This window comes from Cohnella nanjingensis (genome assembly GCF_014212125.1).
GTDB classification, from domain to species: Bacteria; Bacillota; Bacilli; order Paenibacillales; family Paenibacillaceae; genus Cohnella; species Cohnella nanjingensis.
Window position 1 is genome coordinate 1 of the sequence record NZ_JACJVP010000039.1, and the last position, 57,671, is coordinate 57,671.

49 protein-coding genes and 1 pseudogene (1 of these 50 running past the window's edge) are annotated in these 57,671 nt (G+C 53.3%); 36 read left to right on the top strand and 14 right to left on the bottom strand.

Features of this window, described 5'->3' with window-relative positions:
* Positions 1–474 precede the first annotated feature (474 nt).
* Entirely contained in the window at positions 475–681 is a 207-nt protein-coding gene (locus H7C19_RS22275) for a hypothetical protein (protein WP_221469401.1), read from the bottom strand.
* 185 nt (positions 682–866) lie between these two features.
* Positions 867–1,439 (bottom strand): xanthine phosphoribosyltransferase, encoded by a 573-nt coding sequence (locus H7C19_RS22280; protein ID WP_185671373.1) that lies wholly within the window; start codon positions 1,437–1,439, stop codon positions 867–869.
* Positions 1,440–1,594: 155 nt separating this feature from the next.
* Here H7C19_RS22280 and H7C19_RS22285 point away from each other — a divergent pair, with 155 nt between their 5' ends.
* Complete coding sequence (locus tag H7C19_RS22285) at positions 1,595–2,404, top strand: divergent polysaccharide deacetylase family protein (RefSeq protein ID WP_376775396.1); 810 nt, start codon at positions 1,595–1,597, stop codon at positions 2,402–2,404.
* A 94-nt stretch (positions 2,405–2,498) separates the two neighbouring features.
* On the opposite strand, the gene H7C19_RS22290 is transcribed toward H7C19_RS22285, so the two are convergent.
* On the bottom strand, positions 2,499–3,230 hold the full coding sequence (locus H7C19_RS22290; protein ID WP_246469671.1) for an N-acetylmuramoyl-L-alanine amidase family protein: 732 nt from the start codon (positions 3,228–3,230) through the stop codon (positions 2,499–2,501).
* 164 nt (positions 3,231–3,394) lie between these two features.
* On the opposite strand from H7C19_RS22290, the gene H7C19_RS22295 reads away from it, so the two are divergent.
* Complete coding sequence (locus tag H7C19_RS22295) at positions 3,395–3,619, top strand: YqzE family protein (protein WP_185671284.1); 225 nt, start codon at positions 3,395–3,397, stop codon at positions 3,617–3,619.
* A 50-nt stretch (positions 3,620–3,669) separates the two neighbouring features.
* Here H7C19_RS22295 and H7C19_RS22300 read toward each other — a convergent pair whose 3' ends face one another.
* From H7C19_RS22300 to H7C19_RS22310, 3 genes are all read right to left on the bottom strand, one after another.
* Positions 3,670–4,545: a hypothetical protein gene (locus H7C19_RS22300; RefSeq protein ID WP_221469403.1), complete on the bottom strand. Its 876-nt coding sequence runs from the start codon at positions 4,543–4,545 to the stop codon at positions 3,670–3,672.
* A gap of 179 nt (positions 4,546–4,724) precedes the next feature.
* On the bottom strand, positions 4,725–5,669 hold the full coding sequence (locus H7C19_RS22305; protein ID WP_185671286.1) for a YqhG family protein: 945 nt from the start codon (positions 5,667–5,669) through the stop codon (positions 4,725–4,727).
* Positions 5,666–7,321 carry a DEAD/DEAH box helicase gene (locus tag H7C19_RS22310; RefSeq protein WP_376775398.1) on the bottom strand — a complete coding sequence of 552 codons (1,656 nt, stop codon included), beginning with the start codon at positions 7,319–7,321 and terminating at the stop codon, positions 5,666–5,668. Before H7C19_RS22310 ends, H7C19_RS22305 begins: the two co-directional genes overlap by 4 nt.
* A gap of 479 nt (positions 7,322–7,800) precedes the next feature.
* On the opposite strand from H7C19_RS22310, the gene H7C19_RS22315 reads away from it, so the two are divergent.
* From H7C19_RS22315 to H7C19_RS22330, 4 genes are all read left to right on the top strand, one after another.
* Entirely contained in the window at positions 7,801–10,416 is a 2,616-nt protein-coding gene (locus H7C19_RS22315) for an adenosylcobalamin-dependent ribonucleoside-diphosphate reductase (RefSeq protein WP_185671375.1), read from the top strand.
* A 181-nt stretch (positions 10,417–10,597) separates the two neighbouring features.
* The gene (locus H7C19_RS22320; protein ID WP_185671287.1) at positions 10,598–10,921 is read left to right on the top strand and encodes a hypothetical protein; all 324 of its coding nucleotides are present in this window, start codon (positions 10,598–10,600) and stop codon (positions 10,919–10,921) included.
* 308 nt (positions 10,922–11,229) lie between these two features.
* Positions 11,230–11,697 (top strand): RNA polymerase sigma factor, encoded by a 468-nt coding sequence (locus H7C19_RS22325; RefSeq protein ID WP_185671288.1) that lies wholly within the window; start codon positions 11,230–11,232, stop codon positions 11,695–11,697.
* Positions 11,687–12,394, top strand: a complete 708-nt coding sequence (locus tag H7C19_RS22330; RefSeq protein ID WP_221469405.1) for a hypothetical protein — start codon at positions 11,687–11,689, stop codon at positions 12,392–12,394. The genes H7C19_RS22325 and H7C19_RS22330 overlap by 11 nt, the downstream gene beginning before the upstream one ends.
* 500 nt (positions 12,395–12,894) lie before the next feature.
* Here the strand turns inward: H7C19_RS22330 and H7C19_RS22335 are convergent, their stop codons facing one another.
* Entirely contained in the window at positions 12,895–13,344 is a 450-nt protein-coding gene (locus H7C19_RS22335; protein WP_185671289.1) for a MerR family transcriptional regulator, read from the bottom strand.
* Positions 13,345–13,516: 172 nt separating this feature from the next.
* Here H7C19_RS22335 and H7C19_RS22340 point away from each other — a divergent pair, with 172 nt between their 5' ends.
* The gene (locus H7C19_RS22340; RefSeq protein WP_185671290.1) at positions 13,517–14,368 is read left to right on the top strand and encodes an aldo/keto reductase; all 852 of its coding nucleotides are present in this window, start codon (positions 13,517–13,519) and stop codon (positions 14,366–14,368) included.
* A gap of 1,049 nt (positions 14,369–15,417) precedes the next feature.
* Here the strand turns inward: H7C19_RS22340 and H7C19_RS22345 are convergent.
* Positions 15,418–16,161: a polymorphic toxin type 44 domain-containing protein gene (locus H7C19_RS22345; RefSeq protein ID WP_185671291.1), complete on the bottom strand. Its 744-nt coding sequence runs from the start codon at positions 16,159–16,161 to the stop codon at positions 15,418–15,420.
* A 112-nt stretch (positions 16,162–16,273) separates the two neighbouring features.
* On the opposite strand from H7C19_RS22345, the gene H7C19_RS22350 reads away from it, so the two are divergent.
* On the top strand, positions 16,274–16,891 hold the full coding sequence (locus H7C19_RS22350) for a sugar transferase (RefSeq protein WP_185671377.1): 618 nt from the start codon (positions 16,274–16,276) through the stop codon (positions 16,889–16,891).
* A 72-nt stretch (positions 16,892–16,963) separates the two neighbouring features.
* Positions 16,964–17,437, top strand: a complete 474-nt coding sequence (locus tag H7C19_RS22355; RefSeq protein WP_185671292.1) for a hypothetical protein — start codon at positions 16,964–16,966, stop codon at positions 17,435–17,437.
* 408 nt (positions 17,438–17,845) lie between these two features.
* Here the strand turns inward: H7C19_RS22355 and H7C19_RS22365 are convergent, their stop codons facing one another.
* From H7C19_RS22365 to tatA, 3 genes are all read right to left on the bottom strand, one after another.
* Positions 17,846–18,385, bottom strand: coding sequence for a GNAT family N-acetyltransferase (locus tag H7C19_RS22365; protein WP_185671293.1), 540 nt, complete (start codon positions 18,383–18,385; stop codon positions 17,846–17,848).
* A 323-nt stretch (positions 18,386–18,708) separates the two neighbouring features.
* On the bottom strand, positions 18,709–19,452 hold the full coding sequence (gene tatC, locus H7C19_RS22370) for a twin-arginine translocase subunit TatC (RefSeq protein WP_246469672.1): 744 nt from the start codon (positions 19,450–19,452) through the stop codon (positions 18,709–18,711).
* Between the two features lie 27 nt (positions 19,453–19,479).
* Positions 19,480–19,749: a twin-arginine translocase TatA/TatE family subunit gene (gene tatA, locus H7C19_RS22375; RefSeq protein ID WP_185671295.1), complete on the bottom strand. Its 270-nt coding sequence runs from the start codon at positions 19,747–19,749 to the stop codon at positions 19,480–19,482.
* Between the two features lie 35 nt (positions 19,750–19,784).
* Between tatA and H7C19_RS34405 the strand changes: the two genes are divergently transcribed.
* From H7C19_RS34405 to H7C19_RS22420, 10 genes and pseudogenes are all read left to right on the top strand, one after another.
* Positions 19,785–19,931: a hypothetical protein gene (locus tag H7C19_RS34405; RefSeq protein ID WP_221469406.1), complete on the top strand. Its 147-nt coding sequence runs from the start codon at positions 19,785–19,787 to the stop codon at positions 19,929–19,931.
* 2 nt (positions 19,932–19,933) lie between these two features.
* On the top strand, positions 19,934–20,848 hold the full coding sequence (locus tag H7C19_RS22380) for a phytanoyl-CoA dioxygenase family protein (RefSeq protein ID WP_246469673.1): 915 nt from the start codon (positions 19,934–19,936) through the stop codon (positions 20,846–20,848).
* Positions 20,849–20,957: 109 nt separating this feature from the next.
* A pseudogene (locus H7C19_RS22385) lies at positions 20,958–21,439 on the top strand (N-acetylmannosamine-6-phosphate 2-epimerase); the annotation flags it as partial.
* 94 nt (positions 21,440–21,533) lie between these two features.
* A complete protein-coding gene (locus H7C19_RS22390) occupies positions 21,534–22,019 on the top strand; it encodes an ROK family protein (protein WP_246469674.1) in 486 nt (161 codons plus the stop codon).
* Positions 22,020–22,664: 645 nt separating this feature from the next.
* A complete protein-coding gene (locus H7C19_RS22395) occupies positions 22,665–24,140 on the top strand; it encodes a spore germination protein (protein WP_246469675.1) in 1,476 nt (491 codons plus the stop codon).
* Complete coding sequence (locus H7C19_RS22400) at positions 24,133–25,218, top strand: GerAB/ArcD/ProY family transporter (protein WP_246469676.1); 1,086 nt, start codon at positions 24,133–24,135, stop codon at positions 25,216–25,218. The genes H7C19_RS22395 and H7C19_RS22400 overlap by 8 nt, the downstream gene beginning before the upstream one ends.
* Positions 25,219–25,250: 32 nt before the next feature.
* The gene (locus H7C19_RS22405; RefSeq protein WP_185671297.1) at positions 25,251–26,297 is read left to right on the top strand and encodes a Ger(x)C family spore germination protein; all 1,047 of its coding nucleotides are present in this window, start codon (positions 25,251–25,253) and stop codon (positions 26,295–26,297) included.
* Positions 26,298–26,496: 199 nt separating this feature from the next.
* The gene (locus H7C19_RS22410) at positions 26,497–28,776 is read left to right on the top strand and encodes an ATP-binding cassette domain-containing protein (protein WP_185671298.1); all 2,280 of its coding nucleotides are present in this window, start codon (positions 26,497–26,499) and stop codon (positions 28,774–28,776) included.
* Between the two features lie 90 nt (positions 28,777–28,866).
* Entirely contained in the window at positions 28,867–29,436 is a 570-nt protein-coding gene (locus H7C19_RS22415) for a dihydrofolate reductase family protein (RefSeq protein ID WP_185671299.1), read from the top strand.
* Positions 29,437–29,556: 120 nt separating this feature from the next.
* A complete protein-coding gene (locus H7C19_RS22420; protein WP_185671300.1) occupies positions 29,557–30,024 on the top strand; it encodes a DUF4362 domain-containing protein in 468 nt (155 codons plus the stop codon).
* 182 nt (positions 30,025–30,206) lie between these two features.
* Here the strand turns inward: H7C19_RS22420 and H7C19_RS22425 are convergent, their stop codons facing one another.
* Together H7C19_RS22425 and H7C19_RS22430 are read right to left on the bottom strand one after the other, a co-directional pair.
* On the bottom strand, positions 30,207–31,715 hold the full coding sequence (locus tag H7C19_RS22425) for an MDR family MFS transporter (protein ID WP_185671301.1): 1,509 nt from the start codon (positions 31,713–31,715) through the stop codon (positions 30,207–30,209).
* Between the two features lie 69 nt (positions 31,716–31,784).
* A complete protein-coding gene (locus H7C19_RS22430) occupies positions 31,785–32,423 on the bottom strand; it encodes a carboxylesterase family protein (protein WP_185671302.1) in 639 nt (212 codons plus the stop codon).
* Between the two features lie 291 nt (positions 32,424–32,714).
* Here H7C19_RS22430 and H7C19_RS22435 point away from each other — a divergent pair, with 291 nt between their 5' ends.
* Positions 32,715–33,059: a winged helix-turn-helix transcriptional regulator gene (locus H7C19_RS22435; protein ID WP_185671303.1), complete on the top strand. Its 345-nt coding sequence runs from the start codon at positions 32,715–32,717 to the stop codon at positions 33,057–33,059.
* A gap of 458 nt (positions 33,060–33,517) precedes the next feature.
* Here H7C19_RS22435 and H7C19_RS22440 read toward each other — a convergent pair whose 3' ends face one another.
* On the bottom strand, positions 33,518–34,351 hold the full coding sequence (locus H7C19_RS22440) for a phytanoyl-CoA dioxygenase family protein (RefSeq protein WP_185671304.1): 834 nt from the start codon (positions 34,349–34,351) through the stop codon (positions 33,518–33,520).
* Between the two features lie 165 nt (positions 34,352–34,516).
* On the opposite strand from H7C19_RS22440, the gene H7C19_RS22445 reads away from it, so the two are divergent.
* From H7C19_RS22445 to H7C19_RS22520, 16 genes are all read left to right on the top strand, one after another.
* The gene (locus tag H7C19_RS22445; protein ID WP_185671305.1) at positions 34,517–35,410 is read left to right on the top strand and encodes a helix-turn-helix domain-containing protein; all 894 of its coding nucleotides are present in this window, start codon (positions 34,517–34,519) and stop codon (positions 35,408–35,410) included.
* Positions 35,411–35,526: 116 nt separating this feature from the next.
* Positions 35,527–37,200, top strand: coding sequence for a response regulator transcription factor (locus H7C19_RS22450; RefSeq protein ID WP_246469677.1), 1,674 nt, complete (start codon positions 35,527–35,529; stop codon positions 37,198–37,200).
* An 83-nt stretch (positions 37,201–37,283) separates the two neighbouring features.
* The gene (locus H7C19_RS22455) at positions 37,284–39,062 is read left to right on the top strand and encodes a cache domain-containing sensor histidine kinase (RefSeq protein WP_313731934.1); all 1,779 of its coding nucleotides are present in this window, start codon (positions 37,284–37,286) and stop codon (positions 39,060–39,062) included.
* 684 nt (positions 39,063–39,746) lie between these two features.
* Positions 39,747–41,078 (top strand): extracellular solute-binding protein, encoded by a 1,332-nt coding sequence (locus H7C19_RS22460; protein ID WP_246469678.1) that lies wholly within the window; start codon positions 39,747–39,749, stop codon positions 41,076–41,078.
* 444 nt (positions 41,079–41,522) lie between these two features.
* Complete coding sequence (locus H7C19_RS22465; RefSeq protein ID WP_185671307.1) at positions 41,523–45,548, top strand: OmpL47-type beta-barrel domain-containing protein; 4,026 nt, start codon at positions 41,523–41,525, stop codon at positions 45,546–45,548.
* A gap of 205 nt (positions 45,549–45,753) precedes the next feature.
* Positions 45,754–46,719 carry an ABC transporter permease gene (locus H7C19_RS22470; protein WP_185671308.1) on the top strand — a complete coding sequence of 322 codons (966 nt, stop codon included), beginning with the start codon at positions 45,754–45,756 and terminating at the stop codon, positions 46,717–46,719.
* A 12-nt stretch (positions 46,720–46,731) separates the two neighbouring features.
* A complete protein-coding gene (locus tag H7C19_RS22475) occupies positions 46,732–47,610 on the top strand; it encodes a carbohydrate ABC transporter permease (protein ID WP_185671309.1) in 879 nt (292 codons plus the stop codon).
* Positions 47,611–47,686: 76 nt separating this feature from the next.
* Positions 47,687–49,222: an extracellular solute-binding protein gene (locus H7C19_RS22480; RefSeq protein ID WP_185671310.1), complete on the top strand. Its 1,536-nt coding sequence runs from the start codon at positions 47,687–47,689 to the stop codon at positions 49,220–49,222.
* Between the two features lie 89 nt (positions 49,223–49,311).
* Positions 49,312–50,727 (top strand): FAD-dependent oxidoreductase, encoded by a 1,416-nt coding sequence (locus H7C19_RS22485; protein WP_185671311.1) that lies wholly within the window; start codon positions 49,312–49,314, stop codon positions 50,725–50,727.
* Between the two features lie 28 nt (positions 50,728–50,755).
* Positions 50,756–51,370, top strand: a complete 615-nt coding sequence (locus H7C19_RS22490) for an SGNH/GDSL hydrolase family protein (protein ID WP_185671312.1) — start codon at positions 50,756–50,758, stop codon at positions 51,368–51,370.
* Positions 51,371–51,557: 187 nt separating this feature from the next.
* Positions 51,558–52,856, top strand: a complete 1,299-nt coding sequence (locus H7C19_RS22495) for a phytoene desaturase family protein (RefSeq protein ID WP_185671313.1) — start codon at positions 51,558–51,560, stop codon at positions 52,854–52,856.
* Positions 52,857–52,895: 39 nt separating this feature from the next.
* Complete coding sequence (locus H7C19_RS22500; protein ID WP_185671383.1) at positions 52,896–53,771, top strand: RNA polymerase sigma-70 factor; 876 nt, start codon at positions 52,896–52,898, stop codon at positions 53,769–53,771.
* Positions 53,772–53,849: 78 nt separating this feature from the next.
* On the top strand, positions 53,850–54,356 hold the full coding sequence (locus H7C19_RS22505) for an SRPBCC family protein (RefSeq protein WP_185671314.1): 507 nt from the start codon (positions 53,850–53,852) through the stop codon (positions 54,354–54,356).
* Between the two features lie 53 nt (positions 54,357–54,409).
* Positions 54,410–54,664: a thioredoxin domain-containing protein gene (locus H7C19_RS22510; protein WP_185671315.1), complete on the top strand. Its 255-nt coding sequence runs from the start codon at positions 54,410–54,412 to the stop codon at positions 54,662–54,664.
* 182 nt (positions 54,665–54,846) lie between these two features.
* The gene (locus H7C19_RS22515; RefSeq protein ID WP_185671316.1) at positions 54,847–56,490 is read left to right on the top strand and encodes a response regulator; all 1,644 of its coding nucleotides are present in this window, start codon (positions 54,847–54,849) and stop codon (positions 56,488–56,490) included.
* A gap of 12 nt (positions 56,491–56,502) precedes the next feature.
* A protein-coding gene (locus tag H7C19_RS22520) for a cache domain-containing sensor histidine kinase (protein WP_185671317.1) crosses the window boundary here: on the top strand, positions 56,503–57,671 show its 5' portion. The gene runs 703 nt beyond the window's last position; only the first 1,169 of its 1,872 coding nucleotides appear in the window; it begins with the start codon at positions 56,503–56,505; its stop codon lies beyond the right edge, outside the window.

Sequence of the window (57,671 nt, forward strand, 5' to 3'; positions counted from 1 at the left end):
AAGTTGTAAACGTACAACTAAATCGGCCATTTTTTGAATATTTATCGATTTTCTGCTGAATAAGTTGTACGTTTGCAAGTAAATGCCTCTTCTCCGCCGATGGGAGCCAAATAAGTTGTATGAATACAATTTATTGGGGAGCAGCCACCACGAGAAAGCACCACGAGAAAGCACCACGAGAAAGCACCACGAGAAGGCACCACGAGAAGGCACCACAAGAAGGCACCACAAGAAAGCACCACAAGAAAGCACCACAAGAAAGCACCACCATCAAGCACCACCAGCGAGCACCGCTGGCGAGCATCACCGGACTGGCCCCAGCCGATGAATTCCGGGCGACCTTTGCCAACCGAAGACGAATATTCCCTACGATTATTAGGTGTGTAAGCCCTGAAAGGGATAATGGCCAAGACCCATTTTCATAAAAAAAGAACCAGCCGCCGAGGCTGGTTCTTTGGACGTCCGGGGCGCGGGCTATCTCCGCTTCTTCGAGGCGCCGTCGCTGCGCCCGCTGCTGCGCATCATGGCAGCGGCATTGGGGGCGGCAAATTCGTCGGAGTACACGTCTTTGGCCGTGCAGACCGTCACGTGGTGGTAGACCGGTACGCAATGGTGCCGGCGGATGACCTCTACCGTCTGTACGACTTCGACGTGTTGCGGATGGTAATAATCTTCGTACACCGTTTGAGGCGGATCATAGATCGATTTGGCCTTGCATTCTGGACAATCGGACATCGTAACCAGCTCCTTCCTGGGTTGTCGTACAGTATACGAGAAAGGCACCCAGTAGGTCTGTTCATCCGCCTATTTCGTCCGCCCACAATTCATGGCAAGTGTCTATCTCCGCCGGCCAAGCGCAGATCCGGCTACTCCGCGAACGTCACGCGGCCCTCCGACAACGAGGCGACGCGGGCGAGCGATTCGACCCGGAAGCCCGCTTCGAGCAGGGTGGCGCGTCCGGACTGGAAGGACTTCTCGATGACGATGCCGATACCGGCTACGGTCGCGCCCGCCTGGGCGACGATGCGGGCGAGCGCGAGCGCGGCCTGTCCGTTCGCCAGGAAGTCGTCGACGATCAGGACGCGGTCCGCGGGATGCAGGAACTGCCGGGACACCGAGACTTCGCTCTCTTCCTGCTTGGTGAAGGAGTAAGCCTTCTCCGTCCACATATCGTCCTTCAGCGTGAGCGACTTCCGCTTGCGCGCGAAGATCAGCGGCACCCGCAGCCGCAGGGCGGTCATCATCGCAGGGGCGATGCCGGACGATTCGAGCGTCAGCACTTGGGTGACGCCTTCTTCGGCGAACAAGGCGGCGAACGTATCGCCGATCGCGGACATGAGGGCAGGGTCGATCCGATGATTGAGGAAAGAATCCACTTTGAGCACTTGGTCGCCGAGCACGCGGCCTTCGCTCAAAATCTTGTTTTTCAGCTGTTCGATGACACAGCTCTCCTTTGCACATATGCTTTCACTCTTCAGGCTTCCATTATAACCGACTTGTCCGGGATTTTCCGCAACGCGCCGCATAATGCCGGGAATTTCCTCACACAATGAAGACGATACGGATCGCATGCTTCATCAAGGGGGCCAACTGCTTGACAACAAGGCATACGGGAATCCGGCGTGGCGCGGCGATCGCCGCGCTGCTGGCCGGCTTGGCGCTGCCCGCCGTCTGGACCGCCGCGCCGCGGGCAGCGGCCGAAGGCCAGCAGCCGGAAGCGAGGAGAGTCGCGGTCGTCATCGACGACTTCGGCAACAACATGAAGGGAACGGAGCAGATGCTGAAGCTCCCGATCCCGCTCACGGTGGCGGTCATGCCCTTCCTGCCGTCGACGAAGGCGGATGCCGAAGCCGCTCACGCCCAAGGCCGGGACGTCATCGTGCATCTGCCGATGGAGCCGGTACGGGGCAAGAAGAGCTGGCTCGGCCCGAAGGCGATCCTGACCGGCCTCTCCGACGAGGAGATCCGGACGCGGGTGGAGGCGGCGATCGCGGACGTGCCGCACGCGGTGGGCATGAACAATCATATGGGCTCCAAAGCGACGGCGGACGAGCGCGTGATGCGGATCGTGCTGCAGGTCTGCCGGGAGAGGGGGCTGTTCTTCCTGGACAGCCGCACCTCCTACAAGACGGTCGTGCCGAAGGTGGCCAAGGAGCTGGGCGTGCCGCTGCTGCAGAACGACGTCTTCCTGGACGACGTCTACACCCACCAGCACGTCTCGCGTCAGATCGCCGTGCTGAAGGAGATCGTCGGCAAGCACGAGAAGACGGTCGTCATCGGGCATGTGGGGCCGCCTGGCCTTATCACGTCGAGCGCGCTGAAGGCCGCTGCGCCGTCGCTCCAGACGCAGGCCCGGTTCGTGAAGCTGTCGGAGCTCCTGCCGTCTGCAGGAGCCTTGCCCTGAACGGAAGAGGGAACGATAAGAAGCGGCCGATCCGGACGGTTAATCGTCACGGATCGGCCGCTTCTTTATAGATGCGGTTGGTTGCAAGGCGCCGTTAGGGCGAGACGCACCGGTAGGCGAGGATGCCGCCCGCGATCGCGGCGGCGATCCGCGTCTGCCCGCGCGGGGAAGTCAGCATCTCGCGGTCTTTGGCATTGCTCATGAACGCGGTCTCCACGATGACGCTCGGGATCTTGATTTTTTTCAACACGTAGAACTTGCCGCCGGATTGCGGGAGGAACTTCGACTGCTGCTGCCGGTTCAAACCTTGCTGGATGAACGTCCCGAGCAGCGCGCTGTGGGCCTCCTCCTGATGGATGACGATCGGTCCGCGCGTACCGCTGCGCTTCGACCAGTTCACGTGAATGCTGACGAAGATGCCGGCATCGAGCTCGTCCGGCAGGCCGCCGCGCTGCGACAGGTCGCGCTGATGTCGGGACGAACGGTGCCATCGGTTGTCGTCGCTAAGCGCGTAGTCGCCGGTCCGATTCAGGACGGCCCTTACGCCGTGGCTGCGCAGGATCAGGTAGAGCTTGCGCGAGATCGCCAGGTTGATGTCCTTCTCCAGGATGTCGCCTACGTGCGTACCGCCGTCGATCCCCCCGTGACCCGCGTCGATGATCACTTCCGCGGACGGCAAGGCGTGTTCGGCATGGGAGGGGAACAGCGGGTTCGCGCCGACCGGCGGGTCGACTTCGCCGGCCGGCGGCGCGCTCCAACCGGACAAGGCGCACGCGGCAACCGCGAGAGACGCGGCGCGGATCGCCGCGCGCTTGAATCGCTTCAATAAGGGCATGCGCATCGTTCCTTCCGTAGCTTCCTGCTCCCTATATCGTGGCACGGGAAGCGCCATCTCATTCAAGGAACGGCTTGTCAGCGGCGAGGCCCGGTTGGAATCGCTTCAGAAAGGGCATGCTAGAGGTAACGCAGACTTCGGAAGGGGATGACGGGATGAGCGACGCGACCGATTGGCTCAAATACGTAACCGACCGGACGGTGACTTATCTGATCACGCCGGCCGAACGGGAAGCCCGCAAGATGCGGCGATCCCGCCGCGAACCCTGGCTAGCCCGCTGGTTCGGACTTATGGGCATGCAGATCTGGTGGCAGGCCAAGAAGAACCAGGAATGGCTCGAAACCCGCAAAAAAGACAAGCCGCACGCGCCTGGATCGTGATCCGGGGCTGGCGGCTTGTTTTATGTCGGAAAAGAAACGGCTGCCCTCGTTTATCGATAGAAAAGTCCAAGCGCTTGAAGCGACGCGAGCGGAATGAACCGCGTGCCGTCCATATCGAGCGCGAGATCGACGCGGCCGTCGGCCCAGCGTTGATACCCGGTAACGGGCAGCGCGTACAGCATGGCCTCGCCGAACGGCTCGGAGACGAACCGCAGGTGGCCTTTGTTCGCGAGCCGCTGCAGCAGCTTCGCCGGATCGGCCCCGAACGGCTTCTCGTCCATGAGCCAAGGCAGGCGCTCGTACGGATCGAACGACTCGTTCAGCTTCAGGGCGCCGATCTTCATCGCCGCCGAAGATCGGGCCGGCGCGGCGAGCGCGTCCGTCTTCGACGCCTGCGCCCAGGAGGCGTCGTCCAGCGGCAGCTGCTCGCCGGTCTTGGCATCCAGCCAGACGATCTGCCCCGGCAGGCGGACTTCCCAGGCGGCGGCGAAGGCGTGGGCATAATGCTTGATCGCCGTGAAGGCGTCGGAATGGACGGAGTCGATCCAGCCGTTCGCGAAGAGCGCGCGGCGCAGGGCGCGGGTATCGAACAGCGGCTGGTCGCCGAGTCCGTACTCGCCGAGCCGGTAGGTGCCGTCTTCGGCGGCGTAGACGATCAGATATCCGGCGGGGCGTCCGCCGGAGACGAGCGTGACGAGCCATCCGTGCGTGCCCGGCCCGAGCGCTTCGATGCGCGGAGAAGCTTGCTTCCACGCGGCGAACGGCTTCTGGGCGGAGAGGACGTCGACCCAATCCGCGACTTGCTTCTCCAGCAAGGCGCGGTCCGCGGTCTGCGGACTCGGCGTCTCCGCGTGCGCGACGGCCGGCAGCAGCGCGGAAGAGGCAAGAGGAACGACAGCTATAGCGAAAGCTAAGATCAGCGGCATGAACGGCAAGCGGCGGCGGTCTGTGCGACGGGTCCGTGTCATTACGGGATCACCTGCTTTGTCTGTAGTGGGGGGAGCGGATTCGCCTAACCTGCATTGTACCGGACAAGCCCTGCCGATACTGTTGGAATGTGTCTTCGAAGCGGCGCGCCGCCGCTTCTTTTTTTGTCTGATCGTCGTCAATCGATGCCGGGGAGGTGGAAGATTCCGCAGTTCATGACGGATAACGTCACCCTGGGCCGGTATTGCCAGTCGATCTCCGCCTCGCGCTGGCGGAATCGCGTACGCAGCGCCTCCGCCTGTTCGTCGGTGGCGGCCCGCGAGATCATCGGCTCGTAGTACGCTTCGATCCGCTTCATCTCGTCCATCCGGCGCTCGTCCGCTTCGACGGCCCAGCCGAAGTCCGCCGTCTTGATTCTGCGCTCGAGCGCATGCTCGAGCTGCGTCATCCCTTTGCGAAGGGAGAGGCCGTTGCGCAGCAGATGGACGTTCGACGGGAGCTTCGCCGTGAGGCGGCGCTCGCGCAGCTTCTCGAAGAAGCGCTCGTCGATGTTGCCGGTCGCGAGCGAGATGCCCCAGCCGTACAACTCTTCGCGCTTCATATCGCATTCATACCCCACTTTGAAGTTCACGCCTAACCAGGCGGTGTACGGATTCGAACTGAACGGATCCAGACGGCCCCGCGGCGGCTCCTCGAACAGCGTGATGCAGCGTCCGCCTTCCCGCACCGAATCGAAGATCTGCGCGAGCCGCCCCGATCCGAAGTAGACGTCCTCCCGCAGGATGCGGGGCCCCGCCTGGGGGAATAGCGGAGGGGGCTGCTGCGCGGCGCCGCCGGCGACGATTCCGTACGCGCTGGCGCTCGTCCCGCCCATCTGAGGCTGGGCTGTCTGAGCGGAATCTTCCTCTCCTTCGGCGGTCGCGAACTGCCAGGAGAACGTCATCGTCTCCGGCTCCGCGCCCGTCCGGTCCACGAAGCTCCAGTAATACGGCCGGTTCGTCAGGTGGCGGTCCGCCTCGGGCGAGAGCTTCACGATGACGTGATTCGGGCTTTTCTCTAGAATCTGGCATTGGGTCGCCTCCAAGTAGGAGAGGACGAACTTGTGCACTTGCTTGGCGTTCATGGCTTCTTCTCCTCATGCATCTGTCTGATGAGGGAATCTCCGAGCCCGTCGATGCGCTGCCGGAGCTCGGCTTCGTCCGTCGCTTCGAGCATGATCTGGGCGAGACGGCGCTCGAGCGGCTCCTCCCGCTCCATCCGTTCCACGATCTCGTCGAGCTCCCCGATTACCATTTCAAACATATTGATTTTCTCATGGAGCAGGTGTACGATATGTTCCTCTATGGTGCCGTACGTACATAGATTGTAGATTTGAACGTCCTCGGTCTGGCCCAGCCGATGCACGCGGCCGATCCGCTGCTCGACCCGCATCGGGTTCCAGGGGAGGTCGAAGTTGATGATATTGTGGGCGAACTGCAGGTTGATGCCTTCGCCGCCCGCTTCCGTCGCGACCATCACCTGCGCGCGGCGCTTGAACAAGTCCATCATCCAGTCCTTCTTGCCCCGGTTCATGCCTCCGCGGTAGGGAACGGCGGCCAGATCGTGCTCTTTGAAGAACCGGATCAGGTACTCTTGCGTCGCGCGGTATTCGGTGAACACGATGGTCTTGTCCTGGATCCGGTTGATCAGCTCCATCGTCTTCTCGGCCTTGGTGTTGGCCTTGATCTGCTTGATGAACTCCACGAGCTCCCAGATGCGCGCGCGCAGCGGCGAGTCTTCGGCCGTCTTCTTGAACAGGTTGATCAGCGTCAGGAAGACGGCGTCGCGGCTCGAGCAGACCTCGCGCTGCAGCGTGACGAGCGACAGCATGCTGGCCAGATCGCCGCGCTCGGCCTTGGCGTGCTCGCGGACGTACTTGGTGACGGCTTCGTACAGCGCCATCTCCTCGGGGGAGAGCCGCAGCGGCACGTTCGTGACGAACCGCTTCGTGAACTCCACGCCGCCGTCCGTCCGCCGGTTGCGGATCATGACTTGACCGAGCGCTTCCTGCAGCTTGTCCTCGTTCTTGGCGATCCGCCGGTCGGCGACGTAGTTCGAGGCGAAGTCGCCTTCTCCGCCGAGTTGGCCGGGCTTCAGCAGGGTAATCAGGTTATAGAGTTCGTTCAGGTCGTTCTGGACGGGCGTGGCTGTCAGCAGCAGGCAGTATTTCTTGCGCAGATCGTTCACGAATTGATAGTTGCCGGTCCGCTTGTTCTTCAGCTTGTGCGCCTCGTCGATGATCAGCATGTCGTACTCGGCGTCGAGCAGAGAAGAACGATGCGGCTCGCGCTTCGCCGTGTCCATGGAAGCGACGACGATATCGTTGTTCCAGTGGTATTCTTTTTTTTGCGCGGTGGCGGGGATGCCGAACTTGCTGTTCAGCTCCCGCACCCATTGCAGCACCAGGGAGGCGGGCACGAGGATCAGGACGCGCTTCACCAAGCCTCTCACGAGATACTCCTTCAGCACGAGGCCGGCTTCGATCGTCTTGCCCAGACCGACTTCGTCGGCGAGAATGGCGCGGCCGCGCATGACGTGCAGCACGCGCAGCGCCGTCTCGGTCTGATGCGGCAGCGGCGTGAGATTCGGCAGGAGCCTCATGCATTGCAGCTCGTGGAAGTCGGTGACGCGGGTCGCCTCTTCGGCCTCCCAATGCATCTGATACAAGCCCCAGTCGTCCCAAGGTCCGTTGCGCTCGAGCCGCCGCTCCAGCTCTTCGAGCGGCGCGCGATCCACATGGAGATCGACGAGCGGATGGATCTTGCGGGCGGGCGCTTGCGGCTGCGGCTGCGGCTGCGGCGGGACGGAGGCGGCGGACGTCTCGGCGGCTTGCGGTTCGGAGGCCGGCGGGAAGGCGTGCGGGATCGGTTCGGGCCCTGGGGACGAGCCGGGATGCAAGTAAGGGGGACGCAGACGATTACCTCCTCGCGATGCGATGGTCGGGATACCCAGATAGTATGGGCATCTAGCGATGCGAATAAAACATTTCGCAAAAACAGGAGAGAATGGAAGCAATCGCGAGGTACGTCCAAGCTGTTCCCGCATGATTCGCGCAGGGGTCGAAAACGGTCGGTAGTCGTTCAATATGTGGTATAGTATAATGGTATTCGCACACAATATATTGTACAATTTACATACATTATGTTTGTTGGTGCGCGCCTAGAAATCCTTGAATCGACGCCATTACGGGAGGGTGTACCGGAGTGAAAACGACGATGGAAACGAAGAAGTTGGAAGGATTAAGCGAGAAGATATTTCTAGACCGGTATGCTTGGAAGAATGCCGATACGAACGAGACGAAGGTCGGCGACGTCGTGCTCGTCCTGACCAAGGACGATCCGAAGTTCCCCGCGAAGGACGTCGGGGAAGTCGTGAAGCGGGAAGGCAAGAACGTGACCGTGAAGCTTCGCAACGGAGACCTCGTCGAGTCGAATGTGGATAAATTGACGCTCACGATCGAGAAGACGCCGCAGGAGATGTGGGACCGGCTCGCCGGCGCCATGGCTTCGGTCGAGGCGCCCGACAAGCAGAAGGAGTGGCAGGAGAAGTTCCGCTGGGTGCTCGACGACTGGAAGCTCGTCCCGGGCGGACGGATCGCGGCGGGCGCGGGCGCCAGCGAAGAGCTGACGCTGTTCAACTGCTACGTCATCCCGTCTCCGCACGATAGCCGGGGCGGCATCATCGAGACGCTGTCCGAGATGACGGAGATCATGGCGCGCGGCGGCGGCGTCGGCATCAACCTGAGCTCGCTGCGTCCGCGTCGCGCGATCGTACGCGGCGTGAACGGCTCCTCGAGCGGCGCCGTCTCCTGGGGCGGCCTTTTCAGCTACACGACCGGCCTGATCGAGCAGGGCGGCAGCCGCCGCGGCGCGCTCATGCTGATGATGAACGACTGGCACCCGGACGTCGTGGACTTCATCACCGTCAAGCAGACGATGGGCCAAGTGACCAACGCGAACCTGTCCGTCTGCGTGAGCAACGCGTTCATGAAGGCCGTGAAGGAAGACCTCGACTGGGAGCTGGTGTTCCCGGACACGAGCGACGCGGAATACAACGAGCTGTGGGACGGCGATCTCGACAAGTGGAAGAAGCTGGGCAAGAACGTCATCCCGTACAAGACGGTGCGCGCGCGCGACGTGTGGCAGACGATCATCGAGTCCGCCTGGAAGTCGGCCGAGCCGGGCGTCGTCTTCATGGAATACTACAACCAGATGTCCAACAGCTGGTACTTCAACCCGATCATCTGCACGAATCCGTGCGGCGAACAAGGCCTGCCCGCTTGGGGCGTGTGCAACCTGTCGGCGATCAACCTGTCCAAGTTCTACGATGCCGACAAGCATGACGTCGCTTGGGACGAACTGTCCAAGGTCGTCCGCTACTCCACGCGGTTCCTGGACAACGTCATCGACAAGACGCCTTACCACTTCCCGGAGAACGAGGCGAACCAGAAGAAGGAGCGCCGCGTCGGCCTCGGCACGATGGGGCTCGCGGAGCTGATGATTCATCTCGAGATTCGCTACGGCAGCCCGGAGAGCCTGACCTTCCTCGACAAGCTGTACGGCTTCATGGCGCGCGAAGCGTATCTGGCGTCGACGGAGATCGCGGCGGAGAAGGGATCCTTCGATGCGTTCGAGGCGGAGCCGTTCCTGCAAAGCGGCTTCATGAAGAACATGCACGAGGCGTATCCGGAAGTGACCGAAGCGGTGCGCAAGCGCGGCATGCGGAACGTCACCGTCATCACCCAGGCGCCGACGGGCTCCACGGGTACGATGGTCGGCACGTCAACGGGCATCGAGCCGTACTTCGCTTTCGAATTCTTCCGTCAGAGCCGGCTCGGCTTCGACAAGCAGCTCGTGCCGATCGCGCAGGAGTGGAAGGACGCGCATCCGGGCGAAGAGCTCCCCGAATGGTTCGTCACCGCGATGGACCTGTCGGCCAAGGATCATATCCGCGCGCAAGCGGCGATCCAACGCTGGGTCGACAGCTCGATCTCCAAGACGGCGAACTGCCCGGCCGACTTCACCGTCGAAGAGACGGCCGAGCTGTATGAGCTCGCGTTCGAGCTTGGCTGCAAGGGCGTCACGATCTATCGCGACGGCAGCCGCGACGTGCAAGTGCTGAGCACGGCGAAGGACGAGAAGAAGGAAGAAGCGGCAGCCGTGCCTGCGGCCGAAGCGGCTGAAGCTTCCGCAACGGCAGGCGAGACGTCCGCGCTCGACACGCTCGGCAAGGCGCTGCCCGTGACGGTCACTCCGGCGCAGGCGCAAGTGTTCGACAAGCAGTACAAGAGCCGTCCGAAAGTATTGCGCGGCGCGACGTACAAGTTCAACACGCCGTTCGGCATGGCGTACATCACCGTGAACGACATCGACGGCACGCCGGGCGAGATCTTCCTGAACGTAGGCAAGGCCGGCTCCGACGTGTTCGCGATGGCCGAAGCGCTCGGCCGCGTCTGCTCGCTGTTCCTGCGATACGGCGACCACGGCAACAAGGTGCAGCTGCTCGTCAAGCACTTGAAGGGCATCGGCGGCTCCGGCGCCGTCGGCTTCGGTCCGAACCGCGTCGAGTCGATCGCGGACGCCGTAGCCAAGGCGCTCGAGATGCACGCGAACCTGCTCGCCGAAGAGGAGCAGTCTGCCGCGTCCGAGCTGCCGATCGCGGCGACGAGCCAAGCGGCTGCTGCCGCCGATCAAGGGCATAGTCACGGCGGCTCGCTGGGCAGCCAGCCGTACACGTCTCTGGATCTGTGTCCGTCCTGCGGCTCGGCTTCACTGCTGAACGTAGAGGGCTGCAAGACCTGCGCGAACTGCGGGTATAGCAAGTGCTCCTAAATGAATTGAAGCCCCCGGAATCGGGGGCTTTTGTGTGTTGTCAGAATTAGTGAGAATACTTCCATAATAAGTGAGACACTTTTTCGTAATTAACGAGAAAATGCATAATTATGCATAATTATGGATATAAAAAGTGTGCTGGTCATTTAGACCAGCACACTTTTTTTTAGGAGTAATGATCATGAAGTGGCCCAATCAACCGGTTCAGAAGCCAGATGAATCATTTTTTAGCTACATGCTCCGACTAGCAGAAATGAATGACATAATGAGTTACCGAATCAATCTAGGTCTTACAGGAGTTCGTTTTCGAAAATATAACCCCAACATTCTTTCGGCCGTTGAGATTGCTAAAGGGAAACTGAATGAAGTTCTTTTTGATTTCGACATCCATAAGTGGCTTGTTCAAAAGAAGGATAGTAAAAACGTCAACATCCGAAAAATAAGATTTAGACTGCGCGGAAATTTCATAATCGTGCTAACTCGAAAAAGAAAAATAAAGTATTAGACTGACTATATGGACATAACAGCCGCTCGAGCGCGGATCGCATCCGGAAGAACTTGGAGCATGAGCTGCAGCGCAGCCACCCGACCGCCGTCACCGGGGCGCCGCGCGTATGCGGCTTGCCCGCCAGTCTACAACTCTATTTATTACGGTCTAATACTTTATTTTCTTCTTACATCAAAACCTCGCTTAATCCTGAACTGATCGCCAACGTCTCATTTTGTATAAGCGAGTATGGGAAAGTAAAAACAAGTGAGATATAAGGATATTTCTTGGTCCACGATCGTGTTATACATATACGAGGTGAAAGCATGGATGACATTTATAAACGGAACGTAGAAATGATTTATCGCATTTGCTTCATGTATCTCAAAAATTCAACCGATTCGGAGGATGCTGTTCAATCGATTTTTCTGAAACTATTGAAGTCCAACACGTCTTTTGCTGACCCCGAGCATGAGAAGGCATGGCTTATCGTAACGACCAGGAACTATTGCAAGGATTTACTGAAAAGCTGGTGGAGAACGCGGAAAGTCGAGCTGACACGCTTGCCGGAAGCGGTTTGGAGGGATGACGGCGATCGCTCGAGAGAGGTGCTTGATCAGCTGCTGGCGTTGCCTGATAAATACAAAATCGTACTCTATCTTTATTATTTCGAAGAGTATTCAGTCAGAGAAATCGCGAACATGCTCATCCGCAAAGAAAGCACGATTCAATCACAGCTGGCGAAGGGGCGTACGCTCATGAAGTTAAGCTTAGGAGGCCACTATGATAAATAATCATATCAATCAACTTTTCGAGGCAATTACTCCAAACGAGAATCAGAAAGAGAACATGTGGACAGCCATCGAACGGCAGCGCCGGGTCGCACATGAACCAAGCCGAGAGATGCGCGGACGAGCCTCCTATCGCAAAATACTGATCTCGTTATCTGCCAGCTTGCTCGTACTCCTCATCTCGGCAACAGCGTATGCTGCAGTATCCGGCGATATCGAAAAGTTATACGATCGCTATTTTAACGGAAAAGGACAGACGGTTACCTTAGCAAACGGCGATACCTTGCACTATGAAATTGAAGGTAAAAATAAGAAGGTAATAGCCAGCCCCGGCAATGGGCCTTGGCTCGTCAAGAAATCCTGGGGGCGCCTCATCGTAAGCGTAAACGGAGAAAAAATCAATATTACGGAGGCGCTTAAGAAGAAGGGATACTTTTACTATAGCTATCGAGACGACACTAACATCCTGCATCGCTTGTATATCGTGAAGAACGCCGGCGGAACCAAAGATTATGCGGAGCGGTGGTACTCCCAGATGGAATGGCTGCCCGAGCTGGGCATGTCAGGAGGAGTGCGAGGACTTAGCCAGGAATTGGCGATGGCCATCGGAGGCGCCAATCTGGATGCAGAGGAAGGGAAAGATCTGGACGCTGCACTTAAGGACCGCTTAGCGAAGTATTGGAAAGAGTATGGAAATTAGACGTCATACGGGGTCTTCTTTCAAGGTGGATAACGGATACGCTTCATTTACTTGATCGACACAGCAACTATTTTCAAGGCCGTCCCCAACCAGGGGCGGCCCTCTTCAGTTTTGCCTTACTTATGCGGGCGGTTCCGAAGCCAGGGCAGCTCGGTCTGCCACACCTTTCGCGGTCATGTTTAAGTTTTTCCAATACGAGACTCGATTTCCATTCCACAAATTCGAAGCTCCTAAAGCCATCATTTCATACAGGGGGCAACATGCATCTCCTTTATTCCTGCACGCCCTTTCGCTGATCCACAACCCGATCTCCCCCATAGCTCATCTTCTTTCACACTCTTCCTAGGGTGAAATCCTGCGAATTCATGAGTCTGAGTGAGGAAACTGGATCATTTCGAGGGAGTTTAATCTAGGTTGATGTGAATCTTGACCATTGTTAAGCCAATCAGAAGCTTAAAACCGAGCATTTTCTTCAGAGCGTTGTGTCTCACGTAAACCTCTCACGCCTTCTGAACAGAGGGCGAGTAAAATACATCACTATGCATATGCTTGATTCTTTCCCAGTTGCCGGGATTGGTCGTGTCTAAAGAGCGGTACTCCAGAATGGCCTGATATAGAGCGGTTTTTTGTTCCAAATGGGCAACGTGCTGTTTGGCTTCTTCGAGCTTTACGAGCGCATCTTCTTTATGCTCCGTCATGAGTGCGTAACGTTGCGGAATGGTCGAATCTCCTTCGAGACAGAGATCTACGTACCTCTTAATAACTTCAATAGGCATCCCGGATTGCTTGAGGCATTTGATGCCATGCAACCAGTTGATCGATTCTTCGTCAAACATCCGAATATTGTTTTGATTACGCTGTACGCTTGGCACTAGACCTTTATCCGTGTAAAAGCGTACTGCGTGCTCGGTGAGTCCCGTTATTAGGGCGGCTTCTTTGACCGTATGCATGTGAAATCCTCCTTGGAAAATAATTTTTGAAAGCAGCTTGACTTCGTGTAACACGAAGGTTCTAAGCTTAGTGTAACGCAAATGAGTCGTAAGTGGAATTCCCGCTGTAGTGCCCGATTCAGGGGATAAGCGCCGTTTGCCGTTATACATTTAAACACTGGGAGGAATTACAATGCAAACCGTCACATTAAACAATGGTGTGAAAATGCCGATCATCGGCTTTGGTGTTTACCAAGTTCCTGATGCTGATGAATGCGAGAAAGCCGTATATGATGCGCTGATGGCTGGTTACCGCCTAGTCGATACCGCCGCCGGTTATCTGAATGAGGAAGCGGTCGGTCGCGCGATCAAGCGCAGCGGTATACCACGTAAGGAGTTGTTCATCACAACCAAGCTATGGGTTCAGGATGCCAGCTACGAGAGTGCCAAGCTGGCGTTTGCTAAATCCTTGAAGAAGCTCCAGCTCGACTATCTGGATTTATACCTTATTCACCAGCCGTTCGGCGATTACTACGGCGCTTGGCGTGCGATGGAAGACCTGTACCGCGAAGGCAAGATCAAGGCGATCGGGGTCAGCAATTTCCTGCCTGACCGTTTGATGGACCTTATCGTGCATAACGAAATCGTGCCTGCCGTCAATCAGGTCGAAACGCATCCGTTCTACCACCAGATCGAGAGTGCTGCTTTTATGAAAGAGCAGGGAGTGCAGCACCAGTCGTGGGCGCCTTTCGCTGAAGGACGTAACAACTTGTTCGGGAACGAAGTTCTGGCCTCGATCGCAGAAAAACACAACAAGTCCGTCTCCCAAGTCGTGCTTCGCTGGCTTGTTCAGCGTGGAGTCGTTGTAATTCCGAAGTCGGTGAAGAAAGAACGGATCGTTGAAAACTTCAACATATTCGATTTTGAGTTGAGCGCGGACGACATCGAACTAATTTCCACTCTCGATACGCAGGAAAGTCTTTTCTTATCGTACCGCGATCCGGAAGTCGCCAAGATGATGGGCAACTGGAAAGTCGATCTGTAACCTTGATTAAACCGTAAACTCATCATGCGTTTATCCTCATCTATTAAGAAAGGACAGGGCGATCGCCCCTGTTCTTTCTTTACTTGAATTGCAAATTCTAAAAATAGCAAAACTGCTGCTATCGGTGGACCGAATCTATACTCCACCAATACAGGTCACACACAGAACCCCGAGACCCCCATAACTATCCTGCCAGTTAGCTTAATCCTCTCTGGTCTGCTTGTCACAATGAACTATACCTCAAACTGACGTCAGGAGGTCCCTAGAAACCGTCAGAATAGGGTTGTTACGAATATTAATTGACACTTCCGAAAAAGGAGATTATAGACTTATTCCTGACACTATTGGGATGAGGAGCTTTTTTATGAAAGTCAACGCATTGGTTCTGTCCGGGTAAGCAGCTTCGAGCAGAATCCAGAACGACAATTGGAACAAGTTTAGGTTGACCGGCTGTTTACAAACAAAGCTTCCGGTAAAGATGCGGTCTTCATGGCATTTAGATCATGCCGATATTATTCTTCGTTCTCGGGGTAATCGACCTTCAGCTGATCGACCGTATCGTACTTTTGGGTCTCAAACATGAATTTCGCTGGTGTTTTCTCTGTTCGGTCTTTGATGACATGGCCATATACTTTACCATACTTCTCAAATACGAACATCGACTTACATACGCCATACTCCATAAAGTGCAATTCGATGCAGCAAAAGAGTTTCTGCTGAACAAAGAGAATTCTCTCCGGATCACTAAAGAACAAGCCAATTTATATTATAAAATCGGATTTCTGACCCCGCGTGAGCTGGTAGACTACGTTTAAACATCGCCTCCATGTATAATTGAGTCATTTTCGTCCCCAATTGAGAAGATGAGACCAATACGACGAAGCTGTAGATTGCCTCATGACAAAAAAACACAGCTGCGATAGGTGTCAACGACGAAGTCCACTCCTGCCGCCTGCATCCAAAGCGAGGCAACGCCATTGCTTAAATACCCCTTTGGGTTTCTCAATCTTCGATTATCAAATGACCAGAATTCTAGTTAGGACAAGATGCTAAAAGAAATGGGAGTCAAATTCGCTGCAGCCGTCGGCAATCGCTTGGGAATCCACAGGATGATCGAAAAAGGAGAAAACATACCTCCAATCCGATGTCCCGGAGTATACTTGATACATCCCGGCAGCGAGCCTCAACACGAAACAACTGAGCCCAATTGCTCTCCCCATATAACCAAAATGATGGTTGCCGATGTATTCCCCGGTTTTTTCAGCGCCCCGAAAAGAGTAGATTGATTTGTCCCCAATAACTTGCTTCAAGTCCCAAATTCCTTTTGTTCGGGTCAGTACGTAAAAAAAACCCAAATGATAAGTATGGGCATAAGCTGAACCTTTCTGAATGGCATAGCGGTCAAAACTTATTTTGATCGCTTTCGCCGCATTGAGGTTCGTTTCGTACAGTAGATCAAAATCTATTGGAGCTTTTATTAGCTGTTTGGATGCGCGTTCTATCGCGTTCGCTTGTTCCGTGATGATTTGTTCTAATTCCTGTTTGTCTTTGCGGGTCAGTCGGATTTTAAAGCAGCAGACAGCGATGAAAGCCGTCAAGCTGGAGAAGATAAGAAGCAGGTTCCCCCATATTAAAATGGCAAGCCAAATACCGAAAAACGCGCCAGAATATATTCTGAATTTTGCCGAAGGGAAGAAGCGGAACAGAAATACAAGCCGGTTCAGTTTCAAAGCGTACACCTCTGAACGGATTTCTGCCAGTTTATTCAAGGCGGCATCGGCGGTCAACGGCATGAGCCCAATTTATCGAAGGAACGTTATACAGGCCGTTGCGGTTGCCGAGCGGTCCCGTACAATATAGCCATCGTCTCGTTCGAAAGGTGGGGACACGTTGGCATACGTCCGAATGATTGTCGTTCAAGAACGGAAAGGCTACTTGATAGCCAAGAGATTAATGGACATCATAGGCACTCTCATGGGCATAATTCTGTTCTCGTTGGTAATGATCTTGGTTGCGATTCTTATTAAGCTGGAGGATCCGAGAGGAAAAGTGCTTTTCAAACAGGCCCGCATCGGAAAAAGTGGGAAGCTGTTCCAAATATACAAATTCCGTTCGATGTCAGCGGATGCGGAGGAAAAGCTGGAGGAACTGCTCCCGGTCAACGAGGCTTCCGGGGCAATATTCAAAATTAGGAACGACCCTCGCGTGACGAAGGTCGGAAAGTGGATTCGCAGAATGAGCATTGACGAACTGCCGCAAATATGGAACGTGCTTAAAGGCGACATGAGTCTTGTCGGCCCCAGGCCGCCTTTGCCCAGGGAAGTTAAGGAGTACAGTGAATTCGACAAGCAACGATTACTTGTGACCCCAGGCTGCACGGGTCTGTGGCAGATATCCGGACGCGGCCGGCTGGAGTTCGAGGAAATGCTGGCGCTGGATTTGAAATATATTCAGAAGCGATCAATTACAACGGATATTGGGATTATTGTGAAGACGTTCGGGCTATTGTTTAAAGGATATTGAAATCGCTTAACTGCCTAAGTTATCGAGCATCGGCGAGTACCTAGGGAAGTCATCCAGGAAAGCCATGAGAAGGTGCTGCGGACGTTCCACCAGATCAAGGACAAGGTAGATTCGTTTTACCTGTACGACACGGCGGAAAGACATCCGTCTCAATTTTTCGTGAAAGAGAATGACCAGATCCGAGTCGTGAATGAAAGGCGGATCGGAGAGGTTTACGCTAAGGCCGGGGTGGATGCGCCAGCACTCGATAAATGGGTCCAGCTAGAAGAGCCGCTGCAACTGAAGGAAGTATTGAAGAAGGGGCAGGGCATCCCTACCGGGAGCCAGGTCACGCCAGCGCTCCTGAAAAATCATTTGTCCAGCTATTCTTTCGAAGTAATTATTGGCCAGGAGATCCTTTACTTTGAGTTGAAGGGCCAAGACAAGGTTTCTCGTCTGCGTCTCGAGAAGGTGCCATACGTGTCCCAAGAGACGAAGAACATGTGGCTTGATCAGGCAGCTGCACCTAGTAAAGCAGCAATGCGTAATATGAACCTCGAAATGTAGAAATGGCGATATACGTGGACATGTCCAAGTTGATGAAGTCGTTCGAAAAACAGAAGGAGAAGCACTACGAAGAGCTCCAGTATCCAGGGATTAAACCAAAGACAGCTGGATTCATTATTAGACTCAAATAGCAATACGATCGGAGCTCTTTTATTACATATCGCTGCCAATGAATACGCTTACTTCGTTAATACTTTTGAAGAAAGAGAACTAAGCGATGACGAACAGATTCAATGGGGAGCAGCTATCCGATTGGGTGAAGAAGCAAGAGAAAAGATACGTGGGAATGATTTGAGTTATTATATTAAAAAGTTAAATGACGTCAGAAGTAATACTCTAAAAAGGTTTAAGGATGTAGATGATGAGTGGTTACACACGATCGGTTTGGGAGCCATCGGAAAGAAATGCTTATTTTCTGTAGCTTCTGTAATAAAAGTAACTATCATTTTCCATATGAAATTTGTTATCCCCTATAGGCGTTCGTCTTTCAAGCAACTTAAATCCACATTTTTCAGCCAATTTGTTCGAGGGAACATTGGCACAATTAATTGTCAGGATTAAATACTTAACATCAGATACCTCAAAGCACCATTCTGCCAAGGCACTTATCGCTTCTCTGGTATATCCGTTCCTTTGATGTTTTTCCGACATGAAATATCCCAGTTCGATTTCATTTAGCTTCTCTTTAAGCCCCACCCCTATGCTACCAATCATCTCATCGGTGTTTGGCAAGGCAATCGCGTAGGAACGGCCAATGGAAATATCCGTATTATCCGATTGCTTTTGATACTGATCAATCAATCCATAATAATCCTGCGGATGTGCGCGTCCGTCAGCCCAATCTGGCATATAACGGTATACAGCCGATTCCCTGGCAATTGAATAAAACCTTTTAGCATCTTTTTTTTCCAAGGTTCTTATAACAACATTTTGAGTTTCTATGCGCATGGCGGATACTCCTCCTAATACAAATTTTGTTCGCTGCTCATTTGTTTACCTATTATAACATGCACACACTTGACAGGAGGCACTTTGCATTCAAAAGTTTGGGTGTATGACCGTGCAGGCTTTCCGGTTTACAAGATACTGGATGGTTACGAACGACACGGCGTCAAGTTGCCGAGCCCGCTGCAATGGAGCGATCTAACAGAAGGCACGTTTATTGAAGGACAGCGGAATCTGGAATGAACTGAAGTGTGAATATACCGGAAAAGCATAGAGGCGCAGAGCCTCGTCTTATGAGAATGGAGCCTCTAATTGTGCCGTTGTCCTCAAGCCGAATGTGCTGCGTCAGCGTCCCAAGCCGTATTCCTCGAGCTCGAGCGATTGTGAATGGCAGCAGATAGCAGTATGCTGATCTCGAACAGCAGCAGGAACGGTACGAGAATAAACAAATTCGACAGGAGATCGGGCGGCGCGATCAGCGTGGACAGCACGACCAGCAGCATATAGCCGTAACGCCGCCACTTGCGCAGCAGGGTTGGCGTCAAGAGCCGCAGCGCGGTTAAAAATGCAATGACGATCGGCAGCTCGAACATGAGCGCGCAAGGAATGACGATGTTGAACATAAACGAGAAGTATTGAGCAATTCCGTAGGTTTCCTCAAGCTCCATGGAAGAATTCAATCGCCTTAGAAACAATAAAGACATACGGAACACCACAAAATACGCGAAGCTTGTCCCCGCAACCATAAGGGCGGCAGAAAGTGGAATGAACTTGAGCGTCACGCGCCGCTCCGTCTCCGTCAGGCCGGGTTTTGCAAACTGCCAAAGCTGATACAGACTGAAAGGCAGCGTTACAACGAGTGCGAAGAGAAGCGAGAACTGCATATACACCCGTATGCCGTCCCATGGCGACAACGCATGCCAGGAGAGACTATTCGCCGGGGGAGCATTCTTTAAGTAGGAGATGGCGGAGGAGGCGAGCGACAAGCCGGCCGCAAGCATAACGAGCAGTACGACGACAATGCGTATGACCCTCTTGCGCATCTCCAGCAAATGTTCGGTCAACTTCATATCGGACGTCTGCATCGTTGTCATCCCCTAACTCATGCTTTTCTTGCCCTCGGCTTCCTGAGCGTTCAATTGCGTTGTGCCGTTTGCTTCCAGCGAGCTTATGGTATTCGCTTCGGACGAATTTCCTCCGGACAGCCTGCCGCCGGATTCCTCCGTTATCAATTCCTTGGTACCGCTCTTGAATTCCCTCAGCGTTCTGCCGAACGCTCTGCCGAGCTCCGGCAGCTTGTTTGGACCGAACAACAGGAGTTCCACGAGCACGATGAGAAGAATCCCTACCGTTCCAGGCGCATGCATGGTCGTCTCTCCTCCGTCAAATCAGATTGTTGGCGATGACGTTGGCGGATCCGACGGTCGAAATGCCCCCTTCGATCAACGGCGGGAAAGCCAGCGGCGTGTGCGTACGAAACGGCTTCTGGATGATTCCGGCGCCTGGGGGCCGGACGACGCTCATCCGCGCGACCGCGGCGAACGGGTAAGGATGAGCGGCAAACAGGCAATGCAGGCTCGAAAAAAGTCTGATTATCAAAACGGGAGGCACATGACGATGACATTTTCGATTTCAGCGGAGGACAAGCGCCGCTATCGCGAGGACGGCTATTGGATCAGTCCCAAATTGCTGGACGACGAGGGGATCAACCGGCTGCGCAGAGCGCATGATCGGATATGGGAAGGCGACTTCGACGGAGACGGGTACCCGCTCGACAATGCGTATGCGAAGGGCGGCGATCGGAAGAAGCTGCGCCAATTCAACAACGGCTGGTGGATCAATGACAATGTGCGGGCTGTCGTGACCGACCCGGCGATTGGCAAATTGGCGGCCGATTTGCTGGAAACCGACGAGGTCAGGCTCTGGCACGATCAAGTGATCTGGAAACCTGGAACAGAGGGGGAGACGAGCGCGGTCGGCAATGTAGGGTGGCACCAGGATTTCGCCTACTGGCAATGCCTGAGCACCGACAACGTCGTAACCGTGTGGATTGCTTTGCAGGATACCGATCTCAGCAACGGCGGCATGATGACGATTCTCGGCTCGCACAAGTGGGGGCTGATCAAAGACAGCGATACTTTCTATGAGACGAACATGGATGCGCTGCGCGCCAAATACGAATCAGAAGGAAGGAGCTGGGTGGAAGAGCCGTGCATTTTGAAGGCCGGACAAGCAAGCTTTCATCACGGACTGACCTTTCACGGCTCGGGGCCTAACTTGTCGTCCGAGCCTAGGCTTTCGGTCGTCGCACATCTCATCCCCGGCGGCACAGCATATCGCAGCGGTGTGCAGTATCATGGCAACGCCAAATTTCTCGGTCCGCGTCCGCAAGACGGTCAGCTTTTCGCCAACGACTATTTTCCCGTCGTTTACAGAAGAAATCGGGAGGCAACGAATGATGAGTAACAAGCCTGCGATTTTCCCCCAAAGGGGATTGATCGTCTCGGCGCAGGCACTGGAGGATGAGCCTCTTCATGGGGGCGACACGATGGCCAAGATGGCCGTCGCTGCTCGAATGGCCGGCGCAATAGGCATCCGGGCGAACGGTGTTTCGGATATTCGGGCGATCAAACAAGCGGTAGTTTTGCCCGTCATCGGGTTGTTCAAAAAAGTGAGGCAAGGCTCGGATATTTTCATTACACCGACGTTATCCGAGGTTAAGGCCGTGCTCGCTGCGGGAGCGGACATCGTCGCGATGGACGTAACGTACCGGGAAGGCCGTTGCAGCAGGCGAAAGAGCTGATTGAATACGTGCACGGACGCGGAGCCTTGGCTATGGCCGACGTATCGACGTACAAGGAAGGCATTGCGGCAGCGTCGATCGGCGCGGATTTCATTGGCACGACGATGTCGGGCTATACGCCTTATAGCCCGAAGATAAACGGCCCCGATTTGGATTTGATTACTCGGCTGGCTGCCGATCTAAGCGTTCCGCTTGTGGCCGAAGGGCGCATTTGGTCTCCCGAGGAGGCGGTAGCCGCCATGGCCGCCGGCGCCGACTACGTGGTCGTTGGAAGCGCAGTTACACGTCCCCAACTGATCGCCGCGCGCTGGGTACCGGTGAGGCGGAGCCATTGTCGACAACGGCAAAATGGTGCGCGGACAATGGGGCGGCGCGGGAGAAATCGGGCATATGAGCGTCGATTATCATGGCCGAACCTGTATTTGCGGAGGCATCGGCTGTCTGGAGGAATATGCATCCGGCACCTCCATCTCCAAGCGTATGAACGAGCTTCTGTTGGCCGAGGCGGCTTATGATGCTGCCCGTGACGGTCCGGTCGATACCCGAGAGACGGTCAAGCGCTGGCTGCTCGGCGACCCGGTCGCCGGGCGTGTAATGAATGAGGCTTTCGAGGCACTCGGCACGGCCATATCCAGTCTTAGTCATCTATTCAATCCTGAACTTGTCGTCATTGGGGGAGGGCTTGCCGAAGTCGGAGAACCCGTACTGCGAAGGATTGAGGGGGAGACGCGAAAGAAAACAATGCCCTCGTTTTTTCCTGAACGGGGAATCCAACTTGCGGCGAATGGCAATCGCAGCGCCATGATTGGCGCGGCAATGCAGCTATGGGTGTGATGATTACCTGTTATTTCTCCGAAATTTCGGATGTCAGGTAATTGTGGCAGGTTTTGTATCCTGCCAACCGCGCGAGAAGTCTCGTAAGCTATCAACACATAAACGAGACTACGAGGTGACGACCGCATGACTGCCGTAATTGACAATGTGAGCAAAATGGGCGCTTGATCTGAAGGCAATTGGTAGAGCGAACTGGAGACGTTTCCTTTGGCAGATAGACCATTCAATTTAAGTTGAATTGACAGTTTATTGAAGCATTTAAACAAATCACGGAGGCTACCGGAACAAAACTCATCCTTGTGAGCACCATGGATCTGATCCCGAAGATGCCAATTATCATCATTCGAAGAAGCCGTTCGATTGAACTTAAAAGCGCGTAATATAATAATGCTAAAATACCCATTGCTTGAGCAATGGGTATTTTAAACGGCATCCGACTGGAAAATGACATTTGATATTACGAAGAGGTCGCTAAATGACATAACATAGTACAGCAGGTGTCATTTTGATCGTACAAGAAGCACTGTAGAAGGCTTTAATTAATGACAAATCTAATTACAGCGAACATTTGTCTCTTGTTACAGTTCTGACATCATACCGACAAAAAACGCCGGCGAGAAAAATAGGGCAGCCCCCGATCGGACTATGTCGCCCGAAGCCGAGGGCTTTTTGCATTTGTCCAGCTTTGCAAGTACCGCGCCGGGGGGGGGGGCATTTTCGCTTACGAGTTTAACGCACAATCCTGCAGGAGATACTGGGACCATTAACATCTCTGGAAGTGACATTGAAATGAAACTATTGGATCGTTTGCAGGAAAGACAAAAGCTGGATGCCGATTTGTTTATCCATCGAATGTTTCTTACCCAACAACCGGTCATGCTCGCAGGGTACAAATCGCTAATCGATTTGCCTCACACCTTGATGCTGCTTCAACAGCAAGCTCAGAATGCGATCGCCGCAGAACGGCCTTTATTTGCTCTAGGAAGCGGAATCGGCGATTGTATAAGCCCAACCGAAGAACTAAAAGTAATCGAAGCGATGTCCGAAGGGAATTTGATTATACTGTCTGAATCTTCCGACTTGTGTATCAAGATCGTTCCGATATCCCGTACGTTGTCCCGAGCTATCGAAGCGCCAACGACCGAAAACGTAATACGCGGTTCGGTAAGTGCCTTCAATGAAGATCTCGATACCAATATCGGATTAATCAAGAAGCACGTGCATTCGGAGAAACTGCGAACACAGTCGTACCGGTTTGAGAAAGGACAACGCAGACAAGCGATACTTCTATACATGGAGGGACAAACAAACCCGTCATTTCTAAATGCGTTGAAACGTAGAATTGAATCCAACCTGGGCAATAACATCCCCAATTTGCAAGCGTTGAACAAATTGCTGGGATTCCCCGTATGGACGTTGATTTCCCGCTTTAACACCACGGAGCTGCCCGAGAATGCCGCCTATGCGCTCGAAAAAGGCAAAGTGGTTTTATTTCTCGACCGCTTTCCGTTTGCCATCATTCTGCCGAGTATGATTACGGACATGTTTGCGGTGGCGAACGATCGTAATTTCCCCTTGTTTTTCATGATAACCATGCGTTTATTGCGTACCATTGGGGTGCTGGCCAACATGCTGATGCCCGGATTGTATGTAGCGCTCGTTTCGGTGAATCCCGACGTGCTTCGAATTGAGCTAGCCTTGTCAATTGCCAGCAGCCGAGTAGGGGTCCCTTATCCAGCCATTGTCGAAACATTATTGTTGCTCTTGGTTCTCGAACTGATCCTCGAGGCCAGCATCCGGCTGCCGAAAACCATAGGACCTACGATAACGATGGTTGGCGGTATTATTCTAGGGCAAGCTGTCGTGAACGCCAAGCTCGTCAGCAACATTCTGATTATTATTTTGGCTGCAACCACTATCGCGAGTTTTACGGTGGTCGGGTTCCACAATTCGATTTTCATCCGCATATCCAAATATCTCATTCTTATTCTGTCAGCGCTATATGGCGTATTGGGACTATTCGCGGGCGTGGTGGTTGTCTGCGTATACTTGGCAAGCGTCAATACGTTTGGCATTCCTTATCTGTACCAGCCGAAAGCAAGGGAGAACTCTGATGGATAAAAGTTTGCAAGTCATGGTCATGTATCTCCTAACGCATATCGGGCTTATATTTTTTATGTATCCGACAGACATCATCGAAGTCGTTGATGTCGGCCATTGGAGCGCGATTTTGCTCGGATTCGCGTTACATGTCGCATTGATGGGCATTTTTCTGAAAGGATTAGGTTATTTTGCGCCTAGAAACTTGATCGATATTTTCTTGGGAGTGGGCAAAGTTTTTTCCATTATCTTGTTGCTTCCCGTTACGCTTTACTTTCTGATGACGATCATCATCGACATCCGCGCTTATTCGGAAATCGTTACGCTTGTTTTTCTGGCCAAAACACCGCTATGGGTGACTATGGTCTTACTGCTTTCTGTACCTGCGTTTATTTCCGCTCTAGGCGTTGAAACGCTATTCAGATCGGGAGTTCTTGTCGCCATTTTGTTTTTCCCCTTCCTCTTATTGATCTTCTGTCTTTCCTTTCAAAATGCGGATTGGCGTTATATATTCCCGTTGATGGATAAACAAGCGGCTTCTCTTTCGTACGTTGTCAGCCGTCCATACTTGCTCAGCTTGTTTGCTTTCACGGGCGGATTTATGTTTTTAGGTTTTATTCCGCCTTATATCACTTACAAACGCCGCAAAGTGATGTGGGCGAGCGCTTTGCTTCTCCCCTTTTTTCTAATCTCGGTTTATGTCCCGATTTTAACGTTCGGACAAAGTACAGCTTCCCGGTTTCAATTCCCGTTCATCACGGCGGTCGATACGGTGAATATCAGCTGGTTGATGTTTGACCGGGTCACTCTCTTCTTACTGCTTAGTCTGGTTTGCTTTGCTATGCTCTTTATTTCATTGATCATGTGGAAGACAACCTTGCTGATTCGGCGCGGATTTCCGTCTATCCGACCGGTCACAACGACAATGTTGCTGTCTCTGGCTATATTTATCGTTTGTTTGTACATTCCTGATTGGAAAACTGTAGAACGTTTGCTTTGGTGGAATACCTATCTGCGACTATACGTGATGATAGTCATTCCTTTTATCACGCTTTTTCTGGGAATTCGTCATCATCGTAAAGGGGCGGCTTGTCCATGATAACGAAACATCATATACATGATGTTCTTAAGATGCTGCTGATGACAGGATTCCTTACTGTTTTGTGCGGTTGCTGGGACATCAAAGACATCAATCACCGCACGCTGCCGATAGTCATGGGTGTGGAGAAGAAAAATGATGCTTATAACGTTTTTCTTCTGATCCCGGAAAATAACCAAGGAGGGACAGGCGCGAAAGTCGTAACGGGTACGGGAGAAACGATCAACGAAGTCGTAGATCGTTTCAGCAAAGACATGGAGGTGCAAGTCGACCTGCTGCATTTGAAAGTCATCGTGTTCGAGCGGGCGATTGCGGAACAAGGTTTAAGCGACAGCATTTCGAGCTTTATGAGGGCCCGCGATATATCCCCCAAGACAATCGTAGCCATAAGCGAAGAAAAATTGGAGCCCTTATTTGAAAAGTTGAAATCTTCATCAAAGAACGGTGGAGTGGAGATCTATAACTTTTTCGAGAAAAGCGCCGGCTGGACGCCCCATGTGGCCCAAACGCGAATATGGCAAATTTTCCGAAGCCTTAACTCTTTCACGCATGACGTGGCCATCCCAATCATAGAACCAGGCCGAACCACGACCATTGCAAGCACTGGATCGGCAGTAATCAAGAACGGTAAGATGGTGGGCAAGATTACCCCCGACGAAACATTGATGTTCAATGCGTTTAATGGATTAGGAACGCAAGGGAGAATCGAGGTGATGGATCATGGTTCGGTGCTGATCGTAGCCGACAAATTAACCCACAGCAGCTCCATCAAAGGGAATAAGGCTATATTGAACTGCCGTCTCCAGCTAAAGGTTACGATTCTGGAAACGAAAGGATCTCCATCAGTGACGATGATCAAACGAGAACTTGATGAAATGCTAACCGGCCAGATCCAGCAGATGTTCCGAAATATTCAATCGAAGGAAGCTGATATTTTGGGGATGGGGCAATTTTTCCGGACAAAGCTCTCCCGCGAGCGCCTAGAACATTGGAGGTCGGAATATTATCCGTACATGAAATTGAACGTGCAGGTCAATACGATTATTCAGAATAAAGGGCTTCTCAAGATGAAAAATTAGAAATCGGTGGTTATAGTCGATGATGTGATGTAAACACAGCTAGAGAAATTCTTACCATGATCTACTCCAAAGGATCCTGCGCGACGATAAGAAGCGGGTTGTTTTCCGAGAAAAATATTCGTCTAATCATGACATAGGTTGTCGTGATTGTTCCGTTATACTGTGAAAGCTAAGAAAATGGAAATCCGAGGTGGAGTCTATGAACGTCGAACATATCATAATCAAAGGAGCACGCGAGAATAACCTAAAAAATGTGAATGTCCGTATACCGAAGCGAAAAATCACAATCTTTACCGGCGTCTCGGGCTCGGGAAAATCTTCCTTGGTATTCGACACCGTAAGCGCAGAAGCGCAGAGGCAGCTTAATGAGACTTTTACCGCATTCATCCGCAATCGGCTGCCCCGGTTTAGTCAGCCGGATACCGATCTCATCGAGAACTTGTCCACGGCGGTTGTTATCGACCAGAAACGGCTCGGCGGCAACTCCCGTTCGACGGTCGGCACAATCACGGATATTTATGCCTTGCTCCGGTTGCTTTTCTCCAGAATCGGCAAGCCTTTTGCCGGCTCTTCGCCTTTTTTTTCGTTTAACGAACCGGCCGGCATGTGCCCGGAATGCTCCGGAGTCGGACAGGTGGTGCAGTTTGATGTGGATAAGCTGCTCGACAGGTCCAAGTCGCTGAATGAAGGCGCAATCCTGTTCCCCGTATTTAAAGTGGGAAGCTGGTACTTGAATACGTATACCCATTCCGGCTTGTTCGACAACGACAAGCGGCTTGCCGACTATACGCCGGCAGAATGGGATACCCTCCTCCACGGCAAAGAAAGCAAGATCGTATACCGCACCAAAGGCGGCGATATCGAATCGGATTATGAAGGTCTGCTGCCCAAGCTCACCCGCCTGTATTTAAAGCGGGACAGCAGCGAGATGTCAGATGCCAAACGCGAAACCCTGGACCGCTTTCTATCCTATAGCGAGTGTAACCTTTGCGGGGGAAGCCGGCTTAATCAAGCGGCCTTGGGCTGCCGGATTAACGGATACAACATTGCCCAATGCGCAGCGATGGAGATTGGCGAGCTAATACGTATGATTGAAGCCATTCGGGATCCCGTTGCCGGTCCGATAATTGGCGGGATTCTGATCCGGTTGAACCATCTGGTCTCTATTGGGCTGGAGTATCTGAGTCTGGACCGTCAAACCGCAACCTTGTCGGGCGGGGAGTCGCAGCGCATCAAGATGATCCGGCATCTGAGCAGCAGTCTTACCGACATGATCTACATTTTCGATGAACCGAGCGTCGGACTGCATCCGCGGGATGTCCATCGTCTGAACGGCATGCTGTGCCAGCTCCGGGACAAAGGGAATACCGTACTTGTCGTCGAACACGACCGCGAAGTAATGGAGATCGCCGATTACATCATCGATGTCGGACCTCATGCGGGAACCCGCGGCGGAGAAATCGTCTACGAAGGCGACTTTGCGGGCTTGCTCCGCGCGGATACCTTGACAGGACGGTACTTGAAGCAAAGTCTGCCCTTGAAAACTTCAACCAGGGTGCCCAAGGGTCGGATGACCGTAGCCGGCGCCAGCCTGCACAATCTGAAGGATGTGACAGTCGATATACCCGTCGGTGTGCTGACCGTGGTAACGGGAGTAGCCGGCTCAGGCAAAAGTACGCTGATTAACGAAGCATTCCTGCCGTCGCATCCGGAAGCGATTGTCATTGATCAGACGGCCGTGGGCACGTCCATCCGCTCCAATCCGGCTACCTACACGGGGATGATGGACGAGATCCGCCGGCTGTTCGCAGCAGCCAACAAGGTGAGCGCTTCCCTGTTCAGCTTCAACTCCAAGGGAGCCTGTTCCAACTGTCAGGGTCTTGGGATGATCTACACGGATTTGGCCTTTCTCGAGCCGGTAAGAACGACATGTGAAATATGCGCGGGCAAGCGGTTCAGCGATGAAGTGCTGCAGTATAAACTGAACGGAAAATCCATCAGCGACGTCCTCGCTATGACGGTACGGGAAGCTTCGGCGTTCTTCAGCGGGAAGGAACTGCTCCGTCAAATGCGGACGCTTGAGGATGTGGGACTTGGATACGTAACGCTGGGTCAGCCTCTGAGCACCTTGTCGGGCGGAGAATGCCAACGCATCAAACTGGCCGGGGAACTTCACAAGGAAGGCAGTCTCTATGTAATGGACGAGCCGACAACCGGACTGCATATGTCCGATATCTCTCGTCTGATGGACATTATGAACCGCTTGGTCGACGGGGGCAACACGGTGGTGGTCATCGAACACAACCTGGATGTGATCAAGAGCGCGGACTGGATCATTGACATAGGACCCGAGGGCGGCTACCGGGGCGGCCAAATCGTCTTCGAAGGCACGCCTGTTCAGCTGGCTGCCGCCGAACATTCGATAACGGGTGCGTATTTGCGCAAGACAGAAACCGGCCAGATGGAAAATAAGCGATAATGAACGCTATACGGTTTTTATTAATATGTCACAATGTGACATGTTTTATATCTATAATTAATAGTAGCTCAACGAGAGGAGTAACAAATTATGAAACGAAATATTATTTTAGATCTAGCAGTTACTTTAGACGGTTTTATCGAAGGGAAGAATGGAGAAGTTGATTGGTGCATTATGGACCCTGAGATGGGCTTTAATCATTTCTTAAATCAAATTGATACTATTTTATATGGAAGAAAAAGCTATGAATTATGGGGACAATTTGTTCCAGGAATAGATCATTCGGAAGATGAAAAAAACTTTTGGGAATTGGTTCATCGTAAAGAAAAATATGTGTTCTCCAGAACGCAAAAAGGGACTGATAACAAAGTAAAATTCATAAATGATAATATTGTTGAAGAAGTAAATAAGTTAAAGAATAAGCCTGGTAAAGACATTTGGCTATATGGTGGAGCAAGTCTTATTACAAATTTTATAAATGCAGGGCTTGTTGATGAATTTAGATTATCTGTTCACCCCGTTGTTTTGGGAGAAGGAAAACCGTTGTTTATTGATATAAAACAGAGGTTGAATTTAAAAATAGTTCATACAAGAACGTTCTCCTCTGGCGTTGTGCAACTAATTTATCATTTAAATGAGAGTTCTGAAGCCAGTATTTGAGTTGATCGCCTGTTTGCCGCCAGAGAATCTGGCGGCGAGCAGAATATCCATTACTGAAACTTTTTTCGAGTTAAGAAAGTCATGTAACAGTCGGGAAAAATTGTAACAATGAGGTATAAAATGAATAAATTAATATTTCTTTTGGTCTCAGTATCATTGCTCGGAAGTTCATTGGGCTGCTCCAATAATGATGATAAATCAACAGTCAAAAGCAAACCTTATTCGTCCAACGAAGCGATTACCAAAGGTGATGTTGTATATCTAAACAAAGTCTACAACATTGAAAAGTTTAATCGGTTCATAACGAACCTTGATAATAAGAAAGCAGACAGTATCCGAATCACGGGTTATACTGATGAGGGCGATCCAATATTTAAGGATTTGAAGTATGACGGCAAAGAAATCAGTTACACCTACGATAATTCAAATGATGAATTTGGTGGAAGCAATAAAGGTGTACGATCAGATATTTGTTCCAAAGTATCAAGTGAGAAAAACGCACAAGGTGAAATTGATTATTCCATAAGCGGTTGTACAAAAAATGATTCTGAAATGAGTTACTTTCTTATTCGTATAAAAAAAGAGTGAACATAGATACTATAGCCCGTTTCAACAAGACAATAATTCCATTATAAATAAACCCGTTGCGGTAATGGACTCGCGGGTTTCTTCCCGGGCAAACCGAAAGGATTCAAGGACCAGCGAAACACTTCTAGTAGTCGGCAAAAAGCCATCTCCATAAATAATACATGATCCCAAACATTTCGTCGCTACTCCAACTTCGTCAGCTTCTCGCGGCCCATGAAGAAAGAGAAGACCAGCGCAAGTACGGATGGAATAATCGCCCATGCGAAGGTATGCGAGATGGAGGACGAGAGCGCTGACGTAATCTTTTCCAGCACCTGCTGCGGAATGGCATCCCTTGTTTCCGACGATAGAATGGCGCTCGGATCGCTGAGATCGATGCCTGCTGGAATCTGGCTTTGACCGCCGCCCCCCGAGAACAATGCCGTCAGCTTGTTGTTCATGGAGTGGCTTTGAATAATCCCGAATACCGTGATTCCAATCGTCATCCCTAGCGAACGCAGGAAGTTCAGAGTGGCGCTGGCTGCGCCGCGTTCCCTAGGCGAGAATGAGAAGATCGCGGCATTGCTCAGTACGGAGAAGGACGTTCCGATACCCAGACCAATCAGAATCATGAAGATGATAATCATGAATTTATGTGATTCAATACCAAGCGTTGTCAGTAAAATATTGCCGATTGCAAGCAAAGCAAGAGTTGGCACCATAAGCAAACGGAACGTCGTCTTGGTAATCAGGAAGCCGCTAATGGTTGACGACACGACGGAACCCAGCATCATCGGCAGGAGCACGAGACCGGAGTTTGTCGCTTTTCCTCCCAGAACGCCCTGGATGAAGATCGGGATATAGACCGATGCCGTGATGAACGCTGCGCCGCTGAATATGGAAATGACGTTGCTGGTCCAGTATAGACGCTTGCGAAACATGCCGAACGATATGATGGGCTCTTGAACGGTTCGTTCGATGAAAATAAATGCAACCAGAAGCGCGGCAAATCCGGCAAACAAGCTGATAATGAAGCCAGAATCCCAAGTATACTGTTTGCCTCCGAGCTCAAGCGCGAACATGAGGCATACCACGCTGCCGACGAACGCAACCGCTCCACCCCAGTCGATTCGCTGCTTTGTATGCTGAACGGACTCTTTATAGAAGAAAGCGATCATGATAAAGGCAATCAGACCCAGCGGGAGGTTAATGTAGAAAATCCATTCCCACTTGATATAGTCGGTAATATAAGCACCAAGGAGTGGTCCGAAAATACTCGACATGCCGAACACAGCTCCGAACAATCCGCCTAGTTTGCCGCGACTTTCAGCCGGAACGGCATCAAACATTATCGTAAAAGCAATTGGAATTAGCGCTCCCCCGCCGATTCCTTGAATAGCGCGATAAATGCTCAACTCTACGATGGAATGTGCCGTTCCGCACAGGATGGAACCCAACATGAACATCAAAAGCCCGAAAATAAAAAACCGCTTGCGTCCATACATATCGGACAGCTTGCCGAAGATCGGCATGCCCGCCATCTCGGCGACCATGTAAGCCGACGTGACCCAGACGAATTTGTCCATCCCGCTGAGCTCGCCGACGATCGTTCCCATCGCCGTCGTGACAATCGTGTTGTCCATGGATGCCATCAGAATCCCAAGTAGTAAGCCGGAGACGACAACACCCACATTGTTACGTGGTGCAATCATTGTTTGTTTGTCTTCCTTCCCATTTCATCTTCATAATATTTTCTATTCATTCATCAATGCAGCTCCATATTAGCGGGAAACTTGCTCTAAGAGCCAATTATAGAGCAACGGGTCAGCGTAGGTTTCTGTCAAATCGTGACCTGCATTTGGGTAAATGGTTAATTTTACATTCCCTTTATGTCGTTTTACAGCTTCCACCATATTAAGTGTTTCCTGCAACGGAATTACATCATCTTTCTCGCCATGAAACGCCCATATCGGGATATTCTTCAAGACCTCTGCTTTTTCAGGTTCCCCACCACCGCACATGGGGGCCAATGCAGCAAATCGCTGCGGATATTTAATGGCTAAATCCCATACGCCATAACCGCCCATACTGATTCCTGTTAGATAGATTCTCTTGTGATCCACAGGGTATTCTGCAACGATCTCATCAAGAAGAGCTATTATGAAGTCTGTTTCCATATCCCAAGAGGATTGGTTAGGACATTGCGGGGTAACGACTATAAATGGGATGTCTGACTTTTTCTCGAGTTGTTGTGGAAGGAAATCTAATCTTAATAGCTCCAAATCATTTCCCCGCTGTGATACGCCATGGAGATAAAGGAGCAGGGGCAATGGCTGAGAAGACTCTATTCTATCCGGTAAATGAAGCAAATAATTTAGACTCGCACCGTCTTTTCGCAATTTCTCGTCAATTCGAATCATAATAATTCCACCTTAAGTTAATTTTATATTTACTGTTCCAATAATTCATTTAATTGCATCAATAGTTTTATATAGATTTTTTGATGAAGCCATTCCGTATTTGCGAAATCCCCAAGGGTTTAAGTCCAATATATGATTCTTGCAATTTTCCATCTTTCCCCCCTTTTAAATCATTCACTAACATGGAAGTGGAATTGAATCCATAGTAGTGCAATAATGAATATTAGGGAAGAACCCACTTATTAGTGACATACTAACCCGAAAGTAATAATTGCAAAGGAAGTGGAATTTATGGCTATGACTTTTTGCTATAATAAGCTCGAAATCTGTATTAGAGTGATCGGCGGCAAATGGAAGGGACTTATTTTATATCATTTGCATTTTGGTCCAAAACGAACGACTGAGCTGCAGAAGCTCGTGGTAAATATTACGCAAAAAATGTTGATACAATCTTTAAGAGAGCTGGAGGATGATGGTATTGTAAAAAGAACGATATATAACCAAGTGCCTCCCAAAGTAGAGTACTCTTTAACCGAGCTCGGATTGTCACTTCATCCCATACTGGTGACTCTTACGGATTGGGGCGGAATGTATCAAGAACATTTTCAGAAAGAATCGGAGATGAATTCAGTATAAAATTGCAAAATTGCGGGATGGCGCTTTTCTCGGAGAGTGCGGCGTTTCGAGTATTTCCGCCGAGGATGAGCTCCATTACGAAGTGAACGACCCCGATTGGTCGGGCGGCGGCAGCTTCGCCGGCGAGGGACCGATTCTTGCGCAGACGCTGTGGGAGATCTGGCAGTCTCCTGGTTTACCCGCAGCCTCCTGCCGAAGAGAGCGTCGCCGTAATCGGATATAAGTATCGCGGACATTGCGTGGATGTCTACATGAATCCTGGACACTGCCGAATTCTCCGGGACGGTAAAGAGATATACAGCGGCATCCCGAGTTTGCAGAAAGTGGTTTGATCCGGTTTCCTACCCTATTACTATCTAAGTTTACCCGCAGAATTGTTGTAAATAGGAACAAAGCGACCCATTGCTGGGTCGCTTTGTTATTAGGTATGGCCTTCATTCTACCGAATCCATTGATTGTTAGATTTTATTACTGTATACAAGCGGGTTCAGCGGACTTGCGGCAAGGTCGCCGGGCTTGCAGCCAGGCAGCCAACTCCGCAAGTCGCTCTCCCTCGCCTTGCTGTCGGGTTCCGCAATGCGGGTGCCGTCCGCAACGTAAATGATCGTCATGACCTTGCGCATGTTGTCGGTCGGATTGCCAGGCGCGCAGTGCATCGTCCAGCCCGCATGGAACGTGGCGTCGCCTACGGACATCGCACCGTAGTTCACCGTCGGAAATTGCTTGGCTTCAATATATTGAGCCAGCGTCTTGTGCGATTCGTCCGAAATCTCCTGTTTATTTACATAGCCAAGTTTATGGGTACCGTTTGCGAACGTCATTGTACCAACCTCTTGCGGAATCGGCACCAGAGGCATCCACATCGTAATCGTGTTGCTCGTATCCAGCGGCCAGTAGATTTGATCCTGGTGCCATGGCGTATGGCCGCCGCCCGGCTCTTTGAATAGGGCCTGATCATGGTAAATGCGTACGCCGTCTACGCCCATCAATTCCGCGGCAATTTTGCCGAAACGTCGGGCCAATGTAAACCGTCTGCAGGCCTCGCTCTTCTCCCACAGATTGCCGATTTGAATGAATGCTTTTCCGTAGGTATCGCGTTCCGATACAGGCTTGTCATGATAATTTAATTTCAATACCCAGTCCGTAATAATCGGCTCGTATTCCGCGATTTCTTCTTTGGAAGCGACATTCTTTAAATAAACGTGCCCGTTCTCCTGATAACTCGAAATTTGTTGTTCCGTTAGCGAATAGTCCGAGTTCAGTTCCGACGATGATTCGAATGTTTTGCTCATTGCAGTTCCTCCTTAAAGGTATCGTCGATTTTGCTCTCATTGTATCGCAGGCAATATGAAATGGCTTTGTATAACCATTCGATTTTTTTGTCAAAAACAACTGAATGTACGGTGCCGAAGTCTGATATAATTCAGCCATAATCAATTGTTTTAGGGGTCATTCACATGCGCAATATTGCCGATTTTATTGCACGACATCCTGTTGTGCCGTTTATTCGCGAATGCGATTTTGCAATCCGCGCGCCATGGTCCATGCCCGAAAGACGGCTGCTCGATTATTTGTTGATTTATATTCAGAACGGACGCTGCCGCTTTTGGGTGGACGGCACGCCTTACTTATTCGAGCAGGGAGAGTTTTGTCTGATCCAGCCCAACAGCTTGACTGTTCTTGAAGGGCTCGGCAACACGGTAACCCCGTTTGCGCACTTTGACCTGTTCTATAACCCCGAGCGGGAGAAGAGTTTCCCTACGAGGGCAGGTCAAACCGTTCTCAGCGCCTACTTGAATCTGCTTCAGCCCCGGCTTAACGATTTACTGGGGATTGATATCCCTTGCAGACTTCGCCTTCGTTACCCGTCGAAGTTTCGTGATACGTTCTTGCAGGTCGTGGAGTACTGGCAGTACCGCGACCCTGTCGCGCAGCTGCGTGCGCAGGCAGGCATGACAGAATTATCGATTCTGCTCCTGGAGGATTATTTGACAGACCGGCCGTCGCAGAGCATCTCGCAACAGACGCTCAATTGGATCACTTCCTACTTCTCCTTGCATCTTGATCAGGAAGTTCGCATTGAAGACATGGCGAGAAGGGCAAACCTATCTCCTTCCAGATTCAACGCGGTGTTCAAGGAGCAATATGGCGTTACGCCGCATCAGTACCTGCTTGACATGCGCATCAGTCATGCCCGTGAATTGCTGCAAAATACCGATCTGTCCCAGGAACAGATTGCCGCATATTGCGGATTTGCGGATGTTCATCACTTCTCCAAAAGTTTCCGCAAGAAGATGGGTTTGCCGCCCGGCCGATATCGAAGCGAGCAGAGAAGGGTAACGCTAGGTTAGAACTTTCACCGGCGGATCCCCGGATTGTATTGGATGCCCTGCAGAACAGAATTCCATAGAATTGAACCAGAGATTGAAGGTTTCGCCAATGCCCGGAACGCTTCAGAGTCATTATAATGGAAGCATACGGGGAGGGGGACGGACTGCCGATGTACAAGCTGATGATCGTCGACGACGAGCCGACCGTCCGGTTCGGGCTGCGCAGCTACTTCGATTGGGGCGCTTTCGGGATCGAAATCCTGCATGAAGCAGATGACGGAGACGTTGCGCTGGAGGCGGTCGCGCGCGGGATGCCCGACATCGTGCTGACGGACGTGCGCATGCCGAACATGGATGGGATTCGGTTGTCCAAGGCGATCCGGGAACGGTTTCCGCAGGTCAAAATCGTCTTTATCAGCGGTCACGACGACGCCGATTATTTGAAATCCGCGCTGCAAGTGAGCGCGGTCGATTATATTTTCAAGCCGGTCAATTTGCTGGAACTCCGGAAGGTCGTGGAACGGGTCGTCGCCGAGTTGGAGATGGAGAAAACGGAGCGGTTGCTTGCGCAGGACATGCAGCTCAAGCTGAAGGAAAGCATGCCGCTGCTGCGCGAAAAGTTTCTGCTGTCGCTCATTCAAGACGGATTGGCGAAGCCGGAGCGCATTCGGGAGCGGCTCGAATTTCTCGGGCTGCAGCTGCCGGCGGACGCCACCTACTGGGTTATCGTCGTGTCGGTCGACGATAGCGCGGACGTGTTCGAAGCGCGGTCGGAGCGGGACCGGCAACTGCTGTCGTATTCTATACTGAATGTCTGCCAGGAGCTGATCGGCCGCTACGTGGGAGGATACGCCTTCGAGCACCGCGGCGGCGAGTTCGTCGGGATTTTGTGCGCTCGTCCGAACGATCCGGAGGACGATCTGGAGGAGCGGCTGTTCAAGCTCGCAGGAGATATCCGGGACAATCTGCAGCGCTGGCTCAAGCTTAGCGTGACGATCGGGATCGGGGATCGAGCCGCGCATTTGCCGGGGCTGGCCGCTTCCTATGCGCAGGCGCGAGAAGCGGCCGACCGCAAATGGTACCTCGGCAAAAACCGGATCATCACGATGGACAGCCTCGAAACGGAGGCGCAAAGCTTGTACCGGTTCGAACATGCGATGATCGAACGTCTAGTTTCGGTGCTGAAGGCGGCCGATCCCGACCAGTTGAAGGAGGCGCTGAACGAGCTGTTCGACGGACTCTCCCGCAATCGCCGCGACGGGTTAAAATACGGGCGCAACGTGGGCCTGCAGGTCTTGCTGCTGGCCGGTCAGCTGCTGCTCGAGCTGAACGCGCAATCGGAAGAACTCGAAACGATGGAGGCGGACATCTGGGAGAGGCTGCTCCGGCAAGAGACGATCGGCGGGCTTCGGCAGCTGATAGAGGCGTATTTGCTTGCCGTTTGCGACGGTATCCGCGAGAAACGGAACGGCAAGGCGCACAACCTCGTCGAACGGGTCCGTGCCATTATCGAACGGCGCTATGCCGACAACGAGCTGACGGTTCTCCAGATCGGCAAAGAGGTGTATTTGACGGATACTTACGTCAGCCTGCTGTTCAAGCAGGAGACGGGCAAAACCGTTAACGAATATTTGACGCAAGTCCGCATTGAGAAAGCCAAGGAGCTGCTGCGCGATCCTCAGTATAAGTTTTACGATGTTTGCTATGCGGTCGGGTACGCCGACCCGAGCTATTTCAGCAAGCTGTTCAAAAAAATGACCGGCATGACGCCGAGCGCGTATCGCAAACTGTTGGGCGGTGAGGGCACATAATACCGTTTTTGCAGGCGGGCTTGGAATTGGCAAAACGAACCGTGCGACAGTTCGGTATTCCGAGGAAGTGGTTGCTTACCTATGTGATACTAATTGTCTTTCCAGCTACCGTCATGTTGTATTCGTACTATGCCCGATCCGCCTCGATTCTGGAGCAGGAAGTGAGCCGGTCGATGCAGCAGACGCTAAAGCAGGCCGGCAATAATTTGGCTTACCGGCTGGAGCGTGCACAGGATGTCAGCAACTCGGTGTTCATGAATCCGAATTTGCATCGCTATTTGGGCGGCTTGAATGACGGAACGTCGATCGGCGAACAGCTCGACAACATCAAGTATTTGCGCTCCTGGCTGGAGTCGCTTCAGGCAAACCCGTTGCAGGCGAATTCGGATGTGTTTCGGGTCCGGCTGTTCGTGGATAAATCGAGGCTGTTCGCAAACGAGCAAATCAACTTTTTTCCGATGGACGGCTTGAAAACGAAGAGCTGGTATTCGCGTATCATGGAGGCGAATGGCGGCATGGTGTGGACGGGCATTTACGAAGAGCGGTATACCGATCGGACCGATTCCGTGTCCATTCTGTCCTGCGCCCGGATGCTGAGGGACCCTGCCCATTACGATCAAATACTGGGCGTGCTCATGATCGACGTCGAGGACAAGACGGTCATGGACATTCTCGCAGACCTCGGATTTACGAAGCCCAACAGGGCGTATCTGGTCGATTCGGAAGGGGTCCTTATCGCTCATACCGACCGGTCTTTGATCGGAACCCGGGCAAGACCGGGCGTGCTGGAGGCCTTGCAAGGCGAAGACGAAGGCGGGGTCAAAAAAATCGTGGTCAACGACGGCACCGAGTATGTCGTGAGCACGAGCATCGGCCCCACAAGCTGGAAGCTGGTCGCGGAAGTGCCGGCCGCCGAGATCTCGCGGCGCGCCGTCGCGCAAAGCCGGTTTTCCGGGATTGCGACGCTGCTGGGGTTCCTGGGGCTCTTCCTGTTGCTGGCGTTCATGCTGCTGACGTTCATCGTGCGGAGCATTAACCACAGGATGAAGCAGGTTGTCGGCATCATACGCAAGGAGGGGCTGGAAAGCTTGGACGAGCTTCAACCGTCGCCCGACGGCGATTTTCGTCTGCTTGAGCGAAGCGTGGACCGGCTGGTCCATAAGGTCCGGTCGCTTGTGGAGGAGACGTACAAGGCGCGGATGCTCGAGCGGGAAGCCCAACTGCGAGCGCTGCAGGCGCAGATCAACCCGCATTTTCTGTACAACACGCTCGATACGATCAATTGGTTTGCGATCGGCCGCGGCGCCGCCGACATCAGCCAGATGATCGACGCGCTGGCGAAATATTTCCGCCTTAGCCTGAACAAAGGGCGCGACCTCGTCAGCGTCGAGGATGAGCTGAATTTGGCGCGCGTCTACCTGGACATCCAATTCAGCCGGTTTCCGGGATCGTTCGACTTTACGATCGAGTCGGACCCCGGCCTGGGGATGTATATCATGCCGAAGCTGACGCTGCAGCCGATCGTGGAGAACGCGCTGCTCCACGGTATCCGCAAAACGAAAGACAAGCGAGGCACGATCCGTATCGCCGCCCGCCGCGACGGAGACGATCTGGAACTGTCGGTGACCGACGACGGCATCGGGATGGAGGAGGATCGGGCGCAGCGGCTGCTGCGCGAGCCGCCATCGTCAACCCGTTCCGACGGCTCGGGCAGCTCGTACGGGCTGTACAATGTCAATGAGCGGATCGCGCTGTTCGCCGGCGATTCGTATGGCCTCCGCATCCGTTCGCGCCCGGGGGCCGGCACGACCGTCACCGTTCGGTTGAAGGCAGTCGCTCAGGCGAACGAAGGGCAGGCATGAACCAAGGGCAGGCATGAACGAAGGGCAGGCATGAACGAAGGCAGGTAGAGCCGCTTCATTTTTCTGTCATGACTTCAACGAAGAAGGTCCGGATCGGGTACCAACATGAAGGAGCTGCGCTGATTAGAGCGCAGCTCCTTTATATGTCATACAGAATTTATAAGTTTCACTCCCATCCATTTGTCCGATTTACAGGGGTAAAGCTATAATTTCAGGTGTTTTTCTGCAGCTCCTGGCGTCGGCTTGCCGTCTTGTCCGGCCGGTTTGAAGAAAAGCACCAGAAATATAGGGATTGTCACCTTCTGAGGAAAATGGACTCCTACTATAATGAGGGGGCGACAAACCGGGGACTCCGGAAAGAGAGGGGGAGTGAAATGAATATACTCAGGCAAACGTTCCTGCGCTAAAGACGCTGCAACTCCTGTAAAAGTGCTTCATGATAGACGGATACATCATTTGGGAGGGTTCTCAATGAAACAAGCGTCAAACCGCTTGATAGCCTTGACCGTAATCGCTTCTCTGGCTGTCGCAGCCGCTGCGTGCGCCAAGTCGCCGGATGCGAAGCCGGGAGGCTCGGCGGCACCGACCGTATCGGCATCCGCGAGCAGCGAAGCGAAGCCGACGCTCCGTTCGTTGCAGATTTGGCAAAAGGACGATTATAATACTTACCCCGTTGCCAAAGTATTGGAAGAAAAAACGGGCTACAAAGTGCAGTACGACATGTTGCCGCAGGATAACGCGGAGGAGAAATTGAATCTTCTCATTGCCTCCGGAGAACCTTACGATGCGATAACGACTGCGGGCGGCAGCTACAATAAAGCGCTATACTCCGATTATGCCACACGGGGAGCGCTGGTGGATCTCGGTCCGCTTATCGACAAATACGGCTCGAATATTAAAGTTGCCATCCCTCAGGAAACGCTGGATGCGGCCAAAATCAACGGGAAACTGTACGCCATTCCGACACAGACGGTCGGATCTGCCGGCGCCAGCCTAATGATTCGGCAGGACTGGCTGGACAAACTGGGTCTCAAGGTTCCGACAACGACGGACGAGTTAGTAGCCGTACTCCAAGCATTTAAGGAGAAAGATCCGGGCGGCAACGGCGACAAGAACATTCCGCTAACGATCTACGGGGACGCGCCGTTCATCGACAGCATTGCCGGAGCGTTCGGCCTCGCCAACACATGGAACGATATGGACGGCAAGCTGGTCCCTCGTGCGCTCGATCCCGCGTACCCAGATTATGTGGCGTTCGTTAACGATTTGTTCAAGCAAGGCTTGCTCGATCAGGAATTTGCCGTCAATAAGCTCGCCAATATGTACGAAAAGTTTTCCAGCGGCAAAGCGGGCGTGATTCCGCTGGCATGGTATGATGTGCCGACCGTGACAGACGCTTTGAAAAAAAACCAGCCCGATGCCAAATGGACTTATACGCCTCCGCTTAAAGGTCCGTCCGGCAAAGTCGGCCTTCCCGAATCTGCGGGCTTTGACCGCATCACCTTTATCCCGAAGGCGGCGAAGCATCCGGAGGACGCAGTCAAATGGATAAACGCGAAACTCGAAAAAGACACGTTCAAGCTGATGGCGATCGGCGAGGAAGGCAAGCATTATACGTTCAAAGACGGTACTTATACGCCGATTTTGCCGATTTTTACCGACGAACGCAACTTGGCGAATAACTTTTTGATGGGAGTCGACGCGGAAAATTATCCGAATTACTGGCAGGCGCGCGTCCGAAAGGATTCTCGTTTGTTCGAAGCCTGGGACTATTTGAATATCAAGCAACCGGCTGACACGCGAATTGCCGACCCGCTCGGAGTAAGTCCATATTTGCCGGAGTACTCGAAAAACAACTCGTCGCTTAATATGCTCACGGACGAGCAGACGGTCAAATTCATTGTCGGCGCAGAATCGTTGAACAAGATTAACGCCTTCATGGCGAAGTACAAGGCGTCGGGCGGCGATGCAAGCGTGAAAGAGGTTAACGACTGGTATGCAACCCTAAAGAAATAACGTTCAAGCTAGAAAAAGCGGGGATGGGATGAAGGCTTCCCCGCTCGTACGCGAACTGTTGAAAGAAACGGAGGCGGTCACATCGTGACGATGGTACGGAGAAAATTAGCCACGGGAATGACGATTTGCTTGTGCCTGGTATTGCTGCCGTTATTTCCGTGGGTCGGCATCCCGTCGGCAAGCGCAAAAGCGATGCTCGAGGCCGTATCGATCGGGAATTTTGAAAGCGATTTCTCGAACTGGTCTTTTTACAACGGCGCCGAATTCCCGGGAGCGAAAGGCTCATTAACGCAAGATACTTCCAGCTTCAATTCGGGGAACGCCTCAGGATTGCTGCACGCCGATTTCGAAAACGGCGGAGCCTACGTTTCGATCAGAAGAAGCATCCCCGGCATCGACGCGCAGGCATTGAGGTTTTCGATTCAAACATCGGATATGCGGTACGTGGGGATAAGGCTGACCGATTCCACGGGACAAGCGCATCAGCAATTGCTATCGATCCCGTCATCGTCCAACTGGCAGTCGTTTACCGTCACGCCATTTAACGCAGGCACAGGTTACATTCATTATGGCGGTAAAAACGATGGCGTCTGGCACGGTCCGGTTAAGCAAGTGGAGCTCATTATGGACAAGGCGCGTCTGTATGCCGGGAAAACGTCCGGAGATATGCGGTTCGACGATATCGCTTTGCTCGCGCCGCCTTCGCCGTTGTCGGTGTCCGATTCCGTGTACAACAATACTTTTTTTGAGAACGAACCTGTCGCCTTCCAGGTGAGCACGCAAGCGGACACGCTTGCATGGTCGGTCACGGATTTTTGGAATCGCCCGGTCGCGAGCGGCAGCCAGCCCGTTACCGGCAGCCCCTTAACACTCGCGCTGCCCAGACTGCCGAAAGGGTATTTCACTTTGTCGGTCAGCGCCTACGTCGATGATCAGCTTCTGAAACAACAGAGCAAGGCTTTCGCGGTCCTGTCGAATGACAATCCGGCGATAGCGGCAGCCGATTCCCCGTTCGGCATGGGGACTCATATCGGTTGGACCGCTGCCTCGACAAAACCCAATTTCGTGGAGCTGCTGAAACGCGCCGGCGTTAAGAACGTCCGCGACGAAGTGCCATGGTCCGGTATGGAGCAGCAGAAAGGGGTTTATCAGGTCGTCCCGATGCGCGACCAATATATTCGCCTGTTGAATCAGGAAGGCATCCATCCCCTGATCATATTGGACTATACCAATCCGTTTTATGACAACAACGGCTTGCCGTACACAGAGGAGGGCATCCAAGGCTATGCCAATTACGGCAATGAGCTTGCCAATCGTTACGGCGATTTGATTCCAGTACTAGAGGTATATAACGAGTATAATAGCAAAGCTGACGGTACGCCTTCCAAATACTACAACATGCTCAAGAAAACGTACGAAACGATAAAATCCGGACATCCGAACACAAAGATTATTGGACCGGCTCCAAGCTACGTGGATATCATGAATTGGCTGGAAAATCTATATCGGCTCGGCGGACTGAATCATCTGGACGCCGTCTCCTTCCATCCCTACAATTTCCCGTCGCCTCCGGAAGGGCTCGAGCAGCTAACGGAAACCTATCGCAATATGATTCGCAAGTACAATGGAGGCAACGATAAACCGATCTGGTTTACGGAGGATGGCTGGCCGACGCATTCCGGCGGCATATCCGAACAGCTGCAGGCGTCTTATTTGGTCCGAAGTTATGTCCTGGCGTTGTCGGCCGGCGTGGAGAAAATGTTCTGGTACGACTTCATGGACGACGGAACGAATCCGGCCGACCCCGAACATCATTTCGGGATCGTTCGCAATGAAGGAGATTCGCTGGGCGCGCTCGCTCCCAAGCCGGCTTATGTCTCTTACGCGGTGATGACCCGCGCATTGACCGGGGCACAGTTTGTTGCACGCGATGCGACGGCTTCGACGATTCGCAGCTACGCGTTTCAAAAGGACGGGGCTTCGATTCGCGCGATCTGGGCGGTCGGTTCGAAGCAGGTCAAGCTGCGAACGGATGAGCCGGTTGCGTTAACGGATATGATGGGGAATACGACGGCCTTGACTCCGCTTGATGGGTATGTCTACGTTTCGTTGACCGGCGAGCCGCTTTATGTTGCAGGGGACGTGCAAGCGGTCGAGGAAAGCGATTCGTTTATACTGACAGCTGCAAAAGGGGTAGTGGGGGAGCCGGGCACGGCGACGCTGCATGTTCAAAATCCGTCCGGCAGCTTGCTGAACGCCGAATTCGTGACGGAAGGCGTGAAAACGCCTGTACATGTAGAAGCCGGGGACTCAACCGACATTCCGGTGATGTTGACTCCCGCCGCATCTACGGGCGTTCAGCATGTGGAAGGCCTGATTACCTTGAACGGCAATGCGTTCGGTCTGCTGAAGACTGACGTTACGATCGCGGAGCAGCTGCAATATCGAGTACAGCCCATCATTGCCGATCCTGCAACCGGGCAATTGTCGTTGCGTTTCCATATCGTTAACAATTCCAAGTTGAACGGACTGCCTGTCCGTCGACTGCATTGGCAGCTCGGATCAGCCTCCGGCGATCTCGACGTAAACGACACTGTCGCTCCAGGCAGTACGAAAGCATACGATTTTCCTCTATCCGGCTTTGCTTACCGAACCACGTACGCCGGAAGCTTTACCATCGATTCCGGGCTGAGCGATACCGTGTCGTTCGACAGGAATCTCGATTTCAACGCGATATCCGAACGGACCATCGATTCGGATGCCGCTGCCGCCTCGCTGCCGGCAACGGAGGCGATCGATCTGTCTACAGGGAGCGTGCAGATACCAGGTTATGGGGGAGCTGACGATGCAAGCGGCCTCATCTGGCTGAACTGGGACCGCGACAATCTGTATGTGACCGCCGCTATCAAAGACAACGTGATGGCGGCTCCGGCTTCCGGGGATGCGATCTGGCAGAACGACGGCATCCAGTTCGGTATCAGTCAAGGCGTGCCGGGCGATTCTTCGGCTTGGTACGAGATGGGCATGGCGATGACGCCGAACGGTCCGACCGTGTACCGTTGGCTGGCGCCGGCCGGCGTGCCGACAGGAGTGGTGCAAAATGCGGACATTCACATCACTCGCGATGAAGCGAACACAACGACGACATACCGTCTCGCGCTGCCATGGTCGGAGATTCCGACGCTGAATCCCGCTCAGGATGTGGTGGACAGCTTCTCCTTCGTCCTGAACGATAACGACGGTAAGGGACGCCGGGGGTACATCGAATGGGGAAGCGGAATCGCAACGGCGAAGGACGCGGGCAAATTCCGCAGCTTCCAGTTTATGAAGGATACGGCTGCGCCGGTAACGACTGCAGCCGTTCATCCCGGGGAGCCTGACGGCAGCAACGGCTGGTACGTCCATCCGGTTTCGGTCACCTTAAGCGTGTACAACAATCTGTCAGGCGCGGCCAAGACGGAGTATAGCCTGGACGGCGGGAGTACATGGCAGAGCTACACGAATCCGGTCATGTTTAGCCAGGACGGCAAGTATGCGGTGAGCTACCGCTCGACGGACCACGCCGGCAATGTGGAAGCGCCCCAAACCATTCGTTTCAATCTGGATACGAAGGCTCCTTCGGTTGTACTGACGCTGTCAGGCCATAGCGTTGGGGATGTAACGGCTGATGTGCCGGTTACATTCGAACTGGCGAGCTCGGACAGCATGTCCGGCGTCGCGGAGCAAGCGTTGCTGCTTGACGGCGCCGCGATCGTGAGCGGTCAAGCGAATCCTGCAGGCAGTCTTGCGATTGGGGCGCATACGATTGCTTATCGCGTGGCTGATGCTGCCGGCAATGTGACCGAAGCTTCGGTGGCGTTCCAGGTAAAGAGCGCACCTGTCATGGACGCCGGAGCGCCGGGTGTTCCGGTACTTTCGTCGAACGGCGGTTATGCGAACGGCTTGCAGGATGGCAACTACACGGTGGCGATGAATATGTGGTGGGGCTTGAACGGGTCAGAATTTAACTTGTATGAAGATGGCGTGCTTGTTTGCACGACGGCTTTGACCAAAGCGTCGCCGGCTGCGCAAACCGCGGCATGGACGGTGCAGGCCAAAGCAAACGGCACATATACGTATGTAGGAGAATTGATCAATTCGGCAGGCAAGACCGTCTCGCAGCCGCTCGTGGTGAAGGTGACGGATGCGACGCCGGGCAAGCCGGCGTTGGCGCACGACAACTGGGACGGCGACGGGAACTTCAACGTGTTCATGAACCTGTGGTGGGGGACCAACGCCACCGAGTATCGTCTCTATGAGAATGGCGTGCTCATCGACACGCAGAGCCTAACGGCAGCAACGCCTAGCGCGCAAAGCGCGGCGACGGCTATCGCCGGCAAAGCCGTCGGCGCGTACGAGTACCGCTGTGAGCTCGTGAATTCGGCAGGCGTAACGTCCAGCGACAAGCTGGCGGTATCGGTGACGCATTAAGCGGGAAAATGCTGCTCTTTGGTGCAAAATGTAAAGGAAGATCGTCGGGCGACCGGCGGTCTTTCTTTTATGCTCGCCGACTCCGGCCCCGACGACGAATTTTGAAGAATAACACCAGGAATTAAAGGTTTGCCTTCTACAGTGCGCTGCGAATGGCTCGTATACTAAAGGCACGACAGAAAAGAAAGAGCTGGAGGAGTGGAAAATGAACGAAATCGCGGCGGATAGAAAGAAGACCGGCCGTACCGCCAACATTGCAGCCGGGAAAGGTCGGCGCCGGCGATTATTTTACGGCAACCTGGAGCTCTATTTGCTTCTTGTGCCGGGGATATTGTTTTTGCTTCTATTCAAATATACGCCGCTTTACGGCGTGGTCATCGCGTTTCAGGATTTCAACATTTTCGACGGAATCTCCGGCAGCTCTTGGGTCGGGTTCGAGCAGTTCCGCAAGCTCGTCGATTCGGACGAGTTCCTGCAGGTGTTCCGCAATACGTTGCTGATCAGCCTGTATAAAATCGTCCTGTTGTTCCCGATTCCGATTGTCCTGGCGCTGTTCTTGAACGAAGTATCCAAAATGTGGTTCAAGCGGACGATCCAGACGATCGTATATCTGCCTCACTTTCTGTCTTGGGTGATCATCGCCGGATTGTTCGTGAACATCTTGTCGCCGTCCGCCGGTCTCGTCAACGAGATCATCACGGCGCTCGGAGGCAAGCCGATATCGTTCCTGATCGACAATCACTGGTTTCGCAGCGTAGTCGTCTTTACGGCCGGCTGGAAGGAAGTAGGCTGGAACGCGATCATCTTCATCGCCGCCATCGCCGGCATCGAGCAGGATCAATACGAGGCGGCCGCGATCGACGGAGCCGGACGTATCAAACAAATGATTTACGTGACGCTGCCCGGCATCGCGCCGACGATCGTGCTGATGTTTGTCCTGCGGATCGGCTCTCTGCTCGACGCGGGCACCGAACAAATTTTGACGATGTACAACCCGGTCGTTTATGAAACCGGCGACGTGATCGGGACTTACGTGTATCGCATCGGTCTGGGCAAGATGGATTACAGCTTCAGTACCGCCGTCGGTCTGTTCAATTCGGTCGTTGGATTCCTGCTCGTCATCGGCGGTAATTTCCTGAGCAAGAAGTTGGTGAAGAGAAGCATCTGGTAGGAGGCGCTGCGTATGAAAAAGAAAACATTCGGAGACATCGCGCTCGACGTTTTTATTTATTTGTTGCTTCTGCTGGTGGCCGCATCGACGCTGCTTCCCTTTCTTAACGTGTTTTCGAAAGCCGTCAGCGCGGAATGGGCGGTCGTATCCGGCAAAGTCGGGCTCTATCCGATCGGCTTCCAGCTCGATACGATGAAGTTCGTGATTACCTCCAACCCGTTTATCCGATCGTTCCTCGTTTCCGTCGGGGTGACGGTAGCGGGGACGGCGCTGTCGATGCTGCTGACGGCAGTCACCGCCTATCCGCTGTCGAAACGTCAACTCCCGGGGATCGGCATGATTATGCTCCTGTTTATTTTCACGATGCTGTTCAACGGAGGCATTATTCCGAACTACCTGCTGATGAAACAGTTGGGACTCATCAACAATTTATGGGTGCTCGTTGTCCCCTCGCTTATCAGCGTATTCAACTTGCTCGTGATCAAGAGTTACTATGAAAGCTTGCCCGACAGCCTGGAGGAATCGGCGAAGATGGACGGCGCCTGTCATTTCACCGTCCTGTTCCGAATCATTCTTCCGCTAAGCGGACCGGTGCTGGCGACGATCGCGCTTTTTTACGCGGTATCTTACTGGAACGATTTTTTCAATTCCATGCTCTATATCAGCAAACCTTCGCTTAAGCCGCTGCAGCTTTATCTGCGCGACATCGTGATGGACGCCGATTCGGTGTCCGCCGGCATGAGCCGAAGCGTCGAAGACAGGATGAACGTATCGCCCGAAGGCGTGCGAGCCGCAACCGTCATCGCCTCTACGATTCCGATTCTGCTCGTCTACCCGTACCTGCAAAAGTATTTCATCAAAGGCGTGCTGATCGGCTCCGTCAAAGGGTGAATTTGCATTAACACTTCCGGTAACCTGGAGGTTTAATGATAAATGGGAACACAGATAAAAGAGGAGGGTTATCTTCATGAAGTTCAATCAGAAAAAGTTTGTCCTGCTTGCGCTCGTCGGCGCGATCGGTTTGACGGTCGCCGGCTGCGGCAAGTCCGATTCCGGAGCCGACGTCGGTACGACGTCATCTCCGGCGGCATCCTCAGAAGGACAGAAGCCGACGCTCCGCGCGCTGCAGGTGTGGCAAAAGGACGACTACAACACGTATCCGGTGGCCAAGGTGCTTGAAGAAAAAACGGGCTATAAAGTGCAATACGACATGTTGCCTCAGGATAATGCGTTAGACAAGCTGAATTTGCTGATGGCGTCGGGCGATGCATATGACGTGATCACCACGCGAGGAGACAGCAACAATAAAGCGCTCTTTTCCGATTATGCGAAGCGAGGCGCTCTCGTCGATCTGGGACCGTTGATCGACAAATACGGACCGAACATCAAGGCGTCGCTATCCCCCGAATCGATCGAGGCGGCCAAGATCGACGGCAAGCTCTACGGCATTCCGACGAGAGCGATCTCCATCGTGTCTGCGAGCCTGCTCGTCCGGCAAGATTGGCTCGACAAATTGGGGCTGAATGTTCCGACGACGACGGCCGAATTCGAGAACATGCTGAAAGCGTTCAAGGAGAAAGACCCCGGCGGCAATGGCGTAAACAACATTCCGTTCACGATAGACGGCAGCTATCCGTTCGTCGACAGCATTAGCGGCGCGTTCGGCATGCCGAACGGCTGGAACGATGTCGAAGGCCAATTGGTTCCGCGCGTCATGGATACCGGTTATAAGGATTACCTTGCCTATATGAACGGATTGTTCAAGACGGGCTTGCTCGACAAGGAGTTCCCCGTCAACAAGGATGCGAACGCCAAGGAGAAATTCGCGAGCGGCAAAGCCGGCGTCATTCCCCTCAATTGGTCGGACATTCCGGGCATCATGGATGCGCTGAACAAAAACAATTCGGACGCCAAATGGACATACATCCCTGCTCTGAAAGGGCCGTCCGGCAAATTCGGTTTGAGCGCAAACGACGGCTTTGCCGGGATCACGTATATTCCAAAAGCGGCTAAGCACCCGGAGGATGCCATTATATGGATGAATGCCAAGCTGGACAACGATACGTTCAAGCTGATGACGATCGGCGAGGAGAACAAGCATTATACGGTTAAAGATGGCGCGTACGCGCCGATCCTTCCGCTCTTTTCCGATGAACGGAATCAGGCCTTCAACTACCTGACGGGCACCGATGAGAAAAATTACCCGATATACTGGCAGGCGCGCGTCCGGAAGGACCCCCGTTTGTTCGCGGGCTGGGAATTCCTGAATGCCAAGCTGCCGACTGAAACCCGCTATTTGGACCCGCTCGGCATCAGCCCGTACTTGCCGGAGTACTCTAAAAATAACCAATCGTTGGATTCGATGGTCAACGACCAGACGGTGAAATTTATCGCCGGCGCCGACCTAACGAAACTGGATGATTTTATAGCGAAGTACAAAGCAGCCGGCGGCGACGCCAGCATCAAAGAAGTCAACGAATGGTACGCGGCCAAAAATAAGTAGAACGATGCACAAATGCGAAGGGGAGGGCGGGCGTTCATCGTCCTTCCCTTTTGTCGCGTGCAATAAGGCATAGAAAAGAGGGATTTCGTATGTCCACCAAAATTTCCGCTTCGACAGAGACGATGAGTATTCCTGTTCAAACGTTTCCGGTCTCCCACACGCCGGACGTGGTCGTTGTCGGAGGGGGCGCCTCCGGGATCGCCGCCGCCATTGCAGCCGCTCGCAACGGGGCCGATACGCTTCTGATCGAGCAGCGCGGATATTTGGGCGGGATGGGGACGGCTGCGCTGGTGCCATCCTTTTGTCCTTATACGGATGGGGAGAAGCCGGTCATCCGCGGTATTGGCTTGGAGCTGTTGGAGAAGATGAAGGGGGCCGCCGGCGACGCCTTTATAGGAAAGTACAAGGACCAGCTCGATTGGGTGCCGATCGATGTTGAGACGTTGAAGCGGGTCTACGACGAAGAGGTGCTGTCGAGCGGGGTGAAGCTGCTGTTCCATACGTTTGCGGACCAGGTGCTGACGGAAGACGATCGAATCAAAGGCATCGTGATCAGCAACAAAAGCGGGCGCTCCGTCGTCAAAGCGAAGCTGTATATCGACGCGTCGGGCGATGCCGATTTGGCGGCGCTGGCCGGCGTTCCTTTCCAGCTCGGCGGAGCGTCCGGGGAACTGCAGCCGGGAACGATGTGCTTCCTCGTGACGAATGCAAGCCAAGAGCGGTTCCAGCAGTTTCTTGCCGATACAGGCTGCCCTCACCATTTGGAGCCGTTAATTACCGCAGCGCAGGAGCGAGGCGAATTGCCGGAAGGAAGAAAACGGATTTCCGGCATCACCTGGGTGGCCGATTCGGTGGTGGGCTTCAATTTCGGCCACATCTTCGGCATCGACGGCTCCAAGGCGGAGGATTTAACGAGAGGCGCGGTCGAAGGGCGACGGCTGATCGAGACGCAGCTGAACTTTCTGCGGAAATATGTACCGGGTTTCGAACGCGCCCATCTCGTCCATTCCGGCGATCAGATCGGGATCCGGGAGACGCGGCGCATTCAGGGAGACTACACCCTCGTTGTCGAGGATTTCCTGTCGATGCGTACGTTCGAGGATGATATCGCTCGCAATTCCTACTTTATCGATATCCACTTGGCCAATGCCGGCAGCACGATGGTCATCAAGCATTTGCCGAAGGGAGAATCGCACGGGGTTCCTTACCGGTGCATGCTGCCGCAAGGCAAGTCCAATCTGATCGTCGCCGGCCGCTCCGTATCGTCGGACCGACCGGTGCAAGGTTCGCTGAGGGTCATGCCGAACTGCTTCGCGATGGGGCAAGCGGCGGGGACGGCGGCGGCCATGGCGTCGAAGCAGGAGTTGCCCGGCTTCCGAGACGTTAACGTTCCGGAGCTGCAGCGGATTCTGGTCGCGCAAGGAGCGTGGCTCGGCGAACATCCCGGTAGAGCCGGACGCGTGCAGTCTGCTGCCGGCAAATTCGAGTACGATCACGAAGCCTGAGATGGAGCGTGAAGGAGGGTGGAGCCAAATGAACGATTCGAAATGGACCGGCCTGAGTTGGGGGACGCTTGGGGACAGCATTACGGAAGCGAACGGCTATCAGCCGCTGGTGGCGGAGGCGCTCGGGTTCGCGCGGGTCGTTAATTACGGCAGAGGCGGCTGCCCCGTCACCGCAGGCGGCGACCGAGACCACGGCGCCACCGTGCACATGGCGCGGGAAGCGGATCCTACGCTCGATTGCGTCACCATTTTTGCCGGCGTCAACGATTTCCGGCTGAACAAGCCGATCGGGCTGGCGGGTACACGGGATATCTTCACCTTTCGCGGGGCTTATGTGACGGCGGCGGAAACGATCCTGCGGGGGAATCCCGGCTGCCGGCTCAATCTATGGACGCCGCTGCAGCGCGATAAGGACGAATATGACAATACCTATGTAAACAAGGCCGGTCATCGGCTGATCGACTATGTGGAAGCGATCCGTTCGATCGGGCTGGCATACGCGCTGCCGGTGCTCGACCTTTATGCGGAGAGCGGCTTCAACAAGCTGACGCTCCCGCTGCTGACCTCGGACGGCCTGCATCCGAACGAGGCCGGCCAACGCCGGATCGCCTCGATGGCCGCGAGCTTTTTGGAGAGATTGTAAAGGCATCCCGGGAGAGGGCAGCGATAAGCTGCCTTCTTTTCTTTGTATGTAGGAAGATGAACACGAAAATAAGATCTGCCTCCGGATCCTCACGAACAGTCCTCAAAGTTATTGCAAATTGTCACAAATCCACACCCTTCCCCATCTTAGTTTACGAAAGACCAAAAAGCGAAGGGAGGTATCCATGATGAAACCGTTTGATGCGGCCATCATCGGTGGAGGTATTGCAGGTTTGGTGGCTGCCATTGACTTGGCTCAGGCAGGCAAGTCTGTCGTCCTGTTGGAGAAGTCCAGCCAATTTGGCGGTCGGGCTATATCTGTCAAGAGATACGGGGCTACCTTCGATCTAGGCGCTCATGCCATAATCAGGGGAGGGGCGTTAGATGAAATCTTTCAAGATTTAGGTATAAGAATGGAAGGGGGATCCCCCTCGGCTAACGTATCGTTGCTCTGGAACAATCAAGTATCTCATCTATTTCGATTTATTTTCTCTCAACACTTGAGCTGGCTAGGTAAGATAGAGTTTTTTAAATTTTATAATAAGTTGACAAAAATCGATGCCGATTCCGTGCCGGCTATCAGTCTGCGGAGTTGGTTGGAACAAGAAATTCGCGATCCGATGACTCGTCATATCGCTTACGCCATGTTCCGGGTAAGTGCGTATTTACACGCTCCTGATCACCAATTGGCGGGGCCTTCCTTACGTTCGATAGCACGCACGACGAAAAAGAATAGCATTATCTATGTGCAGGATGGCTGGCAAACGCTAATTGATCAACTTAACGAAAAAGCAGTCCGGTCAGGCGTATCCATGATGACAAGAAAAAACGTAACGGAAATCAAGCATGATGGGACCGTTCGCCAAATAAGGTTTGCTGACGGACAGGAGATGGACATCGCACATGTAATTGCCGCTACCCCGCCTTCGGTAACCTCCCGGATCTTGGGAGATGTAGGAAGCAAGTCGGTTTTACGTTGGAAAGAACAGGCTCATGTCATGAAGGCGGCAAGTTTGACTCTTTCTTTGAAACGGCTTCCAGCCCCGGATCATTTTGCGGTTTTGGGTGTGGATCAGCCCATATATTTCGTGAATCAATCGAAATTTATTCGATTAAGTGAAGATGACACTTCAGTGGTGAACATTGTTAAATATAATGGCACTGGCGGAACAGATCCAAAAACGGACGAACGATTTCTCGAACAAATGTTGGACTTGATCCAACCGGGCTGGCAGAAAGAAGTCGTCGCCAAACAGTACCTTCCCAATATGGTGGTAGCCTACGACTATATGCACTTAGGCAGGGAAGATCGATTTCCCGGTCCAGCCGTACCCGAAATTGCAGGGCTGTACGTGGCGGGAGAGTGGGCCAGCCATGGAGAACAGTTGGCAGATGCTGCGGCGGCAAGCGGAAGACGTGCGGCGCGGTGCGTGTTAAAAGATATGGAAGCAGGCCGTAAGGGTGGTCTGGAAACCATTGTAGTGTGAATAACGGGAAGAAAGCAGGTGGCTAACATCTTGGAAAACATCAAAACAGAACAATTCTATACCGAATATAAACCACTAATGTTCTCCCTTGCTTACCGTATGCTGGGTAGTGTCACGGATGCGGAAGATATTGTCCAAGATGCCTTTTTAACCTTATATAAATCCGGTTCCGACCACATTCAAAATATGAAAGCATACCTGTGCAAAATCGTAACGAACGGCTGTCTCGGTCTGCTTCGTTCTACGAGCAAACAGCGGGAAAACTACATCGGGACCTGGCTGCCTGAACCGCTCGTGATAACAGCGAGCGAGGAAACAGATCCCATGCAATCCTACTTGCAGAAGGAATCGGTATCCACCGCTTACTTGCTGTTGCTGCAGCAATTATCTTATTTGGAGCGGGCTGTCTTCTTGCTGCGCGAGGTGATGCAGTATGATTATCAAGAAATTGCCGACATCGTTGGCAAGAGCAGTGCGAACTGCCGGCAAATATTTCATCGAGCGAAACGCAGTCTTTATGTAAAAGATGATCCGGATCATTTGGATCGCTTCGATCAGGAGCAAACCGCCAACTTGGTGGAGCAATTTATGCAAGCTCTAGCTTCCGGTGACGCAACCCGAATCGTGAAACTCCTATCGGCTGATGCGGTACTCGTCGCAGATGGGGGAGGCAAAGTAAGAGCACAGCTGCAACCCCTTCATGGGCCTATGCCCATTTCCCATTTGACATCGAATTTTTTGAAAAAATTGCCTGGAAACGTAACTTATCGTCTCACCATGGTAAATGGCCTGCCTGGAATCGTCGTCTATTTGGATGGAAAAACGTTGACTGTCCTTTCATTCAGCATTCTAGATGGCCACATCGCTAATCTTTACTTCGTTATAAACCCGGATAAATTGACACATGTGGTTTAGGTAAATAATGTCACAAAAATACACCCTTCTTCATCTTAGTTTAGGAAAGAAAAAACAGCATTTTTAGGAGGAATCATCATGTCCAACCAAGTAAATTTCGTTATCACCCGTACCGTTCATGCACCTAGCGAGCTTGTATTCAAGGTTTTTACGAAGCCTGAGCATCTGAAAAATTGGTGGAGGAATAAAGGCTTTGAGATGAATGTCACCAAGTTGGATCATCTTCGTCCAGGAGGTCTTTTTCACTTCAGTCAGAAAACGCCCGATGGTCAAGAAATGTGGAATAAGTTTGTGTATCGTGAGGTAGACGAGCCAGAAAAGCTTGCGTTCATCAACTCTTTTTCCGATGAAGAGGGCAATACGATCCGTGCACCCTTTCATCCCACCTATCCATTAGAAATCCTCAATACCTTGTCGTTTACGGAAAAGGAAGGCAAGACGACAATCACCATGCGTGTAGGTCCTTTTTCCGCAACAGAGGAGGAGCTCCAAACCTTTGAAGGTGGACTGGAGTCGGCTCAAAAAGCATTTGCTGTACTCTTTGACCAACTTGAAGATTACTTAGTAAGCGCGGTTTCGTTTTAACAGTTTGCACTGTTCGAATCACATCGAAGGAGAAGGAGGAGCTGACTTTCCAGGTGCTGAGCGATTTGAACGGCCGTGTCTCTGAAATCTACCGAATTCTTTATGAATTGCCAGTTTACCTACAGAATCTCTATACAAAGTCCGGTATGGATCTCACCGAGTTCAACAAATCCGACCGCTGGATTTTGCCGGATACGGCGACGTTTATTATTGATAAAGAAGGGATCATCCGCAATGCGCACGTTAATCCGGACCTCATGAGACGGATGGAGCCTCAGGAAATCATCAATCAATTGAAGAAGCTATAAGAGAAGCATGAAAGATAGGTACATCTGGGGCCCTTACTCCAATTAAGGGTACGACTTTGTCGATACAGTCAGGAAAAAAGTCTTGGACGCCTTTACCGCCCCGCTCCATAATGAAGGGGGAACCGGCGAAGGAGGTCCAAGGCTTTTTTTGCCGTTTCGACCCGAAAGGAGTGGTTTCTTTCATGAAGACTCTGGTGATCGTCGACGACGAGCCGTCGGTGCTGAACGGTCTCACCCGTTACGTGAACTGGCCGTCGCTCGGCATTGAGCTCGCGGGGACGGCCAACGACGGGGACACGGGACTGACCCTCATCCTGGAACGGAAGCCCGATATCGTTCTGACCGACGTGAAAATGCCGAAGCTGGACGGTACGGAGATGGCCGTCCGGCTCCGAAGCCTGCTGCCCTCCGCCAAGATCGTCTTCATCAGCGGGCACAACGACACGGATTATCTGAAATCGGCCCTGCAGGTGCAGGCTATCGATTATATCTTCAAGCCGATCAGCCGCAAGGAGCTGACGGAGGTGCTGCAAAAGGTGGTTGCCGAGTTGGACGCCGAACAGCGCGAGCGGGAACTGGTAGGCGAGATGCAGGTAAAGCTGACGCAGAGCATGCCGTTCTTGCGCGAGAAGTTCCTGCTGTCCGCCGTCAGCGATGGCATTCACACCGCCCATCCCGAAGAAAAGCTGGATTTTCTGGAGCTGTCCTTTCTGCGGGCGGAACGCTATCTCGTCCTGGTAGTCCTGCTCGACGACCTGGCCGAAACTATGGAACCCCGCTCGGAGCGGGACAAGCAGCTGCTCTCCTACGCGGTGCTCAACATTATTCAGGAGCTGATCCATCGGACAACGAGCGGAATCGCCTTCGAGAAAACGCTTGGTGAATACGTGGCCATTCTGACCGTTCGCGGGGAAGACGGGGAAGGTGATGATGAGGAGAGTGCGGCCTCGACGGAAAATGGGCTGCTCTCCCTGGCGGAAGCGATCCGCGATAACCTCGGAAGGTGGCTGAAGCTGAGCGTCACCATCGGGGTCGGCGAGGAGACGGGTCGGCTCGATGATCTGCCGCTGTCCTACAAGCAGGCCCGGGAAGCGGCCAGCCAGAAATGGTACCTCGGCAAGAACCGCATTCTCACCGTCGACAGCATGGAGGTCGCCGACAGCAGCCGCTTCAGATTGGAAGCGGATACGGAGGAGGCCGTGCTGTCGCTCCTCAGGGGCGGCGATGCAGAAGGGCTGCAGGCGCTGTTGGCCGGCATCTTCGAGCGGCTCGTATATAATCGCTCTCCCGGCTTCGCCTACGAGCGCAATGCCGCTCTTCACCTGGTGCTGCTCTCCGGCCGGGTGCTGCTGGAGGGGAACCTGTTGTCCGCCGATTGGGAGAACCGGGAGCTGGCGGTGTGGGAGCGGGCGCTCAAGCAGGAGACGCTCCAGGACCTGAAGCTCCTGATCGAGACCTATCTGCTGGAGGTGTGCGCGGCCGTGGGGCAGAAGCGCCGGGGCCGCACGGGCAATGTCATCGAGCGCATCGAACGGCTCATTGGCGAGCGCTTCCGGGAGAATCTGACGGCGGCGGACATTGCGGCCGGCGTCTATCTCAGCCCAACGTATGTCAGCCTGCTGTTCAAGCAGGAGACGGGGGAGACGCTGTTCGAGTACCTGACCAAGGTGCGGGTCGAGCGGGCCAAGGAGCTGCTGCTCGATCCGCAAACGAAGTTTTACGAGGTCTGCGAAGCGGTGGGCTATTCGGACCCGAGCCACTTCAGCAAGGTCTTCAAGAAAATGACCGGATTGACGCCGAGCGCCTTCCGTGACCGCCAGATGTAGGAGGACGAGCCCATGCCCAAACTGCCCGCCCCGTTCCGCCGATTGAACGCCTTTTTGCTCGATCTCGCGCAGGGGCTGTTCGCCGCCAAAAAGTGGATCATCGCCTATGTGCTCTTGATCTTCGTGCCGGCGACCGTGGTTCTCTTCTCGTTCTATCAGCGCTCCTCGAACATTCTGGAGGAGGAGGTCACTAGATCGATGCAGATGACCCTCAAGCAGGCCTCGCTCAATCTGACCTACAAGCTGGAGCATATTCGCGACACGTCCAATTCCGTGTTCATGAACCAGACGCTGTACAAGAATCTGATCAAGCAGGACCAGGTCGTCGCCCAGCTCGACCAATTGGCCAATCTGCGCAACCTGGCCGACACGGCCAAAGCCAACACCGACATCTACCGGCTGCGGTTCTTCGTCAATCCTTCCCGCTTGTACGCGCGGGACAACATCAACGTGTTTCCGTTCGACACGCTCGATAGCTATCCCTGGTATCCGGAGGTCAAGGCCGCGAACGGAACCATCGTGTGGACGGGCGTTTACAAGATGACCTATACCGACAGCGGCGAGCAGAGCGTCTTTTCCGCGGTCCGCCTTCTGCGCAATCCGCAGCAGTTCGAAGAGCAGATCGGCGTCCTCGCCGTCGACGTTTCCGAGGAGGTGCTCGGCACGATCCTCGGCGAGATGCGCTTCTCGACCCGCTACTCGCCGGTTTTGCTCGATGCGTCGGGACGGCTCGTCTACCGGTCCGCCGCCCCAGAGGGGGACGCCGGTTCCCGCGCCGAATTGCCCGTCGAAGCCCTCGCGGCCGTCGGCCGGTCGCCGGAAGGCATCGTGGCGTTCGGCGAGGGCGAGAACCGCGGCTATGCCATCTTCGCCACCGTGGGAACCACCGACTGGAAGCTGATCGCCCCGGTCTCTAAAGCCGAGCTGTCCCACCGGTCCGCCTCGCAGGGCCAGGCGGCGGGATTTGCCACCATCATCGGCATGACCGTGCTGTATCTGATGCTCGCGTTCCTGCTGCTCACCTTTACCGTGCAGGGGATGAAGAAACGGGTGCAGACGATCATCGGCACGATCCGGAAGGAGGGGATCGAATGGCTGGAGGAGCGGCGTTCCCTGCCTCCCGGGGACTTCCGCCTGCTGGAGCGAAGCGTTGACCGGCTCATCCGCCGCCTCAACGGGCT

Bases quoted from the DNA above. Each gene is read 5' to 3' on its own strand.
- H7C19_RS22295 (WP_185671284.1), top strand. From the start codon at position 3,395: ATGAGCGACGCGACCGATTGGCTCAAATACGTAACCGACCGGACGGTG.
- H7C19_RS22300 (WP_221469403.1), bottom strand. From the start codon at position 4,545: ATGCCGCTGATCTTAGCTTTCGCTATAGCTGTCGTTCCTCTTGCCTCT.
- H7C19_RS22305 (WP_185671286.1), bottom strand. From the start codon at position 5,669: ATGAACGCCAAGCAAGTGCACAAGTTCGTCCTCTCCTACTTGGAGGCG.
- H7C19_RS22315 (WP_185671375.1), top strand. From the start codon at position 7,801: ATGGAAACGAAGAAGTTGGAAGGATTAAGCGAGAAGATATTTCTAGAC.
- H7C19_RS22320 (WP_185671287.1), top strand. From the start codon at position 10,598: ATGAAGTGGCCCAATCAACCGGTTCAGAAGCCAGATGAATCATTTTTT.
- H7C19_RS22325 (WP_185671288.1), top strand. From the start codon at position 11,230: ATGGATGACATTTATAAACGGAACGTAGAAATGATTTATCGCATTTGC.
- H7C19_RS22330 (WP_221469405.1), top strand. From the start codon at position 11,687: ATGATAAATAATCATATCAATCAACTTTTCGAGGCAATTACTCCAAAC.
- H7C19_RS22335 (WP_185671289.1), bottom strand. From the start codon at position 13,344: ATGCATACGGTCAAAGAAGCCGCCCTAATAACGGGACTCACCGAGCAC.
- H7C19_RS22340 (WP_185671290.1), top strand. From the start codon at position 13,517: ATGCAAACCGTCACATTAAACAATGGTGTGAAAATGCCGATCATCGGC.
- H7C19_RS22345 (WP_185671291.1), bottom strand. From the start codon at position 16,161: ATGCCGTTGACCGCCGATGCCGCCTTGAATAAACTGGCAGAAATCCGT.
- H7C19_RS22350 (WP_185671377.1), top strand. From the start codon at position 16,274: ATGATTGTCGTTCAAGAACGGAAAGGCTACTTGATAGCCAAGAGATTA.
- H7C19_RS22365 (WP_185671293.1), bottom strand. From the start codon at position 18,385: ATGCGCATAGAAACTCAAAATGTTGTTATAAGAACCTTGGAAAAAAAA.
- tatC (WP_246469672.1), bottom strand. From the start codon at position 19,452: ATGAAGTTGACCGAACATTTGCTGGAGATGCGCAAGAGGGTCATACGC.
- tatA (WP_185671295.1), bottom strand. From the start codon at position 19,749: ATGCATGCGCCTGGAACGGTAGGGATTCTTCTCATCGTGCTCGTGGAA.
- H7C19_RS34405 (WP_221469406.1), top strand. From the start codon at position 19,785: ATGACGTTGGCGGATCCGACGGTCGAAATGCCCCCTTCGATCAACGGC.
- H7C19_RS22380 (WP_246469673.1), top strand. From the start codon at position 19,934: ATGAGCGGCAAACAGGCAATGCAGGCTCGAAAAAAGTCTGATTATCAA.
- H7C19_RS22390 (WP_246469674.1), top strand. From the start codon at position 21,534: ATGGTGCGCGGACAATGGGGCGGCGCGGGAGAAATCGGGCATATGAGC.
- H7C19_RS22395 (WP_246469675.1), top strand. From the start codon at position 22,665: ATGTCGCCCGAAGCCGAGGGCTTTTTGCATTTGTCCAGCTTTGCAAGT.
- H7C19_RS22400 (WP_246469676.1), top strand. From the start codon at position 24,133: ATGGATAAAAGTTTGCAAGTCATGGTCATGTATCTCCTAACGCATATC.
- H7C19_RS22405 (WP_185671297.1), top strand. From the start codon at position 25,251: ATGCTGCTGATGACAGGATTCCTTACTGTTTTGTGCGGTTGCTGGGAC.
- H7C19_RS22410 (WP_185671298.1), top strand. From the start codon at position 26,497: ATGAACGTCGAACATATCATAATCAAAGGAGCACGCGAGAATAACCTA.
- H7C19_RS22415 (WP_185671299.1), top strand. From the start codon at position 28,867: ATGAAACGAAATATTATTTTAGATCTAGCAGTTACTTTAGACGGTTTT.
- H7C19_RS22420 (WP_185671300.1), top strand. From the start codon at position 29,557: ATGAATAAATTAATATTTCTTTTGGTCTCAGTATCATTGCTCGGAAGT.
- H7C19_RS22425 (WP_185671301.1), bottom strand. From the start codon at position 31,715: ATGATTGCACCACGTAACAATGTGGGTGTTGTCGTCTCCGGCTTACTA.
- H7C19_RS22430 (WP_185671302.1), bottom strand. From the start codon at position 32,423: ATGATTCGAATTGACGAGAAATTGCGAAAAGACGGTGCGAGTCTAAAT.
- H7C19_RS22435 (WP_185671303.1), top strand. From the start codon at position 32,715: ATGGCTATGACTTTTTGCTATAATAAGCTCGAAATCTGTATTAGAGTG.
- H7C19_RS22440 (WP_185671304.1), bottom strand. From the start codon at position 34,351: ATGAGCAAAACATTCGAATCATCGTCGGAACTGAACTCGGACTATTCG.
- H7C19_RS22445 (WP_185671305.1), top strand. From the start codon at position 34,517: ATGCGCAATATTGCCGATTTTATTGCACGACATCCTGTTGTGCCGTTT.
- H7C19_RS22450 (WP_246469677.1), top strand. From the start codon at position 35,527: ATGGAAGCATACGGGGAGGGGGACGGACTGCCGATGTACAAGCTGATG.
- H7C19_RS22470 (WP_185671308.1), top strand. From the start codon at position 45,754: ATGAACGAAATCGCGGCGGATAGAAAGAAGACCGGCCGTACCGCCAAC.
- H7C19_RS22475 (WP_185671309.1), top strand. From the start codon at position 46,732: ATGAAAAAGAAAACATTCGGAGACATCGCGCTCGACGTTTTTATTTAT.
- H7C19_RS22480 (WP_185671310.1), top strand. From the start codon at position 47,687: ATGAAGTTCAATCAGAAAAAGTTTGTCCTGCTTGCGCTCGTCGGCGCG.
- H7C19_RS22485 (WP_185671311.1), top strand. From the start codon at position 49,312: ATGTCCACCAAAATTTCCGCTTCGACAGAGACGATGAGTATTCCTGTT.
- H7C19_RS22490 (WP_185671312.1), top strand. From the start codon at position 50,756: ATGAACGATTCGAAATGGACCGGCCTGAGTTGGGGGACGCTTGGGGAC.
- H7C19_RS22495 (WP_185671313.1), top strand. From the start codon at position 51,558: ATGAAACCGTTTGATGCGGCCATCATCGGTGGAGGTATTGCAGGTTTG.
- H7C19_RS22505 (WP_185671314.1), top strand. From the start codon at position 53,850: ATGTCCAACCAAGTAAATTTCGTTATCACCCGTACCGTTCATGCACCT.
- H7C19_RS22515 (WP_185671316.1), top strand. From the start codon at position 54,847: ATGAAGACTCTGGTGATCGTCGACGACGAGCCGTCGGTGCTGAACGGT.